This is a genomic window from Nostoc spongiaeforme FACHB-130, assembly GCF_014698475.1.
GTDB classification, from domain to species: domain Bacteria; phylum Cyanobacteriota; class Cyanobacteriia; order Cyanobacteriales; family Nostocaceae; genus Nostoc_B; species Nostoc_B spongiaeforme.
Genome location: NZ_JACJTB010000038.1, coordinates 1 through 57671 on the forward strand (window position 1 = coordinate 1; position 57671 = coordinate 57671).

At 41.0% G+C, this 57671-nt stretch carries 49 protein-coding genes, 2 other RNA genes and 1 pseudogene; 19 read left to right on the forward strand and 33 right to left on the reverse strand.

The features are described 5' to 3' along the window. Positions 1–475: 475 nt before the first annotated feature. From H6G74_RS22880 to H6G74_RS22895, 4 genes and pseudogenes are all read left to right on the forward strand, one after another. Positions 476–813 (forward strand): annotated as a pseudogene (locus tag H6G74_RS22880) (transposase); the annotation flags it as partial. A 210-nt stretch (positions 814–1023) separates the two neighbouring features. Beyond that, positions 1024–2040 carry an NADP-dependent oxidoreductase gene (locus tag H6G74_RS22885; protein WP_190969846.1) on the forward strand — a complete coding sequence of 339 codons (1017 nt, stop codon included), beginning with the start codon at positions 1024–1026 and terminating at the stop codon, positions 2038–2040. 238 nt (positions 2041–2278) lie between these two features. Further along, a complete protein-coding gene (locus H6G74_RS22890) occupies positions 2279–3295 on the forward strand; it encodes a FecCD family ABC transporter permease (protein WP_190969847.1) in 1017 nt (338 codons plus the stop codon). A 91-nt stretch (positions 3296–3386) separates the two neighbouring features. Then, positions 3387–4163: an ABC transporter ATP-binding protein gene (locus H6G74_RS22895; protein ID WP_190969848.1), complete on the forward strand. Its 777-nt coding sequence runs from the start codon at positions 3387–3389 to the stop codon at positions 4161–4163. Between the two features lie 219 nt (positions 4164–4382). Here the strand turns inward: H6G74_RS22895 and H6G74_RS22900 are convergent, their stop codons facing one another. Then, entirely contained in the window at positions 4383–6170 is a 1788-nt protein-coding gene (locus tag H6G74_RS22900) for a hypothetical protein (RefSeq protein ID WP_190969849.1), read from the reverse strand. Positions 6171–7109: 939 nt separating this feature from the next. Here H6G74_RS22900 and H6G74_RS22905 point away from each other — a divergent pair. Together H6G74_RS22905 and H6G74_RS22910 are read left to right on the forward strand one after the other, a co-directional pair. After that, positions 7110–8309, forward strand: a complete 1200-nt coding sequence (locus H6G74_RS22905) for a succinate--CoA ligase subunit beta (RefSeq protein WP_190969850.1) — start codon at positions 7110–7112, stop codon at positions 8307–8309. Between the two features lie 150 nt (positions 8310–8459). Next, entirely contained in the window at positions 8460–9344 is an 885-nt protein-coding gene (locus H6G74_RS22910; protein ID WP_190969851.1) for a succinate--CoA ligase subunit alpha, read from the forward strand. A gap of 396 nt (positions 9345–9740) precedes the next feature. Here the strand turns inward: H6G74_RS22910 and H6G74_RS22920 are convergent, their stop codons facing one another. The 3 genes from H6G74_RS22920 to H6G74_RS22930 form a co-directional block, all read right to left on the reverse strand. After that, positions 9741–13598 (reverse strand): HEAT repeat domain-containing protein, encoded by a 3858-nt coding sequence (locus tag H6G74_RS22920; protein WP_190969853.1) that lies wholly within the window; start codon positions 13596–13598, stop codon positions 9741–9743. Positions 13599–13667: 69 nt separating this feature from the next. Next, positions 13668–14111 (reverse strand): hypothetical protein, encoded by a 444-nt coding sequence (locus H6G74_RS22925; protein ID WP_190969854.1) that lies wholly within the window; start codon positions 14109–14111, stop codon positions 13668–13670. A 179-nt stretch (positions 14112–14290) separates the two neighbouring features. Next, positions 14291–15064 (reverse strand): Rpn family recombination-promoting nuclease/putative transposase, encoded by a 774-nt coding sequence (locus H6G74_RS22930; protein ID WP_190969855.1) that lies wholly within the window; start codon positions 15062–15064, stop codon positions 14291–14293. A gap of 484 nt (positions 15065–15548) precedes the next feature. Between H6G74_RS22930 and H6G74_RS22935 the strand changes: the two genes are divergently transcribed. The 4 genes from H6G74_RS22935 (at position 15549) to H6G74_RS22950 (ending at position 20380) form a co-directional block, all read left to right on the forward strand. Beyond that, a complete protein-coding gene (locus tag H6G74_RS22935) occupies positions 15549–15824 on the forward strand; it encodes a hypothetical protein (protein WP_190969856.1) in 276 nt (91 codons plus the stop codon). A 191-nt stretch (positions 15825–16015) separates the two neighbouring features. Continuing rightward, a complete protein-coding gene (locus H6G74_RS22940; protein ID WP_190591412.1) occupies positions 16016–16756 on the forward strand; it encodes a cytochrome c biogenesis protein CcdA in 741 nt (246 codons plus the stop codon). 3 nt (positions 16757–16759) lie between these two features. Further along, the gene (locus tag H6G74_RS22945) at positions 16760–18145 is read left to right on the forward strand and encodes a cytochrome c biogenesis protein (RefSeq protein WP_190969857.1); all 1386 of its coding nucleotides are present in this window, start codon (positions 16760–16762) and stop codon (positions 18143–18145) included. Positions 18146–18868: 723 nt separating this feature from the next. Then, positions 18869–20380 (forward strand): DUF4114 domain-containing protein, encoded by a 1512-nt coding sequence (locus H6G74_RS22950; protein WP_190969858.1) that lies wholly within the window; start codon positions 18869–18871, stop codon positions 20378–20380. Between the two features lie 222 nt (positions 20381–20602). Here the strand turns inward: H6G74_RS22950 and queF are convergent, their stop codons facing one another. The 9 genes from queF to fni all read right to left on the reverse strand — a co-directional run bounded on the left by queF (position 20603) and on the right by fni (position 26768). Then, positions 20603–21001 carry a preQ(1) synthase gene (queF, locus tag H6G74_RS22955; RefSeq protein ID WP_190969859.1) on the reverse strand — a complete coding sequence of 133 codons (399 nt, stop codon included), beginning with the start codon at positions 20999–21001 and terminating at the stop codon, positions 20603–20605. 102 nt (positions 21002–21103) lie between these two features. Further along, positions 21104–21499 carry a hypothetical protein gene (locus H6G74_RS22960; RefSeq protein WP_190969860.1) on the reverse strand — a complete coding sequence of 132 codons (396 nt, stop codon included), beginning with the start codon at positions 21497–21499 and terminating at the stop codon, positions 21104–21106. 165 nt (positions 21500–21664) lie between these two features. Beyond that, a complete protein-coding gene (locus tag H6G74_RS22965) occupies positions 21665–22048 on the reverse strand; it encodes a phasin family protein (protein ID WP_190969861.1) in 384 nt (127 codons plus the stop codon). A 25-nt stretch (positions 22049–22073) separates the two neighbouring features. Continuing rightward, positions 22074–22170: signal recognition particle sRNA small type (gene ffs / locus H6G74_RS22970), an RNA gene on the reverse strand. Positions 22171–22263: 93 nt separating this feature from the next. Next, positions 22264–22360: signal recognition particle sRNA small type (gene ffs, locus H6G74_RS22975), an RNA gene on the reverse strand. Positions 22361–22524: 164 nt separating this feature from the next. Beyond that, a complete protein-coding gene (locus H6G74_RS22980) occupies positions 22525–22791 on the reverse strand; it encodes a YciI family protein (RefSeq protein WP_190969899.1) in 267 nt (88 codons plus the stop codon). An 89-nt stretch (positions 22792–22880) separates the two neighbouring features. Beyond that, complete coding sequence (locus H6G74_RS22985; protein WP_190969862.1) at positions 22881–23489, reverse strand: PEP-CTERM sorting domain-containing protein; 609 nt, start codon at positions 23487–23489, stop codon at positions 22881–22883. Between the two features lie 229 nt (positions 23490–23718). Then, complete coding sequence (gene sppA, locus H6G74_RS22990; protein ID WP_190969863.1) at positions 23719–25554, reverse strand: signal peptide peptidase SppA; 1836 nt, start codon at positions 25552–25554, stop codon at positions 23719–23721. A 164-nt stretch (positions 25555–25718) separates the two neighbouring features. After that, a complete protein-coding gene (gene fni, locus H6G74_RS22995; RefSeq protein WP_190969864.1) occupies positions 25719–26768 on the reverse strand; it encodes a type 2 isopentenyl-diphosphate Delta-isomerase in 1050 nt (349 codons plus the stop codon). A gap of 231 nt (positions 26769–26999) precedes the next feature. Between fni and H6G74_RS23000 the strand changes: the two genes are divergently transcribed. Beyond that, the gene (locus H6G74_RS23000; RefSeq protein WP_190969865.1) at positions 27000–28088 is read left to right on the forward strand and encodes a HEAT repeat domain-containing protein; all 1089 of its coding nucleotides are present in this window, start codon (positions 27000–27002) and stop codon (positions 28086–28088) included. 326 nt (positions 28089–28414) lie between these two features. Here H6G74_RS23000 and H6G74_RS23005 read toward each other — a convergent pair whose 3' ends face one another. The 7 genes from H6G74_RS23005 to H6G74_RS23035 all read right to left on the reverse strand — a co-directional run bounded on the left by H6G74_RS23005 (position 28415) and on the right by H6G74_RS23035 (position 36356). After that, positions 28415–29014, reverse strand: a complete 600-nt coding sequence (locus tag H6G74_RS23005; RefSeq protein ID WP_190969866.1) for an HMA2 domain-containing protein — start codon at positions 29012–29014, stop codon at positions 28415–28417. 195 nt (positions 29015–29209) lie between these two features. After that, the gene (locus tag H6G74_RS23010; RefSeq protein ID WP_190591426.1) at positions 29210–29515 is read right to left on the reverse strand and encodes a DUF5132 domain-containing protein; all 306 of its coding nucleotides are present in this window, start codon (positions 29513–29515) and stop codon (positions 29210–29212) included. Between the two features lie 70 nt (positions 29516–29585). Next, positions 29586–31931: a heavy metal translocating P-type ATPase gene (locus H6G74_RS23015; RefSeq protein ID WP_190969867.1), complete on the reverse strand. Its 2346-nt coding sequence runs from the start codon at positions 31929–31931 to the stop codon at positions 29586–29588. 346 nt (positions 31932–32277) lie between these two features. Then, a complete protein-coding gene (locus H6G74_RS23020; protein ID WP_190969868.1) occupies positions 32278–33150 on the reverse strand; it encodes an HMA2 domain-containing protein in 873 nt (290 codons plus the stop codon). 32 nt (positions 33151–33182) lie between these two features. Beyond that, on the reverse strand, positions 33183–34322 hold the full coding sequence (locus H6G74_RS23025) for an HMA2 domain-containing protein (protein WP_190969869.1): 1140 nt from the start codon (positions 34320–34322) through the stop codon (positions 33183–33185). Between the two features lie 96 nt (positions 34323–34418). Further along, a complete protein-coding gene (gene def, locus H6G74_RS23030; RefSeq protein WP_190969870.1) occupies positions 34419–34952 on the reverse strand; it encodes a peptide deformylase in 534 nt (177 codons plus the stop codon). 165 nt (positions 34953–35117) lie between these two features. Further along, on the reverse strand, positions 35118–36356 hold the full coding sequence (locus tag H6G74_RS23035) for an HhoA/HhoB/HtrA family serine endopeptidase (RefSeq protein WP_190969871.1): 1239 nt from the start codon (positions 36354–36356) through the stop codon (positions 35118–35120). Positions 36357–36664: 308 nt separating this feature from the next. Between H6G74_RS23035 and dnaA the strand changes: the two genes are divergently transcribed. Continuing rightward, positions 36665–38053: a chromosomal replication initiator protein DnaA gene (dnaA, locus tag H6G74_RS23040; protein ID WP_190969872.1), complete on the forward strand. Its 1389-nt coding sequence runs from the start codon at positions 36665–36667 to the stop codon at positions 38051–38053. Between the two features lie 422 nt (positions 38054–38475). After that, positions 38476–39627: a DNA polymerase III subunit beta gene (dnaN, locus tag H6G74_RS23045; protein WP_190969873.1), complete on the forward strand. Its 1152-nt coding sequence runs from the start codon at positions 38476–38478 to the stop codon at positions 39625–39627. Between the two features lie 142 nt (positions 39628–39769). Here the strand turns inward: dnaN and H6G74_RS23050 are convergent, their stop codons facing one another. From H6G74_RS23050 to H6G74_RS23060, 3 genes are read right to left on the reverse strand one after another with little or no spacing between them, the layout of a single operon-like run. Further along, positions 39770–40306, reverse strand: coding sequence for a hypothetical protein (locus H6G74_RS23050; RefSeq protein WP_190969874.1), 537 nt, complete (start codon positions 40304–40306; stop codon positions 39770–39772). Further along, positions 40303–40806, reverse strand: coding sequence for a DUF4365 domain-containing protein (locus tag H6G74_RS23055; protein WP_190969875.1), 504 nt, complete (start codon positions 40804–40806; stop codon positions 40303–40305). The genes H6G74_RS23050 and H6G74_RS23055 overlap by 4 nt, the downstream gene beginning before the upstream one ends. An 18-nt stretch (positions 40807–40824) precedes the next feature. Further along, a complete protein-coding gene (locus tag H6G74_RS23060) occupies positions 40825–41565 on the reverse strand; it encodes an amino acid ABC transporter ATP-binding protein (RefSeq protein WP_190969900.1) in 741 nt (246 codons plus the stop codon). Positions 41566–41702: 137 nt separating this feature from the next. Between H6G74_RS23060 and H6G74_RS23065 the strand changes: the two genes are divergently transcribed. Then, entirely contained in the window at positions 41703–42608 is a 906-nt protein-coding gene (locus H6G74_RS23065) for a DUF4351 domain-containing protein (protein WP_190969876.1), read from the forward strand. Here the strand turns inward: H6G74_RS23065 and H6G74_RS23070 are convergent, their stop codons facing one another. From H6G74_RS23070 to H6G74_RS23080, 3 genes are all read right to left on the reverse strand, one after another. Next, positions 42609–43757: an amino acid ABC transporter permease gene (locus tag H6G74_RS23070; RefSeq protein WP_190969877.1), complete on the reverse strand. Its 1149-nt coding sequence runs from the start codon at positions 43755–43757 to the stop codon at positions 42609–42611. Between the two features lie 141 nt (positions 43758–43898). Then, positions 43899–44825, reverse strand: coding sequence for an amino acid ABC transporter permease (locus H6G74_RS23075; RefSeq protein ID WP_190969878.1), 927 nt, complete (start codon positions 44823–44825; stop codon positions 43899–43901). 47 nt (positions 44826–44872) lie between these two features. Continuing rightward, complete coding sequence (locus tag H6G74_RS23080) at positions 44873–45916, reverse strand: amino acid ABC transporter substrate-binding protein (protein WP_190969879.1); 1044 nt, start codon at positions 45914–45916, stop codon at positions 44873–44875. A gap of 502 nt (positions 45917–46418) precedes the next feature. On the opposite strand from H6G74_RS23080, the gene H6G74_RS23085 reads away from it, so the two are divergent. Together H6G74_RS23085 and H6G74_RS23090 are read left to right on the forward strand one after the other, a co-directional pair. Further along, positions 46419–46976: a hypothetical protein gene (locus tag H6G74_RS23085; protein ID WP_190969880.1), complete on the forward strand. Its 558-nt coding sequence runs from the start codon at positions 46419–46421 to the stop codon at positions 46974–46976. A 77-nt stretch (positions 46977–47053) separates the two neighbouring features. Beyond that, positions 47054–47698, forward strand: a complete 645-nt coding sequence (locus tag H6G74_RS23090; protein WP_190969881.1) for a DUF3318 domain-containing protein — start codon at positions 47054–47056, stop codon at positions 47696–47698. 49 nt (positions 47699–47747) lie between these two features. Here H6G74_RS23090 and H6G74_RS23095 read toward each other — a convergent pair whose 3' ends face one another. Together H6G74_RS23095 and H6G74_RS23100 are read right to left on the reverse strand one after the other, a co-directional pair. Continuing rightward, the gene (locus H6G74_RS23095; RefSeq protein WP_190969882.1) at positions 47748–49235 is read right to left on the reverse strand and encodes an esterase-like activity of phytase family protein; all 1488 of its coding nucleotides are present in this window, start codon (positions 49233–49235) and stop codon (positions 47748–47750) included. Between the two features lie 177 nt (positions 49236–49412). Further along, on the reverse strand, positions 49413–50210 hold the full coding sequence (locus tag H6G74_RS23100) for a 7-carboxy-7-deazaguanine synthase QueE (protein WP_190969883.1): 798 nt from the start codon (positions 50208–50210) through the stop codon (positions 49413–49415). 293 nt (positions 50211–50503) lie between these two features. Here H6G74_RS23100 and H6G74_RS23105 point away from each other — a divergent pair, with 293 nt between their 5' ends. After that, complete coding sequence (locus H6G74_RS23105) at positions 50504–51553, forward strand: anti-sigma factor antagonist (RefSeq protein WP_190969884.1); 1050 nt, start codon at positions 50504–50506, stop codon at positions 51551–51553. 113 nt (positions 51554–51666) lie between these two features. Here H6G74_RS23105 and H6G74_RS23110 read toward each other — a convergent pair whose 3' ends face one another. Both H6G74_RS23110 and H6G74_RS23115 read right to left on the reverse strand, forming a co-directional pair. Next, complete coding sequence (locus H6G74_RS23110) at positions 51667–51915, reverse strand: hypothetical protein (protein ID WP_190969885.1); 249 nt, start codon at positions 51913–51915, stop codon at positions 51667–51669. Between the two features lie 35 nt (positions 51916–51950). After that, entirely contained in the window at positions 51951–52196 is a 246-nt protein-coding gene (locus H6G74_RS23115; protein WP_190969886.1) for an HNH endonuclease, read from the reverse strand. Positions 52197–52350: 154 nt separating this feature from the next. Here H6G74_RS23115 and H6G74_RS23120 point away from each other — a divergent pair, with 154 nt between their 5' ends. Beyond that, positions 52351–52623 (forward strand): GlsB/YeaQ/YmgE family stress response membrane protein, encoded by a 273-nt coding sequence (locus tag H6G74_RS23120; RefSeq protein ID WP_190969887.1) that lies wholly within the window; start codon positions 52351–52353, stop codon positions 52621–52623. A gap of 213 nt (positions 52624–52836) precedes the next feature. Here H6G74_RS23120 and H6G74_RS23125 read toward each other — a convergent pair whose 3' ends face one another. Beyond that, positions 52837–53019: a CsbD family protein gene (locus tag H6G74_RS23125; protein WP_062287092.1), complete on the reverse strand. Its 183-nt coding sequence runs from the start codon at positions 53017–53019 to the stop codon at positions 52837–52839. 340 nt (positions 53020–53359) lie between these two features. Here H6G74_RS23125 and H6G74_RS23130 point away from each other — a divergent pair, with 340 nt between their 5' ends. Then, positions 53360–54157, forward strand: a complete 798-nt coding sequence (locus tag H6G74_RS23130; protein ID WP_190969888.1) for a hypothetical protein — start codon at positions 53360–53362, stop codon at positions 54155–54157. A 208-nt stretch (positions 54158–54365) separates the two neighbouring features. Here H6G74_RS23130 and sir read toward each other — a convergent pair whose 3' ends face one another. Together sir and H6G74_RS23140 are read right to left on the reverse strand one after the other, a co-directional pair. After that, the gene (sir, locus tag H6G74_RS23135; protein WP_190969889.1) at positions 54366–56333 is read right to left on the reverse strand and encodes a sulfite reductase, ferredoxin dependent; all 1968 of its coding nucleotides are present in this window, start codon (positions 56331–56333) and stop codon (positions 54366–54368) included. 413 nt (positions 56334–56746) lie between these two features. Then, on the reverse strand, positions 56747–57283 hold the full coding sequence (locus H6G74_RS23140) for an outer membrane beta-barrel protein (protein WP_190969890.1): 537 nt from the start codon (positions 57281–57283) through the stop codon (positions 56747–56749). Positions 57284–57671: the final 388 nt, after the last annotated feature.

Below are 57671 nucleotides of genomic sequence, written 5' to 3' on the forward strand. Positions count from 1 at the left end.
TCAACAGGGTCGAACCGTCTACCATATTCATTGGGAGACCTCAAGCTTTGGTGTCGTTACCTTTATCTTGTGGTTTCCCCTTCTTTTTTGCTACCCCATCTCACATAAGGCGTCTTATTCAATCTTAAACAAGTATAATTAAATACAAAAAGGGGACGCATAAATAGATTTACGTCCCCTTTTTGTCTAAAAACAAATATACAGAAATCTAAAACCCCGATTTCTTTTTGTTGTAAAAATTTACAAATAATAAATAACAAAAGATAGATGACAAATCATGACTTTAACTAGTTAGCTGTATTTGTGTAGGAATCCGATTTGATTTCTGAAAAAATCTCAATATATGTAGTGGATTGTTTCAGCTAAAATAGGGCAATAAAATAGCCCAGATGAGGACATCTAGATGGGAAGAGGTCGGCTAGAGAAAGTTCATCTAACAGTGGCACAAAGAGAAAACCTAGAACAAATCAGTCGTATCTGTGATAATCTCAATACCCATAACATCGCTTCACTTTATGAAGCTTTTCCTGCTGTTGAAGCCCACCGTTTAGCTCGACGACTTGAAATTTACCATACTCCTCGAAATGGTAGTTGGTTGAATGTGGCAGAAATTGAACTCAGTGTTCTATCACAGCAGTGTTTGGATAGAAGAATTCCTACCGTTGAAGAACTCAACCAGGAGTTAGAAGCATGGCAAAAAAACTTAATCATACTGCATCAAAGTTAATTTGGCGTTTTTCTACTCTTGATGCCAGAGTCAAACTCAAACATCTTTATCCAGTTTTTGAGGAGGAGGAATCAGGCAAAAACTAAAGCACTAAATTAGCTGAAACAATCCAGTAGTGGACTGAAACGACTAAAATGTTGCATTAGAGTTTGAATAAAATTAATCGCAGATAAACACAGATGGAATTTCGATTATTGCACTAAATTAGCTGTGTCAGTCCACTACGTGTATTTCAAAAATTACATAAGAGTCTTATCGCAACCTAATTACACCAATAATTTGTCAAGGAATAACTCATGTCTGATTTAATTAACAAACAAATTTTGCTAAAAAGCCGCCCTGTCGGTGAACCAAAAGAAAGTGATTTTGCCTTAATAGAAACACCAATTTCTCAACCCGGCGAAGGCGAAGTTCTTAGCCGCACAATTTATTTATCTCTAGATCCTTATATGCGTGGGTTAATTAGCGCGGGTGAATCTTATGCAGCAAATGTGGAATTAAACTCAGTCATTGTGGGTGGTACAGTTAGCCAAGTCATTCAATCAAATCATCCGCAATTTCAAGCCGGGGATTTTGTTCTGAGTGGTAATGGTTGGCAAACTCATGCAGTAGCTAAAGGCGAGACATTGCGGAAACTTGATCCCAGCCAAGCACCTTTATCTTATAGTTTGGGTGTGTTGGGTATGCCTGGACTAACTGCTTACGCGGCGCTGTTGGATATTGGTCAACCCAAAGCAGGCGAAACGGTAGTGATTTCTGCTGCTTCTGGGGCTGTGGGCGCAGTTGCAGGTCAAATTGCCAAAATTAAAGGTTGTCGAGTCATTGGAATTGTTGGCAGTGATGACAAGCGAGATTATATAGTCAAAGAACTAGGCTTTGATGCTGGGATTAATCGCAAAACTGAAGAATTGAATGCAGCATTAAAAGCCGCCGCGCCTAACGGTATTGACATTTATTTTGATAATACGGCTGGGGTGATATTAGAAACTGTGTTGCAGCAAATCAACTTAGGGGCGCGAATTCCCTTAGTCGGCTTGATTTCCGAATATAACGCCACATCCCCGCCACACGGGCCGAATTTAAGACCTTTGTTAATCAAACGTGCGTTAATCAAAGGTTTTTTAGTTCGTGATTACCAACATCGCACCAATGAATTTGTTAGTGATGTGGCTGGTTGGTTAAAGTCTGGTCAACTGAAATATAAAGAAGATGTCGTAGTTGGTTTAGAAAACGCGCCCCGTGCTTTTATTGGGTTACTGCGGGGTGACAATTTTGGCAAGCTGGTTGTGAAAGTCAGTGAAGACCAACAGTAGAGACAGGGGAGATGAGGGAGACAGGGGAGATAGTGAGTATGCTTATGTAGTAGGACGAAAAACCAGGAGTTTGGGGTTCAAAACCTTACACGCATTCTCAACACCAACCTTTATGCGTAATTCTTAATTAACTCACTAGCTTTTTCTCTCTTATCTATCTTGTCCCCCTTGTCTCCCACGTCTTCCTTATCTCCAGATGATGGGATATTTTTTAATTGGAAGTCCCTAAAGTCTATTAATGAAAATCTCTTTATTAGCTGCTGTTACCAAGAATCGCATATTCTGGGCTGTTTTACTCATCAGTACAGCATTAATCATGACTTTAGTGCTGTCACTGTCTCAAGGCGCAGTCCCCTTGAGTTTTTCGCAATTGTGGGAGGCGATTCTGCATCAAGGTGATCCCACTAATCAAACTATTATCTGGGATTTACGACTACCGCGAATTGTTGCGGCAATGATTGTGGGTGCAGCTTTGGGAATGTCTGGCGCACTACTGCAAGGTATGTTACGCAATAGCCTAGCTGACCCCTTTATTTTAGGGATTTCCGCAGGTGCAGGATTGATTGTGATTGTGATGATCACTTTGCAATTTTTCCCCATTGCTATTCCCTTTGCGGCGTGGCTTGGGGCAATTTTGACCTCCGCCATAGTGATTTTTCTGGGTCGCGCCGGTTCAGGAATTTCTATTGAACGGCTAATTTTAGGAGGGGTTGCGGTCAGTTCTTTATTGGGTGCGGTGCAGAGTACATTATTATTACTCGCTGAAGATGGTCGCATTCAAGTGGCGTTGAGTTGGTTAGTGGGTAGTTTGAATGCTAGGGGATGGAAAGAAATTACGACAGCAGGGCCTTATATTATGGTGGCGCTGCTGTGCGGATGGTTGCTGGCGCGGTCTGTGAATGTGCTGGCTTTGGGTGATGATTTGGCGGTGGGTTTGGGAGTATCATTAACGCGATCGCGTTTATTAATTGGTGGTGTTGCAACTTTACTCGCCGCCGGTGCAGTTAGCATTAGCGGTCTGATTGGCTTTGTTGGTTTGATAGTACCGCATGGAGTCCGCTTGCTAGTGGGTACAGACCACCGTTTTGTTTTACCACTGTCAGCACTGGCGGGTGCATGGTTGCTTACCTTTGCAGATTTACTCTCTAGACTAGGTGCAGTCGAACTACCAGTTGGTTCTGTAACTGCTTTATTAGGTTCACCTTTATTTATTTGGTTGCTATATCGTCGTTCTTCTGGATTAGGCAAATCGTAAAAGCAGAATTCAGAATAGACAAGCTGTTAAATCTGTAACCTATAACCTGTAACCTGTAACCTGTAACCTCTAACCTATCACCTAATATAAAATGCCTCTAGAATTACAAAATCTCACTGGTGGTTACACCGCAGAACCAATTGTTCAAGATATTAACCTCACCTTGCAAACTGGAGAATGGTTAAGTTTAGTTGGTGCGAATGGTTCTGGTAAATCAACATTACTCAAATTATTAAGTCGAATTTTGACACCGCAAAAAGGAATTGTCTTACTTGATGGTAAAGCAATTCATTCTCAACCGCCGAATGTAGTAGCACAGAAATTGGCATTATTACCACAACAACAAACTGTCCCAGTAGGATTGAATGTGCGGCAATTAGTCAGCTTAGGACGTACACCGCATCAACCTTGGTGGCAATGGGAGTTAACAGCTCAAGATTGGCAAAAAGTTGATTTGGCAATTCAAAAAACTCAACTAGAAAATAAGTGCGATCGCCCAGTTGAACAACTTTCTGGTGGTGAAAGACAACGCGCATTTTTAGCTTTAGCACTGGCGCAAGAACCAAAGGTTTTGTTATTAGATGAACCAACTACTTATCTAGATATAAATTATCAATTGCAATTATTAGAATTGTTAAAAAAATTAAATCAACAACAAGAATTAACAATAGTCACAGTGTTACACGAATTAAATTTAGCTGCACGCTATAGTTCTCGTATTGCCTTATTAAAACAAGGAAAACTTTGGGGAGTTGGTACACCAAAAGAAGTGTTAATACCCCAGGCGATTGCACAAGTTTTTGGTGTCGAAGCTGTAATTATCCAAACACCAGTTGGCTTACAAGTTTGTGCCATTTCTGCTGTATGAAATTAAGTATAACTTATAGCCCAATACGGTTCAGTTAGTAATTTTTTCTTCTCTTCGCGCTCTTTGCGCTCTTTGCGGTTCGTTAAAAAAAATGACTTTAACAAAGAGTTTTAGTCTTAATTGAACTGTATTGTCTTATAGCCAATTTACTTTTTTAACTTTACAAAATTGCGTTTTTTGACTGATTTTTTTAGTAAAGAAATCACCAAAATAAATTAATTAACCACCTGATGTTCGGACATAAATTTCTTGTCCTTGAGAATTGTAGACGACAATTGGTAAATTAGAATTTTCACTAATGACTGTGAGAGCTTCTTGTAAAGCTTGCCAATGACTATTTTCAGTGGTGGGGTTGGGATCTTCTGGATTAGCTGGGGACAATTGGCCTTGAATAACTTGTTCATATTCAGGGGTGAGTCTGACAATAATTCCGGTGTAATTTAAGGTAAAGTTACAAATCCGAATTTCCCTGGTGCAAGTTTGAGCTAATTCAACGCGGGCTTCTTGCCAAGCATTTAGCTGTTGGACTTTGGTTTGAGCTTGCTTAAGTCCTTCAGAATAAGGTGCTATGAGACTTTGTGCTTGGGTGTAGTACAAGCTATCTTGAGCAATATTTTTAGCTGTTTGTAAAGCCTGTTCCCAGTATGCAGATGCAGCTTGCCATTGATTGAGTTTTTCGTAGGCTTGGGCTTGTTTGGCAATGTTCAGTGCTTGGAGGTAGCTTTTCGCTGCTAGTTGTTCTAAGGTGGTGCGATCGCGCGATCGCGCTAACTGTGGTTTATATTCTATTAGCAGCTTTTGTGCTTGCGGATAAGCCGGACTAGTCGGCGGAATTGCACTCAAAGCGTTAACAGCAACTTGCCAAGTAGACTGTACCTTTTGCCAGTCTTTTAAAGATTTGGCAGAAGTTTGCCACTTCATTGCTACACTGGCTACCCCCTTAGCATCTGTTAATTTCTTCAACCATTGTTCTTGAGCAACTAACTGCTTATTAACAGTTTGTAAATTAATCCGATACTTCAGTAATTTTGGCTGGATGAAATTATAAAGTTCGCTATTGGGGTTAACTGTTTCTAACGGGACGATCGCTTGTCGCCATAAATGTTGTCTGGCTTGTAACTCTTCTAAACTATTGGTGGGGGTTTGGGTTTTTTGTTCAGCAGTCGTACCAGCTTGCAAAGCTGTGACTACTTGATTAATTTTGTCTGATTGTGCAACTAAAGTAGTTTTGAGTTCCTGGGCTTGTTGATGACGGGGAGACCACTGCGGAATTACATTCAACGCCTCGCTGGTCGTCTCCAGTTGTTGTTTAACCCTGGTTAATTCATTTTCGGACTTAGCACGATTCATCAGTTGGCGAGATTCTGTTTTGAGTTGCATCGCCGCTTCTAACTCTTTGCACTCAGACATCACACAAGGCTGATTTAATAAATAACCACCAATTCCTAAACCCACAATCACCACTAAACCTACACCCAAAAATATTGGTGAGACAACTAACAAAGGTTTACGGCGATTAGAAGTTAAATCTGGTGAGTCTGCTAGGGGATCATAAGGTGTTTCGAGTTCTGAATCTTCTATAGTTTCGGCAATAAATGCAGAATCCGTATTTACCGCCTCTGAGAATGAACCACTGGCGGGAAATGAAGCAGAATCTTCAAAGTTATTAACATCCCCACTTTCCCAAATTCCTAAGTTTTCTTCTCTTTGCTTGATAGTGATGACACGCTTGGCATAGGGAAGCTTGTCGCTGGTGACTCTGATAAAACATTGTACCCGTTGCTCCCTGTAGGTTGGTAAGGATTGAAGTGCATCCTCAATGACCTCAAAAACTTGTTCTGAGTCAACTGTGAGACCAACTGGATGTTGAATCAGAATCATTAACTCATCTTTGTTGACTGCACACCTAATTTGGAAGACTTTACCCGATGGAACTTGTGCCAGAAGTTGTTCTTGCAAAGTTCTGGCTAACAGCTGTAAATCTTCCTGCTGGACTGCCACTGTCATAGAGCGTTCCCGCTGATTATCTATAATTGTTTTTTTATCGTTGAAGGAAGTAAATGAGTCGCTTGGGTTCTTTGAATCCAGATGCACAATTTAACCAACCATAGCCAAAAATAAAATAGACCAACTTTCTAACATAAATTTTGACTGTTATGACCAAATCTAATATCAGTAATTCTTCGTATTTTTGGAATTTTTAATTTTTCCCTGCGCGAATTTACTAATTATGCCGACAATCAAAGTCCACGGGTCATAATTTAATGATCATATTAATTAGTGATTGGTTTAGCTATGTTACTATTTTGAATTCACTAAATCTTAATTTAATAATTTATTTTTATAGATATCTCTTCCTGATGATTTCCAATTTTTCTGGAGTTTTGCTATTGGATATTCTGTTTTAATAAGATAATTTTTACCTTTAAAAATAGGTTTGATCAAAATTAAACAATATACTGCCTGTGTTTATCACAATCTTAACTGATTTGTTAACAGTCTCAAGTATGAAAAAATGAAAGCAGCGATCGCACTACAATTACAGTCAGTTACTCAGTCAAGTCTAAATGTTGCATTCGTTACAAAAATATTTCTATTTTGGGAAACCTATTCAGCCAAAATTTTTGACACAACAGCTAATTTTGTTATATGCTGTCAATTTCACTGAGAAGATTGATGACAGTATATAGATTTAGTTATCTAGTAGTCTTATTTGATATGTGAACAAAGGAGACAAGGAGGACAAGGGAGATATATTTGTAAATCATTTATATAGATTAATGTTAGAAAATCATTTGCGGCATTTGCTGAATTCGATAGAATTGATCCATAAAAAATTAATGTATAAAGATGAACTAGACTTGATTCTGCAATTATGGTGCTGTAAAAAAGAAACAACAGCACCATAAAAATACTGTTGGTAGTGGCAAAACAAGGTGCATAACAATGGATTTATTAGAGTATCAAGTTAAAGAATGGTTTGGGAACATCGGTATTCCTGTCTTGCCTTCCCAAAGAATAGATCATCCCACTGACCTCAAACGGTTAAAAATTCGTTATCCAGTTGTCCTCAAATCCCAAGTGTATGCAGGCGAAAGGATTCATGCTGGTGGTGTGAGAATTGTTGAGACAACCATTGATGCGATCGCCGCCGCCCAAACTATTTTTAATTTGCCAATCTGGGGCGAGTTACCAGAGGTCTTATTGGCAGAAACTAAATATGATAGCAAACAAGAATTTTATTTAGCAGTAGTTTTAGACACGGCTGTTTGCCGACCTGTACTTTTAGGTTGTAAAGAAGCAAATATTGATTGGGAATCTGCCGGCGAAAAATTACAGTATGTCGTAGTAGAACAAGAATTTTCGCCTTTTTATGCGCGGCGACTAGCTTTAAAGATGGGGCTGCAAGGTGCGCTGATGCAGTCAGTCAGCAACGTTGTGGAAAAGATGTATGAGTTATTTATCCAAAAAGATTTAGACTTAGTAGAAATTAATCCTCTAGCAGTTAATGCCGCTAATGAAGTGATGGCACTCAATGGCAAAGTCAGCATTAACGAAAGAGCTATTGGTCGTCATCCAGAACTGGCGGAATTAGCAGCAAAAATTAGTCACCGCCACAGCAATCATAAAAATCCCAGCAAATCAAAAGACTTAAACGGTGGCGACACCCAAGGTAAAATCGGCATTTTGGGAAATGGGGCGGGTTCGATTATGGCTACCTTTGATTTAGTCGCCAGCCTTGGCGGTAAACCAAGTCATCCCCTGAATTTGCGACATGGGTTGTTAACCGACACTTCACCGACAAGTTTTGGCGATCGCTTAAATAAAGGTCTGAATCTCCTCGCGGCTGACAAAAGCATTCAAGTAATTCTGATTAACCTGCTTGGTAGTATCCCCCAAGCCGAAGCCGCCGCCCAAGTCATTGCTAAATTTATCCAAGATTATCAAAATCAAAATCGCCGGGAGTTTCATATTCCCCACTTGGTTGTCCGCTTGGCTGGTTCAGAGTTGAATGTCGCGCAAGATTTATTAGCCAGTGTTGAAAATCAAGGTGAACTTGTATTAGTCGAAGATTTAGATGAAGCCGTCGCCCAAGCTGTTCGTCTGGCTAAACCTGTTACTTATCAACGTGTCAAGGTTAAGTAAGTTGTCAATGGTCAATGGTCATTTGTCATTAGTTATTAGGCTAGTACAACAAGGCAAAAGTAAAAAGGTAAAAGGTAAAAGAAAGAATATTTATACCACAAGCCTTTTCGCAATTCCTGATGGTCTGTTTATTTATACTTCGTACTTCTTATGAACTTAACGTCAGATAGTAAAGTTATCATCCAAGGTTTTAGTGAATTTATCTCAGAAACTAATATTGTACAGATGCAAGCTTATGGTACAAATTTGGTTGCTGGTGTGAATCCTGGTTTTGGTGGACAAAAACAATATAATTTGCCAGTCTTTGATTTAGTTGAAGAAGTTGTGGCACAGTTCGGCACAATTGACACCACAATTATCTGTGTTCATCCTTATCAAGTATTAGATGCAGCTTTAGAAGCGATCGCCTCTAACATTCGTCAAATTATTATTATCTCGGCGGGAATGCCACCATTAGATATGGTGCAGTTACTCCGCAAAGCCGAAGCTTGTGAAACGTTGATTGTCGGGCCGAACAGTCCTGGAATCATTGTCCCTGGAAAAATTCTGTTAGGCACACAACCAAGTGAATTTTATACCCCTGGCCCTGTGGGAATTGTCAGCCGCAGCAGTACTTTAACTTACGAAGTTGCTAGGGAATTAACCAAAGCTGGTTTAGGACAATCAATTAGTGTCAGTATTGGCAGTGATGCGATCGTGGGTTCATCATTTTTACAATGGCTGCAAATTCTCGATGAAGATGAAAATACAGAAGCGATCGTTTTAGTTGGTCAACCCGGTGGTGGTAGTGAAGAAGCCGCCGCCCGATATATTACAGAAGCAATTGATAAACCAGTCATTGCCTACATCGCAGGTAGACAAGTATCACCTGTGAAAAATTGGCAACAAACTGGCACTTTAGCCGCAGTGATTGGCCGTGACCCTAATTTTGGTACAGCCCAAAGTAAATTAACAGCGTTGAAAGAAGCTGAAGTTCCTGTTGCTGAACGTCCTTCATTGATTCCTGAATTGGTTATAAGTGAGTTGAAAGGTTGAATTTTGCCTGCTGCAAGTAATTTTTGCACTCAGTGTTTCTATATTGGTAACAAATGCACAGGCTGTTGTTAATACAAGAACTTAATTTTGCACGACTACTGATAACGCTGTGTGCAATTTGCTCTTAAACCTAACCCCCAACCCCTTCCCTACAAGGGAAGGGGAGCAAGAATCAAAGCCTCTCTTCTTGCAGGTTACAGTGTACACACAAGTTGCTGCATTGACATTGTAAATGTATTGCTCGACATTGTGAATGTATCGCTTGACATTGTGATTGTGTTGCGTAACATTGCGATTGTATCGCCTAACATTGCCAATGTATTGCGTAACATTGTGATTGTACCGACTAACATCGAGATTGTATCGCCTGACATTGCCAATGTATCGACTACATAATCAACAACTACGCCGCAACCATTCTAAAATTTCATTAACTGATTGCTTGAGTGTAAAGACTTTGAGAGTGTTGTAGTCGGGTATGGGGTCGCTAATCAAACAAATTGCACCTTCAAACTTGCTGATGGCGTTGAGAAACGCATGGCTGTATGTCGCCTCACCTGTAAGATTAGTTGCACCTGGGTGAAACAATAAAACCACTTGCTTGTCAGTTTCTAGCAATTCCCAATAGGTTTGCAGTTCCGCCATTGTTTTCGGTGTACCATCTGGACATTTAGGACAGCCAGCTTTGACAAGTGCTGTGTAAATTTTGCTGGCTGGGTTATCTGGTGCGATGAATTTACTCGTGTCGATACAAATTAAGTGAATGTTTTGGCTAAGTTGAGTGTCGTTGTTAATTGCAGTTTGCAAGTTTTGGAGTAAGTCAAGATGGTTAATCAGGATTGTTTCAGCGTTTCCTTGATGCCAAGCTTGGTAGAAATCGGGGTAAGGCATATTCTGAGAACATTTCCAGATGACATTGTAGTTTGCATCAAATTGCAAATAATCTTTTAAACCTGCGATAACTAAAGACCGATGCCGATTGTCTTGTATAACTTTCTCTAAACTTTCTGCTGTCTCCCCACGGGCGTAGCCAGACACATCTTTTGATTGCAGCAGTTGCACCAAAGCGGAGATCACTTGTTGATTTCCTGGGTCGATTTTCTCTAAACTTTCTGCTGCCAGCCTACGGGTAGAGTTATCCACATCAGGTGAATGCAGCAATTGCACCAAAGCGGCGATCGCATTTTGATTGCCTATGCCGATTTTCCCTAAGCTTTCTGCTGCTTGCTTACGGGTGTCCTCAACCACATCAGATGAATGCAGCAGTTGCACCAACGCCGCGATCGCATCTGGATTGCCTGGGTCGATTTTCCCTAAGCTTGATGCTGCATTCCTACGGGTTTTGTTATCCACATCTTTTGATAGCAGCAGTTGCAGCAAAGCGGCGATCGCTTGTTGATTTCCTGTGCCGATTTCCCCTAAGCTTTCTGCTACCCGCCTACGGGTGAAGTCAGACATATCTTTTGATAGCAGCAGTTGCACCAAAGCCGTGATCGCTTGTTGATTACCTGTGCCGATTTTCCCTAAGCTTTCTGCTGCCAGCTTACGGGTGTAGTCATCTACATCTTGTGATAGCAGCAGTTGCACCAATGCCGTGATCGCTTGTTGATTACCTGTGCCGATTTTCCCTAAGCTTTCTGCTGCCAGCTTACGGGTGTAGTCATCTACATCTTGTGATTGCAGCAGTTGCACCAATGCCGTGATCGCTTGTTGATTACCTGTGCCGATTTCCCCTAAGCTTGATGCTGCCTGCCTACGGGTGTAGTTATCCACATCAGATGATTGCAGCAGTTGCACCAATGCCGCAATCGCATCTGGATTGCCTGGGTCGATTTCCCCTAAGCTTGATGCTGCCTGCCTACGGGTGTAGTTATCCACATCAGATGATTGCAGCAGTTGCACCAATGCCGCAATCGCATCTGGATTGCCTGTGCCAATTTCCCCTAAACTTAATGCTGCCTGCCTACGGGTGTAGTTATCCACATCAGATGATTGCAGCAGTTGCACCAATGCCGCGATCGCATCTTGATTGCCTGTACCGATTTTCCCTAAGCTATATGCTGCCAGGATACAGATGGAGTAACCCACATCAGATGATTGCAGCAGTTGCATCAATGCCGTAATTGCATCTTGATTGCCTGTGCTAATTTTCCCTAAGCTTTCTACTGCCAGCTTACGGGTGTAGTTATCCGCATCAGATGATCGCAGCATTTGGATCAATGCCGTAATTGCATCTTGATTGCCTGTGCCAATTTTCCCTAAGCTTTCTATTACCAGACTACGGGTGGAGTAATCCACATCAGATGATCGCAGCACTTGCACCAATGCCGAGATCGTATCTGGATTGCCTGGGTCGATTTCCCCTAAGATTGCTGCTGCCAGCAAACGGGTGGAGTAATCCACGTCAGATGATTGCAGCACTTGCACCAATGCCGAGATCGTATCTGGATTGCCTATGCCGATTTTCCCTAAGCTTTCTGCTGCTTGCTTACGGGTGTCCTCAACCACATCAGATGAATGCAGCAGTTGCACCAACGCCGCGATCGCATCTTGATTGCCTGTGCCGATTTCCCCTAAGCATTTTGCTGCCTCCCTATGAGTGAAGTAATCCACATCAGATAATTGCAGCAGTTGCACCAAAGCAGCGATCGCTTTTGTTTTTTCTGTTTGTTGTAGTGTTGATCTAGCTTCATATTCAATTGGATCAAGACATTGCTCCCACTTTTGTTTTTCTGATAAATAACCAAAACCCCATTTGACAATTTTCTCTACTATCTCATCTGCTTGAAGACAATCTTTAAACTCAGCAATTCCCGCCGCCGCTAAAAAGTAAGCTTGATATTCATAAAAACCTTTGTCTACATCTTCCCTATTCCACTCACCACATCCATCTTTAAAATTTACCAAAGCATTAATAAAATCTTGCTGCTGCTGTCTTAGGTTTTCTTGTCTTCGTCCTAACCATAGCAATATCACCTCTTTCCATTGCGGTTGAAAAATGCGGTAAGTTCCTTGTGTTGGGTTGTGAGAAACATGATTCAAAAACTCATGCCAGTGATTAACATTTAAAGCTGCGAAATATTCTTGAAAGTTGGGATGAAAGAAAGCATAAACTTCCTCCTCAGTTTCAGCTACTCTGTCTACTAAATTTAACCAGCCAACATCACAAGCTAATTTAAATAATCTCTCGCCCATTTCTTGACGTGCTAAACTCCGCCGCAATCGAAACCTTGCACTACTGTTAATACCTGCAAAAGCTAATTTGCTTAAAGCTCGGTGTAATTCATCCTTTAAATCGTCAGAGTTACACAACTCAGTAGATAACTCTGATTTCCATTCATAGAAATAGAAAGTAAATCTCTGATAAAGTGCTACTTTCGTTTCTGGTAATTCTCCCTGCTTATCCAAATAGAATGTCTGACACAACAGCGACAACCGCAAAGGATTCGTCACCAATTTACGAATATTTTCATGTTGAGTTGCTTTTAGCTTATCCTGTAGTGTTTTCCCTTTCGCTAAATTGCCAGCACGCTCAAACCACTGTTGAATAAATTCATCAATTTGTTCTGGTTTAAACTCTTGAGTTTTATAAGTATCAAATCCTGCGAGTGTATTATTAACCTGGGCATCCCAAACATTTAACCGACAAGTTAAAACCACTCGCGCTTGTCTCAGAGATGCTGTCAGTTCTTGATTAATTTTGGCTAATGCTTGGACAGGTGAATTTTCACCCATTTCATCCACGCCGTCTAACAGTAGCCAAACTCCCCCTTTAGCAAAACACTCAATTAATTGACGTTCAATTTCTGGCGTAACGACAACATCAGATTTAACTAATTTCATTGCTTCAGCCAGCCATTGCTTGAGCAAATATTCCTCAATTGTTCTTCCCTGTAAGTTGGCGAGAGAAATACAAATAGGTAAATCTTGAGTGTTGTTTTGAATAAAGGCAGCTATTGTACTCAATAAAGTAGTTTTACCTGCTCCTGGTTCACCAATGACGGCAATATGTTTATTATTTCCGCTTGGCTGTTGTGTAATTACTTCTCGTAGAAATGCGTCATGTTCGTATGTTTTGACTATGACTTCTTGCGTTAACTCATAGACATGTTCTCTGTCTCGCTGTTCATCTAGTTGTCGCCGTTGCTGCTGTTTGCGTTCCACCAACCCCAAGGGAACATAAACGTTAACTTCAAAACCTTGTTCTGTCGCTTTACGTCTGAGTCTTGCAGCTTCCTGCTGATTTTGCAGCATGGTGGTGCAAACTTCACGCCAATCATTGGGAGTTAACTTTGTCCCCTCCTCCCCTGGAGACGACTGTAGTCAGTTGTAAGTATTATTTTGTTGCTCAATGTTGATTTGTTGAGCAACCATCGCACCTTTTTCTGCTTTAATTTCTTCTGCTAACTTCGCAAAGTTATTGACAACTGACGGCTGAGACTTGATTTCATTTGCTTTATTTTTAATTTCCTTAGCAGTCTCAGACTGATCATTATTAACTGCTGCTTCGACTTCTAAAACTGCTTGAGCAATTTCGGGGTCTTGTGCGGCTTGTGTCAGTTCTAGCACTGCTTGACCATAATCTAAACACTGCGATTCATTACTGGTAAGAGATGGTGCTTTATTCTTTTGGCGCAGTAATTCTAGCAACTTACCAGGAGCAGTCCATAAAACATCACCAATATTTTCGCCGATTTTCTCCTGTGCTTTAGTCCACAGTATATTTGTGATCGCAGTAGCTACAGCAGTCAAGCTCACAGTTATCATAAATCCACTATCAATAAACCAAATAGTGTCAAAATTTGATGTGTCTATTCTACTAGTAAAACTACTGACGCGCTAAACCTGAAGGCGATCGCCCTTGGCGGCTATTTAGTCAATTGCAACGAAACTGGACAATTTTAGGTAAGATGGGGTGCGATCGCCATAACTCATCAAAAGTAATCTTACCTATATTTCTCCACAGATTCCACAGCAACATTAAATTGTTGAGCAATCTGTTCTACACTCATCCCACTTTTCAGTAACAGAGGGACAGCAACTTTCAAAATTTCTTCTCGACCTTCTTCTTTGGCTTCCTGATATACTCTTGTTTCCTCTAAACTCAGTCCTAGCATAGCTTCTACTTCCTCTCGACTCAAAGATGAAAACTTGTAAACAGCAATTGTCGTAATAATCTCTACGATTTCGTTTTTCGGCAGTGTGCCTGTTTCTTCTAATTTTACTCGTTGAATTAGTTGCTTGGCTTGCTCTGCCATTGTTTCGGAAGATGCAGTTGTCAACTGCATTAAGTTGATGCCTATTGGTAGAGTATCAGAAGTACCTAACTCATCCAAATAAATGCGCTGCACTTGGTCGCTGTTTAAAAATATGCGATGGGTTCTTTTATCGTTTGGTTCTAAAGAGCGTGATGGAAATATTACCACGCAGTACCAATCATCGTATTGAGATTGATTGCGGTTCAAATATATCATTGATTCCGTAAAAAACCGATGATAAAGACTTTCGTCTTTCTGAAATTGAACTTCGGCAAAAAAGATAACTTTGGGTGTTGCGTCTTCTGGTGGTAAGAAAACACCATCAATCCGAAAGGCTGTTTCTTTTACTTCGACTGATTCAAATCGATAGTCTTGCGCCTGTGCAGGACGGTTATCAACGAGTTCAAATATTAACGCTGGAAACCGCTTGAAAATTTGGTAATAAATAGAGTCACGTTTCACAGAAATATCTAAACATACGAATCATTTCAAGATTAATTTTATCTTAGTATATGAACAAAATATACAAAGGAAACAATATTTTTAAATCATAAATAATTGTTAATGTATATCCAACAGCAAAATAACTACTTGTTGCGACAATAGCACTAAATTACTTCCTGAATAAACTACTAATTTCATATTATAAACCCAGCCTATAGTCAATATTTATTGTATTAAAATATGCTACTGATTTCCTCGAAATTCAACAGGATTATTTTCTAGAAAAATTGGGTATTTTTTCATAAAAATTTTCATATTAGTGCTTGACAAGTATAATTTTATACTTTAACATAAAGGCATGATAAAGGCGATCGCCCAATTCAATCTAGAATAAAGTGATCGCCCTTATCTAAACCCAAAACTGAAATAAAAGCGATCGCGTAATTCCGGCAAGAAGGCGGCGATCGCTTTTATAAAAACCCAAACCTGGAGTTTCAACCCCATGATTGCATATTTACTACAATTTGCCCAATCCAAATTAGTGCAGTTCTTAGGCACAAATGCCAATTCCCCCAGCCGCAAACAATTCGCACCACAGCCATTTCCCCACAGAGAACCAATCAAACATTTGCTCATCGGTTCTCCCAAAGCTGTCACCAGTACCATTCACCACTTGCATCTGCTGGGCTACGCTAATGTTGCAGATTGGAGTTCACTACTTCCAACCGACAATCCAGATGAGGTGATGAGTATTCTAACTCGGCAAATTTTGATGTAATGAGTAGTGCTGTACACTTCGACTTCGCTCAGTGTACAGAACTGAGTAGGGTAAATTGAAAAAGACGTTGCAGTGCAACGTCTTTTTTAACATCTAACCTCAACGAAATATACCTCTGCTTCTTTCTCACTAAGCCTGTGAAATAAGCTAGAATTCAAGCATATCAAGCATTTCCACATTAAAAATTTCTTATGTTGGAGACTTTACAAACTCAAATTTATCAACTCGAACAATTTGCCAACAATGTAGTTGCTAACCAACTCACACACTTAAGTTTGTTGAGTGTGGGGATTATTTTTCTGGCTGGCTTACTCACCAGCTTAACTCCCTGTATGTTGTCGATGCTACCGATTACCATCGGCTATATCGGCGGCTATGAGGCGAAAAGTCGTCTACAAGCAGCAGCCCAGTCTACTTGGTTTGCATTAGGACTGGCAACTACTCTGGCTGGAATGGGAATCATAGCTGGTTTAGTCGGCAAGGTTTACGGACAAATTGGATCTGGTTTACCCATTATTGTCAGTATCATCGCCATTATTATGGGGCTGAACTTGCTCGAAGCATTGCCCTTACAATTTCCTTCGTTGGGCGAGACAAATTGGATTTCTCAAGATTTACCGCCGGGAGTGCGTTCTTATTCAATTGGCTTAACTTTTGGTTTAGTGGCTTCTCCTTGTAGTACCCCGGTTTTAGCAAGTTTACTCACTTGGGTTGCCAGCACAAAAGACTTAATTTTAGGCGCTGTTTTGTTACTGTCTTATACAGCAGGCTATGTAGCCCCTTTAATTTTGGCGGGTACTTTTACTGCTGCAATCAAAAAACTGCTGGAGTTGCGTCGTTGGTCTGGTTGGATTAACCCGGTTAGCGGGGCGCTATTGGTAGGATTTGGTGTTTTTTCTTTGATTTCTCGCATTCCCTTTGGCAGTTTGTAACCCATGACTTTAGATAATTCAGCGTCCACATCCACAACATCAAGTTGGTGGTTAGCACCTTGGCGATTTGTGCGTCAGGAGGTTTTGCCTGTACTGACAGACTTACGATTAGCGATCGCCTTATTATTAATCATTGCCTTATTCAGCGTTAGTGGCACGGTAATAGAACAAGACCAGTCAGCCAGTTTCTATCGCACTAACTACCCAGAACATCCAGCTTTGTTTGGTTTCCTAACCTGGAAGGTCATCTTAATAGTTGGTTTAAATCATGTTTATCATACTTGGTGGTTTAGCGCGTTACTCATCTTGTTTGGTAGCAGTTTAACTGCTTGTACTTTCACCAGACAGTTACCAGCCTTAAAAGCTGCCCAACGTTGGAAATATTACGAAGAACCCCGACAATTCCAAAAATTAGCTTTAAGTGCAGAATTAGATACTGCTTCTTTAGATTCCCTCGCTCCCTTATTGCAAAACCGTCGTTATAAAATTTTTCAAGACAAAGACAATATTCTCTACGCTCGTAAAGGCATAATTGGACGTATCGGCCCAATTATTGTACACATTGGGATTGTGATGATTCTGTTAGGCGGCATTTGGGGTTCCATGACTGGATTTACCGCCCAAGAAAAAATTCCTAGTGGCGATCGCTTTCAGGTAGGAAATATCATCAATGCTGGCCCTTGGGCAAATACCAAACACTTAAAAGATTGGTCAGTGCGGGTAAATCGGTTTTGGATTGAATACACACCCTCTGGCAGTATTGACCAATTTTATTCTGATATGTCTGTTTTAGATGATGACGGTAAAGAAGTTGACCGCAAGACAATTTTCGTTAACCAACCTCTGCGTTATCGTGGTGTAACCTTCTATCAAGCCGATTGGGGAATTTCTGGTGTCCGGTTCCAATTTAATAACAGTCCGGTGTTTCAATTACCAATGGCGGCGTTAAATACCAGTCCGCAGCAGGGAAGAATGTGGGGGACTTGGATACCTACCAAACCCGATTTGAGTGAGGGTGTGTCTTTAATTGCCAAAGACTTGCAAGGCATGATGTTAATTTATGACAGCAAAGGTCAGTTAATTACAACCGTACGGGCTGGGATGGCGGCCGATGTCAACGGTACGAAACTCAAAATCTTAGAAGTGATTGGTAGTACTGGCTTACAAATCAAATCTGACCCTGGCATCCCCATTGTTTATGGTGGTTTTGCCATTTTGATGGCGGGTGTGGTAATGAGTTACTTCTCTCATTCGCAAATTTGGGCATTACAAAAAGGCGATCGCTTGTATGTGGGTGGTAAAACTAATCGCGCTCAAGTTGCGTTTGAAAAAGAAGTCTTAGAGATTTTAAATGGACTAAATTCGCAGTCAACAGTAGCAGTGAGTTAGAGTTTAACTCTTGACCCTCTTTATTTAGAATCTCTCCACTAAAATCAACACTTACATAAATTATGAAGGCTGAATAAATATAGTGATTTTCTCTGTATCTTCACTGTAATTATTCAGCTTTTATATTTTTTAGTGTGCAGAGAAATATTATTTATTACTGAGAATTACAGCTAATTCTATTTTTTGATGCTTTTATATAGACTAAACTTATTGTTATTCAGATAATCATCAAAAATATTTTGTATTTTGACTCTTGTATCTTAGCAAAAACGATTGTTAGAGAAACTAAGTTACGCCTGAATTTTAAGCATACTTTATAAATCCAGTATTACAGGCATTAGATTTATAGAGTTTTACTTATTATAATATCGATTAATTTATATAGTAATTTGATCACTACCGAGACGAAGGGCATTTCCTCAAGGCTTTCCTCTCACATTATCTGTATTTTTACCAGTTTTGGCTCACTAACATTTGTTACCAGATAACAATCAGCCTCAAATTCTCATCTTTGTTCGCTCGATTGATATTTCGTTATAAAGACTTGGCAAAAACAACTTTTAACTATAGACGTTAAAAATCTGAATGGGATACAAAGTAGTTACCCGAAAAAAAGTAGCTCCGATACAACCAGTGTTTTCCAACGGTAATCAAGTGAATGATTGAGATTTCATTACTTGATTAAAAGAAATCAAAACTTAGTTAATTGCGTATCAATAATTTATGGCAAACATGAACAGAATCCGCTTTGGAATGATTGCTGCTGCTACTTTAACTTACTCACTTTCCATTATGGGTTCAGCAGGTGCAACAACTACCAATACTACATCTAAAAAAGTAGTTACCATTCAACAAGCCATTAAGGAGGCTCCAATAGCTGCCAAAAAGGCAAAAGACAGTGCAGATGCGCTCAACAAAGCCGAAGCTGCACTAACAAAAACCACACAAGTCGCAACCAAAACTAAACAAGATGCCATCAAGGTATTAAATTCTGCTGAACAAACATTTCAAAAAGCAGATGCAGATTTTATTTCTGCCAAAGCGGCGTATGATACCGCTAATAAGACTTTAACTGATGCCAAAACAGTTTATGATGCTGCTAATAAGACTTTAACTGATGCCAAAACAGTTTATGATGCTGCTAATAAGACTTTAACTGATGCTAAATCTGCCCTAGCATCTGCTCAAACTCAGTCTCAAAAAGATTCAGCACAACAAGCTGTAAACAACGCTACTACAAGCTTTAATACGGCAAATACCAAGTTGAATGGTGCAAAAACTCAGTTTACTAATGCAACTACCAAGCTAAATGATGCAACAAGTAAATATAACTCTGCAAATAGTAAGCTGAATGACGCAACAAGTAAGCGCACCACATCTGAACAAGCTAGAAATCAAGCTAGTCAACAAGTGCAAACTGTCACTGCAAATGCAGACAAGCAGGTTAAAGATGCTGAAGATGCAAGAAATCAAGCCAAATTAGAAGCAGACAATGCAGCTAAGTATTCCGTCGAGGCACAAGAAGCCGCCAAAAAGGCTAGTGACTGGAGTACAATGAAGCGACTCACTATCAAAGATAGATCAGAAGATAAAAATTTCTTATCTATACTGCCCCAGTTTCAAGCTTTAGTACAAAAAGAAGGTGTGGCGATTCCCGCAGATAAAGTCAAAGCACAGAAAGTAGACTTTTCTCAACTATTTTTGAAACAAAAGCACAATGTACGTGTTTGGTTCCTGAACGAAGGCGCTGCTTATAAAAACCAGTTAGCCTATGAATCCATTCGGGGTGACAAATACGATAACGGTATGATATTTGAAAATGTTTCTTGCAACAGCACCAAGAATAAGTGCGAAAAAGGCGAGAAAGATGGTGTTTTAGATATCGGTGATTTTGTAGATGTGGGTAGTTTTAAGGCTGGTACGCAGCTGAATTTCTTACTCAAAGCTGATGGTTATAGCGCGAAACCACAAAATGGTGATATTTATGGTGCAGACCCAACTCTGAACCCTGATGGATTACAACACTTAATGGGTTGGAAAATTGGCAATTATCTGATGATGGGTTTTGAAGATTTACGCAATGGTGGCGATAAAGATTACAACGATACAATTTTTGTTGTTGACTTTGGTAAAGACAATCTCAAAGCCTCTGCTGTACCAGAACCTTCCGCTACACTCCCCATTTTGGGCTTAGGCGCATTGGGAATGCTGAAATTGCGTCGCCGTCGTCGTTAATAGTTTAGAACTGACGCATCAAGGTTGTCTGTGGAGAATGGGTGTAATGGTTTTAAGGATGTAGGGTTTTGAACACTGATACCTCTTTACCCTACCCTAAAACCTTAATTTTTCCTGTTGTTTAATACTAAGTTGCTTTCAGGAATAGTATTCCTACTCCCCATTCCCTACTCCCATCCCAGGCTACTATCTTTAACTGCAACTAGGTATAAGCATTAGCGATTAATTCGCTGATGCTTTTTGATGGCGTACTTCAATAACTGTATGCACGTTACCTCTAGGGGCAAAATCGGCTTTAACAGTAATTTCTAGCGGATCACAAGCTGCAACCATGTCATCTAAAATTTGGTTGGCAGATTCTTCATGGGAGATATAGCGATCACGGTAACTGTTAATGTAAAGCTTCAGGGCTTTTAATTCTACTACCCGTTCATCTGGTATGTATGTAATATAAATTGTGGCAAAGTCTGGATAGCCAGAAAACGGACATTTACAGGTAAATTCCGGTAAAGTAATGTTGATATCATATCGCCTACCTAATCGCGGATTGGGAAAGGTAATTAAACTACCTTCCGCAATGTTGCGTTCGCCATACTTTACTTCTGATGCTTCCTGGGTCATGGGTCAATTATCCTTGGTCATCTGTCGCCTCAACAATAATAGGCGAAAAGCTGATTAAGATAAAAATTCTTTGATTTTTGACTTTTACCTTTTGCCTTATTTTTACTCTTGTTCCCAGTCAGGACAGTTTTGATCATCCCAACCGTGGGGGTGCATAGCGCAAACTAGCAAGTTACCACCATAAACTTGACCGTGATAGTTAGTACAACCTACACAAGCAGGATTTTGTTCTGGTGTGGGTTCCACTGAGTAGGGAAACCCCGGATCTGCATCTGCAACTACATCTTCTAGTTCCCAATACATTTCTAGGAAGGGTGCAGATATTTCTTGTAAGTATTGTTCTACGTCAGCAGCAATGTTATTTTGTACTTGCTCAGTCAATTCTTCTGTGAGGTCAAAAAAGCTATCAACCATATCATTCATTCCTTGAAAGAAGCGTTCGACTTCCTCTGCCACTGTTTCTACGATTCCCATTAAATCTTTTTGCCACTCTTCCATAAAATTGACGCTCTTACTGGCTATAAAATTAGGATGCTAGTAACCACCCCAATTGAAGTACATAAATACATTCTAGGCAATGTATGTTATCAACTTATTGGGTAATATTCTGAGTTGTAGTACTATTTGCTGCTGATGCTGAAAGTAAAAACAAACTGCCGTTTATTAATCGCGTTGCAGTCTTTTTAATTCTTCTTGCAGTTTTAGCACTTGGCTACGCAAGTCATCCACATTTTCCGTTGAGGTCTCTTTTACAGTTGGCTCTTCATCTTCCTCTAGGATTTCGATGCGACGAGGTTCAGAAGGAGTTGTTTTTTCAGTAGGATCAGCAGTGGGTGTTTGTGGCTGTTGCGCTTGCTTCATCATATCCTCAACGAAGCGGCGGGCTTCTTCTGTGTTCATTTCGCCCCGCGCCACCATTTCATCTGCCAGTTTTTGGACTTGCGATCGCAATTCGGCTACTTTTCCTCCAGCTTTCTCACCTGCGTAAGAAGCCAAGCCAACACCGAGGTAAAAAGCTTTTTGTACAATATCTCCAAAACCGGGCATTGCTGCTGATCGCTCCTAAAAATAGGGCGACCCGGAGACTACGCCTACTACAAGCATCCCGTATTGCTGCTACCTTCCGGTTCTGACAAAGTTTAGGCGTTGCAGTCGCATAGATCCAGGTCTAATGAAATAATAACACTAAAAGTTCGTAAGTGTGTCCTACTCAACCACATTTTTTTTCGTCAAGCTGGTAGTTAACACAGACCCAAAAACAGGTCAGCCCGGAGACTACGCCTACTACAAGCATCCTTGATTGCTGCTACTTTCACGTTCTGACAAGGTTTAGGTGTTTTAGTCGCATAGATCCGAGCCTCAAGAAAATAATAACACTAGGACTTACGCATAAAAACGAAAAATTAAGGATTTTGGTGAGGGTATAGGGGTGTATGTATCTCAAACCCTTACACCCTTACACCCCATCTTCATAGACAATATTGGTGCGTAAGTCCTGAACACTAAAAGTTCGTCGGTGTTTCTTACTCAACCACAATTTTCCACTCGTAAAGCTGATAGTCAACACAACCGTTTTTAACCAAGGGGTCTAGGGCAATAATAGCTTGAGCCTCATCCATCGAAACTGCTTCAAACAGCAACATCCCACCTCCCATTTTTGCCCAATAGCCTGTTTTGGCTTTATGTCCTTTGGCAATTAAATCCTGTACGAATGCTTTGTGAGCAGGTACATATTGGTCAAAAATTGTTTTATCGACTTTTCCTGACTCTATTTTGACAAACCAGGGCATTTTGCTACTAACCTCATAGGAGCAAGAACTAGCTTCCATCACCGTAAAGCTTTTGAGAGACGTTGCCATACCACGTCTCTATTTCGATATCACGAAGCTTTTGCGTGTTTCTGTTTAATCAATTGTAGTGATTGCTGACTTTTAAGTGCTGACAATACGCCGAGAGTGCCGACAGCAAGTAAGCTCAAAATGGATGTATGTTCAGGAATAGAGATTATTCTGGCTGAAAAAACAACGGGTAATTCACTATCTTCTATCCCCAAATTTTCAAACCCAAACAAAAATGGCGGTGCTGAAAAGACCTCTAAATAACCTGGTGTGGGCAGAAAACTAGCAAAAAACGGACTAGCATAGTTTCCTGATGATGTAGAATAACCAAAACCGTCACCTGTTAACTGCTGGCTATTCAAACTAATTAAATTGTCCACGTTAAAAGGTTCGTTGCCCGGAATTGGAGTCCCCGTAGGTTGTAAACCAGTAATTGTTTCATTATTACGTGTGCCACTGATTTCCACAATCTCGTAAAAACCAGAATCGTCTGGAGTGTCATTAGTAATGAAATTACCGCGTGCTGTTATACCAGAACCAAAATAACTCCATTCCCAGTTTAAAGTAGCAGCAGAGACAGCTTGCATGGTTCCGAAAACCAATCCCGAAACAGTCAAGGCTGTAGTAGACAGTAGAGCTAGATTTTTCATAAAGATAGTTGGGGGTAGATGCGTACCTGTCAAGCCGCACTGCGAAAGGATGAGTCATTCCCTGGCTAATGCTGAGGCTTTTTGTATAGCTTCGCCGAGAGTGACGCAGATATTTCACCCGAAAGACTTGTGGCTACACATCAAAACTTTGTAGGTTAATTGACATTGGAATCTTCAACCAATGGCAGTTTAACATCAAAGATACTTGGTTTATCCGTATAGTAATTACTTACTCAATTTTTAAATTAAACGGTAAACGAGCATAAACTCCATTAGGATCATTCATGCTTTGAAATACCTCTAATTCTTGTTGCAGTTTTTGGAATTCTGCTGTGAGAGGGTTGGTGGCTTTAACTTGTTGTTGTCCCTGTATTTTTAAAGCTGTACTAGCTTCTTCCACTGCTTTACCAAATAAAATTTCGTTGAGGCTATTTTCTTTGGGATATTCTTTTAACTGCCAATTGTTGCCTAAGTTGGCTTTTTCAGCTGCGTATTTCACCGCCGCATTCAGTCCACCAATTTCGTCTACCAAACCAATTTGTTTAGCGGCTACACCAGACCAAACTCTACCTTGAGCAATTTCGGCGACTTTTTGTTCTGGTAATTTGCGTCCTTTGGCAACTTTATCGAGGAATATACTGTAAACTCGGTTCACACTGCGCTGATACAGTGCTAGTTCTTGGGGTGATTTGGGACGAGCGACAGTTTGAGCATCAGCATAGCGGGCTGTTTTGACTACATCCCAAGTGATACCGTTATCATTTGCTAGTTTTTGCCCATTAAATAAAATACCAAATACACCAATGGAGCCAGTGATGGTATTTGGTTCGGCAAAAATTCGGCTAGAGTCACTAGCAATCCAATAACCACCAGAAGCGGCAACATCACCCATAGATACTACTACAGGTTTCACTTCATGGGTTAAGCGGATTTCCCGTTGCATGATTTCGGCGGCTGTGGCGCTACCACCAGGACTATTAATTCTTAAAACGACGGCTTTGATATTTTTATCTTGGCGGATTTTGTTGAAGATTTTAGCAAAGCGATCGCCACCTACTTGTTCATTATCACCGCTACCATCGACAATTTCGCCTTCGGCATAGACTACAGCAATTTGGTTTTTTGATGCTTGTTCGGCTTTGAGGGATTTATTAATAACTTGGGAGTATTCTAGAATGTCAACTTGGCGGAAATTTTTCTCATTTTGATCGCTATCGGTGAGTTTTTTCAAGTCTGCAACTACTTGATCATGGTATGCAACTTGATCGACTAAACCATTGGTTTTGGCTGCTGGTGCTTCGACTATGGCTTGATTATCAGCGATCGCTTGCAATTTTTGCGGGTTAATTTTGCGGCTTGTACCTACTGTAGTTCGCCACTCGCTCCACACGTCATCCAGTAGTTTCTGGGTTTGTTCGCGGTTTTCTGGACTGAGTTTGTTTAAAATGAACGGTTCAACAGCGCCTTTAAATTTGCCAACTCGCACAACCTGTACACCAATACCAAACTTTTGCAATGCACCGCTTAAGAACATTGGTTGGCTACCCAAACCGTTGACTTCTATTGCACCCAAGGGATTGAGAACTACGGTATCAGCGACAGAACTGAGATAATATTCTTTTTTACCCCAATCTTGACCGTAAGCGACTACTTTTTTCCCGGCGGCGCGAAATTCTTCTAAAGCTTTGCGAATTTCTTTCAGGGAAGCAAAGCCTAAATTTCCCCCGGAAGCATTACTACCATCTAAATATATACCGACAATTTTTGGATCTTGTTTGGCTTGGTTAATCGCATCTAGAACTTTGCGGAGTGTGATTCTGTCTTCTGGATTCCCAGATAATGTTCTTTGTAATTCTTCACCCGCAGTCGGTTCTCGATCAGTAATATTCAAAGATAAGTCAAACACTAAAACAGACTTATTCTTGACTACTGGACTCACCTCTTGAGTAGCGGCGATCGCAAATAGGAGTAAAAATAGTCCTGTAGTCCCAATCCCAAAGAAAATAAATAACCCTAGTAAGCTACCAATTACACTGGCAGCAGTTTGTTTAACAAAATTAGTCATTAGTCTATCAATTTTAGATTTTAGATTGTCTCTCCAGAAAACTCTGGAGACTTTTAGCGTTCAGGAATTATGTGACTGATGGTGAGTGATTGACTACAACAGCTAAACTCTTTTTGGAATTGGGCTGCGTATTAAATTCTACCTCTGACGCTTAACTCCTGACTTTATTTTAGGCGTTGTAAACTGCCAGAATGTTTTAACTGTTGCAAGTTAGTATTCCCGGTACAAAATAGCACTGTGACAATTTCGGCCATTAAAACTTCCACTAACTCTGAAATTGCTGTTTCTGAAATTACCGCCGCTTGCAAAAAAGGCATCGCTAAACCTGCGATATCTGCACCTAATGCGATCGCTTTGGCAACATCTAAGCCATGACGCAAGCCACCAGAGGCAATTAAGGGAATATCCGGTGCGATCGCGCGTACACTTGTAATACATTCTGCTGTTGGGATGCCCCAATCTGCAAATGTTCTACCTAACCTGCGCTGCAAGTCATTTTCTGCTCGTTCACCCTCCACTTTCGCCCAAGAAGTACCCCCCGCACCAGCAACATCAATTGTCCTCACTCCAGCCGCTATCAATTTTTCCGCCATTGCACCGGAAATACCATTACCTACTTCTTTCGCAATCACCGGCACATTTAACTTACTGCATAAATTAGCGATTTTGTCAAATAAGCCGCGAAAATTCACATCCCCTCTAGGTTGAATGCACTCTTGCAGAGGATTAATGTGCAGAATCAACGCATCAGCTTCTAGCATATCGATGATTCGCAGACATTCATCTAAACCATACTTGTAGTTCAGTTGCACAGCGCCTACATTGGCAAACAACAAAACATCCGGTGCATATTTACGCATCGCAAAAGTATCAACCACCTGGGGTTTTTCTACAGCTACCCGTTGAGAACCGACACCCATCGCCAACTTGTAGTGCTGACAGACTTCCGCTAAACGTCGGTTAATGATTCCCGCTTCCTCAGTTCCGCCAGTCATGGAAGAAATGAGTAATGGTGCTAGTAGGTACTTGCCTAAAAAATTGGTGCTGATATCGATATCGTTGCGATCGATTTCTGGTAAACAACAATGGCTAAAACGATAACTTTCCAAGCCATTGGTGATTTCACGGCATTGAACGTCTTCTTCTAAACAGATACGGATATGATCTGCCTTCCGCGACTGAGTTGGTTCAAAATTGCTAGTAGGGGCTTTCACTGGTAGATATGACTCAAAGCAGTTGTCATCACTATTCTATGGCTTAGACAAAAAGGTTAGAGCAGGTGATAGGTTACAGGTGAACTTCCATTAATGTTTAAGACTGGAGAAAAGTGTATGGCTTTTACACACCCATACACCCACTTACTACAGATAAACTTTGTGCGTAAGTCCTAAATGTATTTGTCCATCAAGATTTTGAATGGTAATATAAGACACTGAGGAGACAAAATGGCATTAGTGTATACAGAAGTAAATTTTATGGCAAAACACATTGATTTCAACTTCTGGGCTAGAGTTCCTAATTGGTTGTTAGCACATCGCGTAGCCGTAAGTGTGTTGACTTTTGTATCACCTTTAATTGTCAGTAGCATAAGTAATCAAACTTTGGCACAGACTCCCAATAGTGAGAGAGTTGATCAGTTAATCCAAGGTTTGAGCAACGAAGATTTATTAGAACAACTGAATACTGTTACAGCTTTAGGCAATGTTAACGACAGAGAGTTTAGCAGTGAAACATTAGATAAACTCAAGCTGGCGTTAGCAAACCCTGATTGGCGAGTACGCAGTGGTGCAGCTTTAGTGTTGTCTCAAAAAGGTGGTTTGTTAGTTAAAGATGCTCTACCAACCTTAGTCAAGACTCTGCAAGATCCAAACTGGTTTGTCCGTAGCAGTGCAGCTAGAGCCATTGGTAATATTGTTGCTGAAGATACTGGTGATTCTAATGGCGCAACTACGGTGATTGAAGCTGCTAAATTTTCCAGTTATCTGGTTGATGCGCTGCAAGATTCTGACTTTTCGGTGCGCTTTAGTGCAGCGACATCTTTAGTGAAGTTAAATACTAAATCTGCTTTTATCGTATCTCGCTTAATTTCCAATCTCAGCAATACGAATGATCCTCAAACTCGCCTTGTGACTGCGGAAAACTTAAATAACATCAGTACTGAAGTTACCCCCATTCTTCCAAATCTTGGGAAAGCCCTAAAACACGGCGAACCATCAGTAAGAGCATTAGCTTTGGAGACTATTGGTAGTATCAGTACAGATACTAGTGCAACTTTGCCTTATTTAATCCAAGGTTTGCAAGACCCAGATTGGACAGTGCGTAGCAAAGCTGCTAGAGCAGTTGTAAGAATAGTTACAAATCTTCAAGAAAAATCCAGAGCGAATTTTTTCACTGCATCTGACTTGAATGCCATAGATGAGTTGCAAACAATTCAGCAAATTTTACAAAACCCACAAAACCATTTTTATAACAACGAAAAAGCTGGGGTGAGTTTAGCTATTAATACTCTGCAAGCAGCACGCAGGAATAGATAATATCGCATCTAATTTCAACAAATAGCCCTCAGACTGAAGTCTGGGGCTATACAAACTAAACCCGCCTGCGCGGGTTTTGAGACAGTCTAATTCAGAAATCAGGAATCAGAACTCAGTATTCAGTATGAATTCTGGATGACACTTATCCTGCCGGAGACGCTACGCGAACGGCAAGCTCAGTGCATCGCTGAGTGATAAATATTTGCGGAAAACCTCGTCCCGCGTGGGCGAAATCAAAATAAAACTTTCTTCCTCATTTAAACTCCATCTCTTTATGGGTGGAGTCTTCTGAATTCTGAATTCTGTCTTCTGACTCCTTTTTATTTCTACTGTGTCTCAGACACACTAATAGGTTCTGGTTTTTTGACTCCATGCAGTTTGATGAAACTATCAAAGGCATACCATGCCAAAACATACCAAGGGATAATTTCTAGTTGCAAACCTTTAACTAGCAACTGTCTCATCGATAAACATCCTAGTGCCAAAGGAAAGATAAAGCGTAAATCAACTACGCCATTTGTGGATTTTTCGACTTGTTCGTTTAAGTCAAAAACCGCATTAGCAACTGTAGCGGCTGCTTCGGAGTGGCTTTCGCTGCCGGTGGTGACATCGGTGAAAATGATGCCAATATCTTTGAGTGTAGATACTACATTTTGCCAGCTTTCATTGTTGCGATCGTGATGAATGACAATACTGCCATTTTGGATATTAGTATTTACCTGACTGATGTTGGGTTGAGCGTTCAACATCTTGACAATGCGTTGTATTTCCCCGGTGTGGCGATGAGATGGGGCAATTCTTAAGCGTATTCTGCCTGGGGTATCGCTGATGATTTTGGTCGAGATAGGCTGGGATGGCGTGTTCAAGGTATTTGCCTCCACAACTTTAGGCATCATAGTGACATTACCATGATTATTTGTAAACACATCCACCCTCCTGAGTAATACTTTGAATCCTATTTGATTAGTAAAATTACACTGCCTGAGATACCCGATTTCTGGAAGAAATCGGGTATCTTTTGGTTTGCGAACGATTGATAACTGCGATATCTGATGAATAGGAAAGTTTGAAGTATTGAGTCTGAAACTTGATTCTTCATCCTTTCCAAAACACAGCCTAGCTTATGCACCATTATCAGATGCGCTGTCCACTGGGGTCGCCGCAGCTTCAAATAATGGGGTTTCTCTGTCTTCAGCGAGTTCGGCTTTGGCTTCAGCTACGATGTCTTCCCAGGTTTCACCTAGTTCAGCAAATGCGCCTTTGCTTTTTTCGTAAGCGACAATTCCGCCTTTGATGATGCTTTTAGCAATGGGTTTACCAATTCCAGCAACAACAGGAATCAGGACGGGTGCGAGTAGAACTGCACCGATACCAGCTATAATTCCAGGAGCGCCAGCATCTTCAACAAAATCAGTAATTTTCGGCATAGTTAGTATCTCCAGTTAAATTGAAAAATTGTTAGAAAGCTATCTAGCTTAATCTACCCAAGGTCTGATCTCATCTTGCTGATGGTATAGCTTTCTTTGGGGAATTTTTAAGAATTGGACGCAAGCCGTTAACGCCTGCAACGATTGTTGAACCATTGTTAACTACCGTTGCACCTAGTGGGTTTAGCCCAAATAGCACTGCGATCGCCATTGCTGCAATATTAGGAATAGCAACAATACTGGTGTTTTGGCGAATGAGTTTTTTGGCGTTGCGTGCGAGGGCGATCGCTTCTAAAATTCCATGTAAGTCGTTTTCCATCAGCACTACGTCTGCTGTCTCACGAGCAATTTCGGAACCGTGAGCAAAGGATATAGAAACATCGGCGAATGCTAAAGCTGGGGAGTCGTTAATTCCATCTCCCACAAAGGCAACTGTTTTGCCCTGTTCGTGCAGTTCACGGACAACGGCGGCTTTTTGTTCGGGGAATGCTTCTGCGTGGGTATTGGCTGGGGCAATTCCGAGTTCTGCCGCTACGGCTTTAGCTGTGCGTTGGTTGTCGCCGGTGAGCATGTGAACTTCTACACCTTCGACTCTCAACAGGTGGTTAATTACTTCTCGTGTTTCAGGACGCAGAATATCACTATATCTTATTCTACCGAGAAGTTGCCCATTACTCGCCACATAAATCACAGAATTAACGCGGTTAACGTTGTTGAGGGCTTCCATGTTTACGCCTTGTTGACGCAAGAAGCGTTCGCTACCAACATAAACAGCCTCGCCATAAATCTCGGCTTCTACACCTAAACCCAGCTTGTAATTCCATTTGCTGCGGCTAGGAATCGTAACTTTTTGAGTTTCGGCATAACGAATGACAGCCTCCGCAACTGGATGTGTTAACCTTTGCTCGGCGGCGGCGGCTATAGCTAAAACTCTATCGCTGTCAACTTCAGGATTGAAACTATCAACACCAATAACGGCGACTTCACCCTTAGTTAAAGTACCAGTCTTATCAAAAACGATGGTATCAACTTCTGCTAGTTGTTCTAAGGCGCGACCACTACGGATGAGAATACCGTGGCGGGCGGCATAAGTCAAAGCTGCCAAGACTGTTGTTGGTACAGAGACTCTGATCCCCGTAGCAAAATCCAGGGTGAGGACACTGGCGGCTCTAGCGGCGTTGCGGGTAATTGCAAACACTCCTGCACCTAGTAATAAGGTGGGTAGGACTGCTTTTTCCGCAATTTTGATGGCGCAGTTTTCCATCCGCGTGTCATGGACGGGGGCTTCTTCCATGAGTTTGATGCTTTGTCCGGCGCGGGTATCGTTACCTACCCGTTCTGCCAAGATATAGATACTGCCTTCTCTAACCAATGTGGAAGCAAATACAGGTTGTCCTTGAGTCTTTAAAACTGGGACTGATTCGCCAGTGAGTTTCTGCTCATCTAGTAAGGCTTTACCCCGCAGAATACTGCCATCTACTGGGACTTGTTCACCAGGATAGACAATTACCGTGTCACCACTCTTGACTTCTTTGATGGAGATTTGCACCTTTTCACCATCACGTTCTACCCAGACAAATTGCCCTAGAGAGTTGAGCAAGTCTAATGTCTGCATTTTAGAAGAACGGGCAGTGCGATCGCGGATATTTTCGCCAATTTCAATTAAACTCAGCATCAATGCAGGTGTCAGGAATTGACCTTGGACTGTGGTAATCACAATTGCCAAGAAGTCCAACACATCAATTGTCAGTTTTCGCTGCATTACTAATCCAACGATGGCTCGTTGAAATACAGGTAATGTTGCTAAAGCAATGGTTCCAGCCACCATGACTGGCGGTACAGATAGCCCCAATGGCCCACCTAATACTGCTAGTCCAGTGGCTACCATCGACAGTTGCAAACCTGGCCAAGCGCCTTCTTCACCATCTTCTTGGGATTTCTGATTTAGAGGCTTTTTCTGATCCAACAGCACAACGTTAGCATCATTAGCTGTCATAATCAGACAACTCAGACGCGATCGCATTTTCGCATCGTTGACTTGACTAGCTTTGTAGGTAACAACTAACGAGGCCGCCGCAGGTTTAATTCTGACGCTGGTAATGAGGGGATCAACCTCCAACAAGGTTTGTAGACGTTGCATGTATGCGGTGTTATCACGCAACTGTGGGATACGCAACCGCATTCTTCCGGGAACTGCATGGACAACGCTATAGACAACTTTGGAGACTGGCTGATGAGTGCGTCTATTGAAGTTAGCAAGAGTTGCTTTGCCATTAGACTTGTGAATTGGTTGGGCTAAAATCACTGGGCTGACGGTTTCGTAAGCTTTCGCACCCAAAGGTACCTCTTCTTTAACTTCAATTTCCGAAGATTTTTGAACTGCGGGTGATACTAGTTGTGCTGTCAATGGTGTCATTCCTGATCTCGCTAAAATGATGAAAGACTGGATTTATATGGTGGTCGGCTTTCATACCAAAGTTGGGTTCTTAGATTGGAATCTAGATTTATCAATCATTCCGACCAAGTTGGTATTTATATTCGAGAGCGAATTTTTCTCTCCAATCACTGAATAAGGCAAAAGTTAAAAGTTAAAAGGCAAAAGAAAGAATCAGAAAAATGGTCTGAAGCCCACTTCGGCAAGCTCAGTGCATTGCCTAGATTTATTTATGGGGATTATGTTTTTACTTTTTACTTTTCACTTTTTACTTTTTACTTCTTAATGAAGACTGGTGAGTTACTACAAAAAATTTGCCGAGATGTTGTTAAATTCTGCTGGTTGGATTGGCGGCGATACCTGCCGTTGCTTCGTTGGCAGATTGAATCAAACAAATTAAATATGTTTTGGCTGCTTCTTCCACACTGTGCGATCGCTCTTGAGAGTCTCGCAGTTTTCCAGTTTGATAAGTGATCACCACTGAGGCTGCATCTTTATTGATGCGCTCACTTGTCACCACTGGATCTGCTTTGAGCAAGTTCTCTAAGCGTTGCACATATTGGCGATCGCGCGATATTTGCGGTATATGAAACCTAATTCGTCCAGGTATGGCGTGAACGATATTATAGGCTACTTGAGTGCTGAGTGCTGAGTGCTGAGTGCTGAGTTTTAAGTGCTGAGTTTTGAGTGCTGAGTTTTGAGTGCTGAGTGCTGAGTTGTGTGTCACCGAAGTTTGCTCAACGGGGGTTATCTCCGCACACGGCTTCTCACTGAGTGCTGAGTGCTGAGTAGTTTGTTCTTCCTCTGCACCTCTGCTCCCCTGCACCTCTGCTCCCTTGCTCTCTGTCTCTTCTACTTGAACTGTATCAGCAGTCTGCAATAAACTCGCTAAATTTGAGCGCATTTCAAAGTCAGACATCATCCCTGTCTCATAGGTAATAACGACTGATCCCGCTTCTCGATTAAATTGCTGATTAATCACCCATTCTTGCTCTTTGATTAACGCTTGTAGGCGTTGCAAATATTGGGGATCATCATTAATTTTTGGTACACAAAATGCGACTGTGCCGGGAAGTGCCGCAGTAATACTATAAGCTACCTTGGCCGATGGTTGATGGGCGATTTGGTTTGGTTTGGCTGCTATTTTCCAGGGGCTATGCCCAGGAGGCTGCGAGGCCGATGAGGATACAGAACCCTCCATTTTCATCCTCCTGTGTTCCTTCACGGAACGATCTACAACGGAAAGTTCGCCATATAGGCTAAAGAAAAAGACATAGCTGCGGGCTTCATCTCAGCCCAAATACTCGATATGTTTAGATTGTTACTTTCTGCTGATGTTTTTGTTGTATCAGCCGATACAACAGGCTGAGTATTTTGTTTTTCAGGCTGTTGTGGTTCTGCGATTTGAACACTAGGTACGTCAGGATGAGTCTGCAAAGCCAATTCCATTAGTTTTACCCAATGGCTGACTGCAATTTCACCTGGATGATATGCGATCGCAATTGAGGCTGCATCACAATTCATCCGCACGTTAGTTACATAAGCATCGGTTTTCAATAACCTTTCCAGTCTTCTAGCATAAGCTTGATCCTGGGTAATGCGGCTGACATTAAACCTAATTCTGCCCGGAATGTGATGAACTACAGTGTAGGCAATCTTGGCTGACGGTTTTACGTCTTGCCTAACTTGTTCAGCAACAGGTTTAGTTACGGCTTGTGTCAATTTCGGTTGTCTAGTTGTGTTATTTGGTTTTACAGATTGGCTATTGCTGTCTGACTTAGCAATTTGCGGTTCTAGATAGTCGATTACCCGACGTGTGGCATCTGCGGTAATCATATAGACTGGAATCGATGCAAATCCACTAATCCCTAGACCTCCTGTCACTGCTAAACCAGTCATCAGAGGAATAAAGGAAATAGTTTGCTCCATCCAAAAGTCTGGAGATTTCCACACTGCAAAGGGATCTTTGCTGCTCATTGATTGAGGCGAATTTGGGGAAGGGTAAATATTCAGTTTTTCTAGTATTCCCAACATTTGAGGTAATGTCAAATCATTTTCGTCAAAGTTAACGACTAAACTCCCTAATTGCTCGTTTGTCGTAACTTCCGTGACTCCTTTGTACTGTTGTAAATGTTGGGATACTAATTCTAAGCTTGCGTTTAAACTGCCGTCAGTAGCGCGGATACGAATGCGACCGTGGGTTGCATGGATGATTTCTAAACCACCAGTTGGTAAATGCGTCTCTAACTTTGCAGTTGCCAAACTAGTATGTCTATTCACTTGTAATTGATCACTGTGACGCTGAGTAGAGATTAAGTCAGGAGACAAAGCCTCTTGCGGACTTACTCCGCGACTACTGAGAGTTTTTGTCATTTACTCGATAGTTGCACCAAGGCTCAAAGGTTAACGATAGGTTAAATATAACTCATAAATTCCGTATGTGAACTCATCCTCAAGATTTATTTTAGATTAAGTAATGTTAATCACCCGTTTTTGGTATTCTTGCTCGGTGATGATATCGTGAGTACTTTCAACGCGGTCTATAAATACAATTCCATCTAAATGATCATACTCATGCTGAAAAATTCGCGCTACAAAGTCAGTTAATTCCTGCTTTTGTAATTGTCCGTCGCGGTCATAATATTCAACTTCGATAGCCTGATATCTCGGTACTAATCCCCTAATACCAGGGATACATAAACAACCTTCCCAACCCTTAACAATTTCTGTTGAATGTGACACTATCTTAGGGTTGATCATAGCTGTGGGTTCCATTGTAGGAGCATTGGGATACCGGGGATTGGGACGAGAGGCGACAATAAATAAACGCTGCTTTTCAGCAACCTGCGGTGCAGCAATCCCCACACCATTTGCTTGGGAAACTGTGGCAATTAAATCATCAATTAATTTTTGAATTTTCTCATCATGAATATTATCAACCCAAGCGGCTGTTTGCCGAATCACTGGGTCGCCTAACTGAAGAATCGGTAATAAGTCAGCCATCTCAAAAACTCCATTGTCAATTAGCAGATCATTAATCAAACAACTACCTAAAATAATAAAAATTGACAATTTAGAATTGTCAATTTTTGCAAACATAAGATTTACTAATATTTAGTGTGTAAGTTTTTTAACCTAAAATATTAAGTCCTGAACTTCATACTTTAACTAGTTTTCGCGTTGTACAGGTAAAGCTGCGGGACGAACGGTGAGTTGGGTAATTTGTCCGTTGCGCTCTATTTGTACGGATAAAGGATTACCGATTTGACTTTTCTCCAAAATTCTTTGTACTTCCTCTGGTTTAGTGACCGACTGGTTATTAATTTGCTGAATCACATCTCCTGGCCTGAGTCCCGCCGCCGCCGCCGGAGAACGAGGCACAATCCGCACTAACAATACACCTTTATCTGTCGTCAGAGTAATGCGATCGCCAAATCGTTCGTTTATCCTGTCTTTAATTTCTGGTGTGAGTGCCACCATCTGCACACCCAAATAAGGATGATCAACCCGACCTTTCGTAATTAATTCTTGAGAAATTTTCTGGACTGTGTTAATCGGAATGGCAAATCCCAAACCTTGGGCGTTGCGAAGAATTGCTGTGTTCATCCCAATGACTTGACCACGTGCATTCAGCAACGGGCCGCCAGAATTCCCCGGATTAATCGCTGCGTCTGTTTGCAGATAGTCAACTCGCTTATCACTAGCACCAATATCACTGCTAGACCGATCTGTTGCACTAATAATCCCCGATGTCACGGTATTGTTTAACCCCAAAGGGTTACCAATGGCAATTACCGCTTCCCCTGGCTGTAAAACGTCCGAATTACCTAACGATACAGTTGGCAAGTTATTGGCATCGATTTTAATTACAGCGACATCTGTAACAGGGTCTTCTCCCAATACTTGACCATCAAAAGTCCTACCATCTTTCAGCGTCACGGTTACTTTATCAGCACCGTCAACGACATGGGAATTAGTCAAAATTTGCCCAGAGGAACTAATGATAAATCCTGAACCACTACCCCGTTCAACTCGCTGTCTGGGTTGAGAATCCCGGAAATACCGCCGAAAGAAAGGATCGTTAAATTCGTCGGGAACACGCGATGTAATTGTTCTAGCGGAGTCGATTCGCACAACTGCACCGCCAACATTTTTCACCACGCCAACAACAAAATTAGGATCACCAGATGAAATTGGTGAAAGTGCGATCGCAGATTCGGAATTAGATGTTTTACTATCGACAGTTCCAGGTTGATTGACAGAATTTTCAAAGGTTTTTCCTGGTAGAAGGCTACAGCCCCCCAAGGACACCACTGCTACCCCACTGAGCAGCATTAACTTCACATTTTTAGCCATTTTGCTCAATAGCCAATCCCAGCTATCAATATTATGCACTGTTGTGTTCATGTGTCTTTGCTTCTCCGTGTTGGTCAGTGGGTGATAGGATATTGCCTACTGGGTAGTCCCAAAATGATTAGAACTCAAAGTTTAGCTTAGGTCTAGTAGTTCACCAACCGAACATTGCCGTGTCGACCTAGCAGGGGTGCAGGGGGCAGGGCGCAAGGGAGAGAATCTTTCCTCTCCGCTCCCTGCTCCCTGCACCGAAGCCAGCCACCACGAAAAGTTCTCTTGGCAGACTACTAGAAGTGCTGGATGCTAAATTGGTGTTTGCTCATATCTTCTATTCTGGCGGTTAGCAGCAAAGGTGATATGTGATGGAAATTTCTCTTGACAGTCTGTGGTCTCAGGTGCTAGAGCGCCTACAGCTAGAATTATCCCGTCCTACCTTTGAAACTTGGATTAAAACTGCCCAAGCGGAACGGTTCGAGAATAATTGTTTAGTGATTATTACGCCCAACCCCTTTGCTCGCAATTGGTTACAAAAGTATTACATCAATACTATTGCCAATGTCGTGCAGAGTATTTTGGGGTATCCGGTAGAAATTTACATTACCGTCGCCCAAGGTAATGAAGTTTCGCCTATAGAACAACGAGAAACTATCCAGGAATTTGCTAGTTCTAATTTTGTGTCTGAGAGCCTGACACAGAAAACTCAAACTAACGCCGATTTAAATTCCAAATATGTGTTTTCGCGGTTTGTCGTGGGTGCAAATAACCGCATGGCACACGCAGCATCCCTAGCCGTTGCAGAATCTCCGGGTAGAGAGTTTAATCCGTTATTTTTATGTGGTGGTGTTGGTTTAGGTAAAACTCATCTGATGCAAGCGATCGGGCATTATCGTTGGGAGATTTGCCCAAACTCTAAAATATTTTACGTTTCTACCGAGCAATTCACCAATGACTTGATTACGGCTATCCGTAATGATAGTATGCAAAGTTTCCGAGAACATTATCGGGCGGCTGATGTACTGTTAGTGGATGATATTCAGTTCATTGAAGGTAAAGAATATACCCAAGAAGAATTTTTCCATACTTTTAATACATTACATGAAGCGGGTAAGCAAGTTGTAATTGCTTCTGACCGTCCACCAAACCAAATTCCCCAACTGCAAGAGAGGTTATCTTCACGCTTTTCTATGGGGTTAATAGCTGATATTCAACCGCCTGATTTAGAAACAAGAATGGCAATTTTACAAAAAAAGGCGGAGTATGAAAATATTCGTTTGCCCAAGGATGTAATTGAGTATATAGCAACTAACTACAAATCTAATATTCGGGAATTGGAAGGAGCATTGATTAGAGCTTTGGCATATATTTCGATTTGGGGTTTGCCGATGACAGTAGAAAATATTACCCCAGTTTTAGAAACGCCAAGCGAGAAAGTGGCTGCGACTCCAGAGGCTATTTTAAATGCGGTGGCGGCGAATTTTGATCTGTCAATTGAAGACCTCAAAGGGAACTCACGACGGCGGGAAATTAGCTGGGCTAGGCAAATCGGGATGTATTTAATGCGTCAACACACTGATTTGAGTTTACCGAGAATTGGGGAAGAGTTTGGTGGCAAAGATCATACAACTGTGTTGTATAGTTGTGAGAAAATCACTCAACTCAAAGAAAGCGATCGCAACTTAGGAAACACACTTCGTCAACTAAGCGATCGGATTAATATGAGTAGTCGTTCGCAAAAATCATCAAGGAATTAATCTGGAGTTTTCCACAGCCTGCAAACTAATTACTAATCGAAATGGTTAAGTAATAAATTCCAAATATTAAGTTAAGTATAAAAAACGATTAAAATTAAATCTCTCTGTGGAAAAATAATTCTTTTCTGTGGAAAAAAACCGATAATGCTGTGGAAAACTCAATCCAGTATAATTACCTTGTGGAAAAACCATAAAAGTTTTCCACAGGTTTTCCACAGATATTGACACTGTTTATTAAGAGGTTAGAGGTTAGAGGCTAGGGGCGTGAACAACAAAGACAAGGGAGACAAGGAAGAGGGGGTAGACAAGGGAGAGAGATGTTGATAAATCATTTAGGATTGCTATAGCTGGAAAATGTGAATATTGACTAAAGTAAAAAATACTCATCCTACCTTTAATCTCTAACCTCTAGTTCCTCATCTATGAAATTACTTTGTTCTCAAAGCGACCTCAGCACTAATCTTTCCCTTGTGAGTCGTGCTGTACCTTCACGACCAAATCATCCTGTATTGGCAAATATACTTTTACAAGCGGATGCAGAAACTAACCAAGTCAGTTTAACCGCCTTTGATTTGAGTTTAGGTATTCGTACTAGCTTTAGTGCAGAAGTTTGGCAAGGAGGAGCGATCGCCATACCTGCTAAACTCTTGGTAGATATTACCTCGCGTTTGCCAGAAGGGGAAATCACCTTAGATGACGAGGCTTCAGAAGCATCTACTGGTGAAGGTTTAATTGTCACCCTCACACCCAAAAGCGGCTATTATCAATTACGCGCCATGAGTGCGGAAGATTTTCCCGAACTCCCCATAATTGAAGATGCAGAACCAATTAATTTAACAGCCGCCGCTTTAATTGAAGGACTGCGGGGTTCATTATTTGCTACCAGTGCTGATGAAACCAAGCAAGTTCTCACAGGTGTACATTTGAGTGTGAAACAAGACACCCTAGAATTTGGCGCGACTGATGGACATCGCCTAGCGGTAGTAGAAACCACAAACGAGAGTCCTTTGGCTGGTGGTGGACAATTAGAAGTCACAGTACCCAGCAAAGCCTTACGAGAACTAGAAAGGATGTTGGGGCATCATGCGGCGGAGGATGCGATCGCCTTATACTTAGACCAAGGTCAAGTTATCTTTGAGTGGCAAAATCAACGCCTAACTAGCCGCACCTTAGAAGGTCAATATCCCGCCTATCGCCAACTCATTCCCCGCCAATTTGAGCGCCAAGTTACAGTTGACCGCAAACAATTTTTAAGTACTTTAGAAAGAATTGCTGTACTAGCAGATCAAAAGAATAATATAGTTAAACTCACCATTGATCATGCTGCCCAAGAATTAACCTTATCTTGTGAGGCGCAAGAAATGGGCAGTGGTCGAGAGTCCATACCTGCGGAAATCTCTGGCGAAGATATCGAAATTGCTTTTAATGTGAAGTATCTCATGGAAGGACTAAAAGCCTTACCATCTTCAGAAATTCAAATGCACATCAATCAAAACCTCACGCCAGTCATTTTTACACCCCTGGGAGGCTTGAAGATGACTTATTTAGCTATGCCGGTGCAGCTACGTAGTTAACAAGATTTTGCTGAGGGCGGAGGAGGGCAATTGTCTTCCATTAATATCTGTTGATGGTGTGTTTTGAAAGGCTGACCGTAGATTTATTGGATTTACCCGTAATCTTAAATAATGAATCTACTTTGGTCATGACGTTAGAAAATCACAACATCATTTCAGTTTCATCCAGGCTAAAGCGATGGGGATTTTTAAGAATGAACCTACCATTTTCCTTGATTAAGTCACCTGTACAGTAAACAGGCAGGCGTTCTTGATAAGCTTTTAATGCCAGGATATAGTCACGGTCAGCTAATTCAGTTTGGATGGGACGCAGTTTATCAACTACGATGCCCAACATAGTGATATCGCCACTGAGATGATCTGCATTGGGTGTGGCAATGTGCGTGACGACTGCTTGAATAGTGGTGTTGGGTGCATTTGTAATTAATTCACCGCAAACCGACTGTTGTGTTCTGGTTTCTGCCAATGCGAGAGTTTCAACGACTTCCGCCATACGACGGGAAAAATCGATAATTTCTGGTTTGAGGGGAAGTAAAATTTCAAAACCGTCTAAAGTCCAAATAGCAGCTTTATCACCCTGACGTTGCTGTTGCTGCCAACCATGCGCGACTAAGTAAGCTTCTACTTGTCGGGGGTCGATATATTTAAATTTTTCTACATCCGGGAAAATAGCTGTCATAGGAATTCTCCAACGGCGATGCGTGACATGATGGTTTTGAGTGCGTCGGGACTAAATATATTTTGGCGCTTAATTTCCACAGTGATGGAAGTTTTGTTATCAACTGGTGGTTGTCCACGCAACGATAACCAGTAACCGCAACGTTTGAGACAAAGAGATTCTTCGGTTTGCGATAACCAGTCGCTAACAACTTCTGGTACTAAGACAACTATTAATAGTTGTGGCACAAAGGGGTCATCTTCTCTGAGTTCGTCATAATTTTTAGTGCTGAGTTTGTATTTAATAAATGTTTCTTTGAGAATATCTTGGGATGTAGATTTAATTTGTACGTCAAATCGAGGCAAACGCTTGGAGTTGAGTTTTCCTGGTACGGTGATTGTAGCGTCGATGCCGCTATCATCTAACCTACGTGTAGCAGCTTGTAGAGAGTAGCCAGCAGTTGCCGTGACAGCATACACATAAGCGTAACTAAAATCTTCTTTTTGGGTACTGAGGCTCATTATTTACAGACTTTAATGCTAGAGAATTTGAGATAAAAATTGGCGAGTTCTGTCCTCTTGAGGGTTGGTAAAAAATATATCAGGTGTTGCTGACTCTACAAGAGAACCGCTATCCATAAGCATTACTCTGTCAGCAACTTCACGGGCGAATCCGACTTCGTGGGTAACTACAACCATCGTCATTCCATCACGGGCTAGAGTACGCATCACATCTAATACTTCGCGTACCATTTCTGGGTCTAAAGCTGAGGTGGGTTCATCGAATAGCATAATTTTAGGCTGCATCGCTAATGCACGCGCGATCGCTACCCGTTGTTGTTGTCCACCAGATAACTGTCCGGGATATTTCTGTGCTTGTTCTAATATTCCTACTCTTTCTAACAGTTGCATTGCTAATTCTTCCGCTTTCGCTTTTGACCAGCGACGTACCCAAATTGGCGCTAAGGTAATATTTTGCAATACAGTGAGATGGGGAAACAAATTAAATTGTTGAAAAACCATTCCCACTTCTTGCCGAATTGCTTCAATATTCCGCAAGTCGTTACTCAGGGTAATCCCATCAATAATAATTTTTCCTTTTTGATATTCTTCTAAAGCATTAAATGTCCGAATAAAAGTAGATTTTCCTGAACCAGAAGGCCCCATTAATACTACTACTTCTCCTCGGTTAACAGTTAAACTCACACCTTGGAGAACATGAAATTTTCCATACCATTTATGAACATTCTCAGCAATAATAATTGATTCTTTATCTATCATCATGAATTTTTCTACCTGAATTGTATTTTTAATAACATCTAGTAAATAAAAATATTGCCTGAATTTTACCAAATTGACGGCTCTGAAAATTAGAGATTGATGTATTATTAAATCTTAGTACTGTTACAAAAAATTCGGTGTCTAAACCAGCAGATACAGGTGGTAAGCGATTAATTAGTCTCGCTCCCGATGCCTGGGTAAAATGGGTAACGCAGCGCCCAGAAGTCATAGCAAAAGAAATTTTAGGTTCTGAGTTTCAGTGGATTAGCCGCGAAACAGATGTGCTTGTAAAAGCATACAGTGAGGCGTGTGGTGATTTTTTGGTACTCACAGAATTGCAATTGCGCTACACAACCAAAATGCCTTTAAGGATGAGGGCTTATGCGGCTTTGGCAGAGGAACGTTACCAACTGCCTACTTATCCAGTATTAATCAACATCTTGCCACCGCCAACGACAGTAACAGTTGTCAGTAGTTACGAGCAAGAATTTTTTGGATTACGTGCTATCCAAGACTATCGCGTGATTAACTTGTGGGAAGTAGATGCTGAGATTGTGTTTCAGCAACCAATACCATCTTTGTTACCATTCGTGCCGATATTGCGAGGCGGAGGAGAAGCATCTGTTGTACAACGCGCACTACAAATACTACGAGCAGATGACCAGTTCAACCAGTTAGAATCATTGCTGGCATTTTTTGCTAGTTTTGTGTTAGAGACACCTTTAGTACAGCAAATTATGAGGTGGGATATGACAGTATTAAGAGAATCACCTTGGTATGAAGAGATTTTAACTGAAGGTAAAGTATTAGGTCTTCAGCAAGGCTTAGAACAAGGCTTAGAACAAGGCTTAGAGCAAGGTGCGCGACGGCAATTAATACGGGTGTTGCAAAGACGCTTTGGCGAAATTTCACCTTCAGTAGTCGCAAGTTTGGAAAGTGCGAGTGTAGAACAGCTAGAAAATCTCATGGATGCGGCTATTACTGTCAGTTCTTTGGCAGAATTTATGACTTTCTTATCTGATGAAAGTGATACCGCACAATAATTAATTAAACTGTCTCTCTAAACGTTGGGAGACTAACGACATTGAATAGCAAAATAGCCAGTAAATTAACCCAACAAATAAATAAACTTCTGCATAGCGCCCGATAAATTGTGGCTGTGCCAAGATGGAACGAGAAATGCCTGTTAATTCTACTAAGCCTAGTAAAGATAACAGTGAAGTATCTTTAAATAAGCCAATAAATTGTCCGACAATTGCCGGAATAACTGCTCGTAAAGCTTGAGGAAGGACAATTAATATAATGATCAATGGTGTTTTTAATCCTAATGCTTTAGCGGCTTCAATTTGCCCACGGGGAATTACTTGCAGTCCGCCACGGACGTTTTCTGCCATGTAAGCTGCACTAAATAAAACTAATCCGGCAATTGCTCTAATGACTCTATCTAACCGCCAATCTGTTGGTAAAAATAAAGGTAACATGACTTGAGCGAGAAATAAAATACCGATTAGTGGTAATCCTCGCACAATCTCTATATATAGAATAGAAAACCAACGTAAAATAGGCAAATTACTAGTACGTCCTAAAGCTAATAAAACACCTAAAGGAAACGAAAGTATAATACTCACGACTGCCATTAAAACAGTGAGTAGTAATCCATTCCATAAATTTGTAGGGACATTTTGTAAACCCAATCCTCCGCCAATTAGCCAGATGATTAGGGGAAATGATAATAGCCAGAGTGGAGATAGCCAAGGAGTTATAGTTTTATAAAATTTTTGACTCAGCCAAAAGCTTGTTAATGTTAATGCCGCAATAAATAGTAACCATATACGCGAGGTGAACTCCAAAGGCAGAAAAATTAATAATCCACTATAAGTAAAAGCAAAAATAGCAAATCTCAGCTTAGAAAGACTTTGTTTATGAAATAAAATACCGCTAGTGATGGAGAATAAAACAGATGCGATCGCCAAAACAATCCAAGCACGCCAATATAGGGTTTGAGGAAATCTCCCAACTAAGAATAAGCGCAAGTTAACTTGAATTACTGTCCATTGTGCTTGAGTAGTTGCCCAAATTATGACGTTACGTAACGCCCAAAATATAAATACTAAACAGACAACAGTTAACAGGCTGTTGTACCAAGTGTTAAATAAGTTTTTCCGCAGCCAAGTTAATTGATAATTTATCATTGATTCTTTTCCATATAAATCAAATTTTATTTGGATAAAAAATACAGTATACCTAAAAAATTCTCTTTCCTACTCCCTATTCCCTACTCCCAGTCTTTTCAGATAATTTCAAAAATCAAACCCAATTCCTATATATCACTTTTATCTCTCTGGAATTTTTACGGTACGATTGAGCAAATTCATAATTATAGAAATAGTTAAGCTCAAGGTAAGGTAAGTAAACATAAGTAGTAACATTACTTCTACGGCTCTCCCGGTTTGATTAAAGGTGGTAGAAGCGACAAAATAAATATCGGGATAACCAATAGCGATCGCTAAACTAGAATTTTTCGTCAAATTCAGATACTGACTAGTTAATGGCGGAATGATTACCCGTAAGGCTTGGGGAAAAACCACCAAGCGCATTACTAATCCAGGTTTGAAACCAAGCGATCGCGCCGCCTCCCATTGTCCTTTAGGTACTGATTGAATCCCACCCCGGACAATTTCTGCAATAAACGCACCTGTGTAAAAAATTAACCCCAACAGTAAAGCCGAAAACTCTGGAGAAAAATGAACCCAAGGTAATTCAATGCCATTTTGACTGAGACTGATAAAACCCCAAAGAGAAATTTTATTGTCTGCTTTAGGAAAACTCAAAAAAACAGCAAAGTACCAAAATAGTAATTGCAATAGTAAAGGCGTATTCCGAAAAATCTCTACATAAATTAAGCTGATATTTCGCACTAACCAGTTATCAGATAACCTCGCTATCCCAGCAGTTATGCCGACAATTGTCGTGAAAAAAATGCCTGCGATCGCCACCCGCAATGAGTTAATTAATCCCACCCATAAAGCACGGGTATACGTATCAGTGGCTTTGTAAGTAATTGGCGTTTCACCAATATCAAAAGATGCTTGCTGCTTGAGAAAATCAAAGCCGAATTTAATACCTAATTGTTGTAAATTGCGGCTCAGGTTACTCCAAAAAATTATTACTAAAATTGCCACTAAAAACACAGCAACAAATTGTGCTGTGATTTGCCAAAAACGATAATCACGCCAAATGGGGGGTTTGTCATTTGTCATTAGTTATTTGTCCTTTGTCAAAAGTATGAAATTTCATACTTCACACTTCATCTAAATGGCGGAGAATAAAGCAACCCACCCTTCGTCCAGAGTTGATTTTGACCACGGGCGAGATTGAGTTTGGTTTTGGGGCCGAGGTTGCGATCGTATACTTCCGCGTAATTACCAACGTGTTTGATGACTCTAGCAGCAAAATCGTTAGTTAAACCGAGTCCTTCACCTAAGTTACCTTCTGTGCCTAAAAAGCGTTTAATATCTGGATCGGTACTGTTAGCCATTTGCGCGACATTCTGAGAATTAATCCCCAATTCTTCGGCTTTGACAAGGGCATAAACTACCCATTTCACAATGTTGTTCCAGTTTGTGTTTCCTTTAGCAACTGCTGGCGCGAGGGGTTCAGAAGAAATCACTTCATCTAAAATCACGTTTTCTTCTGGTTTGGGTAGAGTTGTGCGGCGGGAAACCAAGGCGGAACGGTCGGCTGTCACTCCGTCACAACGTCCTTCAGCGTAGGTGGCGAAGGTAATATTTACATCTTCAAAAACAACTGGTTTGTAGGTAATACCGCGTTTACGCATCTGGTCGGCTAAGTTTTGTTCGGTAGTTGTACCAGTCTGCACACAAATTGCTTTGTCTTTTAAGTCTGCTAATGACTTAATGTTGCTATTTTTGCGAACCATGATGGCTTGACCATCATAAAAGACAACAGGTGCAAATTCTAAACCAACGGAGGTATCACGGCTGAGTGTCCAAGTTGTGTTGCGACTGAGAATATCTACTTCCCCAGTTTGGACGGCGGTGAATCTTTCTTTGGCGTTGAGATTGCGAAATTCAATAGCATTGGGATCATCAAACATTGCTGCGGCTACAGCACGGCAAACATCTACATCAATACCATTGTATTTACCGTCAGTACCGACAAAGCTAAAACCGGGAATTTCGCCACTCACACCGCAAATTAACTGACGACGACTTTTAACTGTATCCGTGCGATCGCTGGTTGTCTTTGTTGTTTGGCTTGATTCTCCACTACAAGCAGCAAGTGTCAAGATTAAAGGTGCGATCGCTAGAATCCAAGCTGATTTCCACATAAACTTTCGTGAATATTAAATCCTAAACAATGTGTTGACGACTACAATATTTTGGTAAAAAATTCAGTCGATGTTTGTAATATAAGACTTTTTGGAGATTTTTTAGCATCTGTGTTGTCAAGCAGTTTTATTTGAGTTTGGTGATCATCAGGCTTTAGATTCCAGACTTCTTCAAGAAATTGAGCATCTATTTTTTACTTAAAATTGGAAATTTATCTAGCTTTTTATTACTCATGGTATGTGCATTTTTAACTATTACTTGAAATACTGATTCTTGAAATACAAAAATTGTGAAATATTTTGTCCTTATGGGTACTTTCTCGAACATAATTTTCTTATTTCATAGAATTTAGACATATCAGTCGAAAAAATCCGAAATTATGCAGTATTTTATTGCATACTTCTCAACAAGCAGAAGTCGCCACATCAACCTAAACATAGACCCCTAGCAGGTTACACTAGTTTTGGTGACAGCCGCTCCACCATTTCTTACGAGGCTTTTATGGGAGCAAATCTCGAACAGATTGCCAGTTACTTAGACAAACTAGGTTGGGACTACCGCTTTGATGATGAAGAAGACCGTATTATCACAGGGGTGGAAGCTGATAACCTAGAAGATTTTCTGATAGTTGTTCAACTAGATGAGGAGGGAAAGTTTTTCCGCATTTTTGCGCCTCAAGTTTTGGCTGGAGTGCAAGACCATCCTTACAAAGCGGCGATTCTCCAGACGATGTTAGCCATTTCTTGGGAAACCAAAATGCTGCAATGGGAATATGACCCATCCGACGGCGAAATCCGTGCCATTATTGAATTTCCCCTGGAAGACTCGATTTTGACAGAAAAGCAATTTCAACGTTGTTTGAGTGGGTTAATTCAAATTGTCGATAGTATAGCTATCCCTCGGTTGAAAGAAGTGATGGCTACAGGGGAAGATCCTGGAAACGTGGAAATTGGCGAAAGAATGTTACTCACGATTCAGGAAGAAGCACCAGGTTTACTGGAAATGTTAGAAAAGGCAATGGAGGCCAGAAAAAAACGAGGGACTTTTCCAAGTGACTGAGGCGGATCACCACTTAAATAGCTATACTCCAAAGTGATACCCTCTCTATATACTGAAATTTTCTAGGGCTGGATTTTATGACATCCTATGCAACCTCCTCTGCCAAAGCAGAAATGAGTGAACTCCGGCGATTAAAAGGCTTACTACCACCAGAATTGCAAAGCTGGGTCACAGTTGAAGGCACAACTGAGGTCAATCCACCCCTGATCCGCAGCGAAGAAATTGGTAAAGACCAAGTAGAAATTCAAATTGACTTGGTGAAATGGGATGCTCTGGCTATGGATCAGCGTAATCTGCTGTTCTGGCATGAAGTTGCCCGCATTCAAATGGATACAATTCCCAAAGATGGTTGGGAAATGGCAGCATTGGCTATTGGTTTAGGCGGTGCTGTGGGTGAATTGTGGGTACAAGATGGATTGTTGCTGGTGTTAGCCTTGGCGCTATGTGGTGTTTCTGGCTGGCGACTTTATCAAAAAAATAATGGCGAAAAGCAAATGCGAGAATTGCTGGATGCTGATGAAAAAGCGATCGCACTAGCAACTCGTTTTGGTTACAGTCTCCCCAATGCCTACAAGAGTCTCGGTAGTGCCTTGAAAACCTTAATTGATACTACTCCCAGCAAACGCCAACGGTCTCGTTATGAAGCACGACTTTCTGCCCTCAAACGCAGCGCCAACAAGGCAAAAGCTAAATCTCGCTCTCCAGAGGATAGCGGACTGTAACTACAAAGAATTTCTTGGGTGGGCAGTACCCACCCAAAGCAGTATTTATTTACTTTTGCACAGATTTAAACTGTCGCTTCACAAATAAACTACTAGCAGCCAGTAAAATTAGTCCCGCCGTTGTGGTTGGTTCGGGAACTCTTGCTGGTGGTACAAATCCTGCCAATTCTTCTTGACTGGCGTTTAAGGCGTAAACAAAAGTTGGAATTAAAGACTGTCCTGTAGGACAACCGCTATCAATGGGGACTTGAGAGAAGTTAGTCCCATCTGTACACACATCAAATTGTTCATTATCGCCATTTTGGGTCACGCTGAAGTCGTTATCTGTCCCGACAATCAAGGCGTAAGAACCATCAGCAAGTTGCGGCCCAATTGCCAACCCTTCAAATTTTTCGGGAATGGTTTGTCCAGCATTTCTCAGAAATTCGGCAATATCAGCAAACAAAGTCTTACTGACGGGTGTGATTCCAGCAGGTAAATCATTGATACCTGTCAAGCTAATATCACTCACATTGGTTGCACCAGTCAAATCAATTTTGTAGATGCGTTTACTAGCAACAGGAATCGCACCTGTGGGATCTTCCACACCCACACCACGATTATCCCGTTCCAAAACTAAAAATTCGTTATTGTTCAAGGCTGTAATGGAGCTAATACCAATATTGCGTCCTTGAGAATTGGCTCCAAAAGTATCATCAGGAACACGGGCATTAATATCTGCCAAGCTTTCTAGCTGATAGATGTATTGAGCAGTACTATTCCCGGTGTTAGTGTCAAATTCCACTATTCGTAAATTGCGGCTGCGTCGCCCATCTGGGGAACCTTCATTAACTAACGGGTCTTGCAACATAGCAAATAGGCGGCTACCGTCTGGGCTGAGGGTTACGCCTTCAAAGCCACGATTGTCTTGACGACCAGTGGAAATTGTGGGACGACCATCAACATAGTTAATTGTGCTGTCATTTTGTCTGGGGATCAGATTGCTGGGGGTGTTAAATGCCCGGAGAAAGGAACCAGTCGGGCTAAATTCGTAGACAGAGGGGCCATATTCATCAGAAACGTAGAAATTCCCATTCGGAGCGATCGCAAATCCTTCTGGGTCAAAACTGCGACCAAGAAGGCTGGCATTTCCATTGAGGATTCCGGGATTTAAGCCGTTAAAGTTTTGACCATTTTGGGTGAAGATAATCGTGTCTAGTAATTGGAAATTACTGATGGCTCCTGTATTTTGGTCAACATCCAAAGAAAATTTCTGCACTCGTGGATTGTAGCTGATGACACCACCACCGGGGCCGCGATCAGCCAGGCTATAGTACACATTATTAGAGCGATCGTAGTACAAGTCAGAGAAAAACCCCAGGCGATTGGTGTTGGCGCTATTCGTACTAGAAGCAGATAAATCTGTACTACCACCGGGAATTGTGATGCCATTAACCAAAGAAACTGCACTAGCAGTTGTGGCCGATCCGGTAATACTAACTACGGCAGTGACCAGGGAAAAACTGAATCCAGAAATCCAATGCTTGACAGAAATCATGTACACCTTGCAAAAAGACACAGTGGTTTCAGCTTTGGACTTCTAGATTAAAGAAAGGTTATCGAAAAATTAAGGTAGTCAATATCACATGGTTACTTAATAGAATACGGTTTTGACATGGGAAAATCTTCATCAAAGTTTCATACTACTCAGCACTTAGCACTCAACACTTTTTCTTCACAATTGATTGAGCATTTTATGAGTTTGCGGTACAACCCGGACATGAGGCACAAACTTTTTCATTAAAGCTTGCCACATCAGCACTTGGTCGGGATTCGGGGCGAGTATGGGTGTAGTAGTGAACTGTTCAGAAGCAGGTAATGGGGTGACTGGTTGTAAAAAAACAGGAACCTTGGGATTGATATCTGCTATCAGTAAAGCTGTTTTTTGCAACTCATCGGGATTGGTACTTTGCGAAATAATTATCTTGACAAAAACATCCAAAGATGGGTTGTTGTGGCATAATTGGAGAAATTTTGTATGTTCTTGCCAATAAGTCTCGCCGCTAACGCTAGGCAGTTTCCAATCCATACCCACAGAGTCTAGGTAAGGCAAAATCATCGCCAGTTGTTCTGGGCGATGTCCCCCAGTCTCTAGGTATATTGGTAAAGCAGTAAGCGATCGCACTTGGGGCAGAAATTCATACAAAAAAGGGGCATGTAAAAGCGGCTCACCGCCAGTCAGGCTAATGCTATCGTGTAGCAACGGTAGATTTTGACGTTTAATCCAGTCGAGTAATATGGTTAAGGGGACGGGATTAGAGTGAATTTCAAACTCTCGTGATCCAGGTGATCGTTCTACCTTACAGGTAGTGGGTGCATTCCATGTGTGGGAGCTATCGCAAAAATGACAGCGTAAGTCACACAAAGCAAAGCGAATAAAAATTTGACGTGTCCCGACATTCAATCCTTCCCCTTGAATAGCAGAAAAGACCTCAATCAGTCGTGCGGTAGGTTCTGTAGTGTTAGCAGTCATGGGATAGTAGCAAAGCGATCGCGCCGTGGCGATATTAAAACAAGTACATTTTTGTGTTCTTGTTCTATTGTGAATCGTCCTTGGCAATCTCGGCTCTAAACCCAGATAACTACAGTCAAAAGCAAAAAGGAGCAGAAGGTAAAAATGTAAAAATATTACTGTTCTTAGCCTTATGCTTTCAAAACGTCCTTACCACCCCAACTACAGCGAAAAATCAGTCTTTGTTCCTACCCCTGAAATTTGAGGTTCAGTGATTTTCTAGGACAAAATAATGTTTGGCAGATTAAATTTACATGGCAACGAAAGTGCAGAGCTTCATGACTAGCCAACCCACAGAGGTAAATTTCCCAGTTACTTCCCTCAATGAAACGGCGATAGTGCAGGTATCGGCGCGGTTAAGCGTGCTAGAAGCAGTCGGCTTTAAACAAACCTGCCAAGACCTGATCGCCGCCAACCCACATCTTAAGAAAATCATCGTTGATTTTCACCAGACGATTTTTATGGACAGTAGTGGTTTAGGCGCTCTGGTCAGTAATTACAAAATTGCTCAAGAAAGAGGAATTACCCTCATTCTGCGAGATGTTACCCCCCAAGTTATGGCGGTACTAACTCTGACAGGATTAGATCAAGTCTTTCCAATGGAGTCTAGTGGCGAAGCCGCATTTATCGCAGCAGAAAATGATATAGAAGTCTCTAAAAATAGTTCTCGTAAACTAGAGCAACTTCCTACCACTCATCCCTCTATAGCCTCTTGGATGAAACGCTTGATTGATATAGTGGGTTCACTAGTGGGTTTAGTGATTACAGGAATATTGCTGATCCCGATTGTTATTGCAATTACAATTGATGATCCTGGCCCGATTTTCTTTAGTCAAACTCGCTGCGGCTGGATGGGTAAGCGATTTAAAATTTGGAAATTTCGCTCTATGTGTGTAGATGCGGAAGCCAAAAAAGCTTTAGTCAAAAATCAAGTACAGGGTGCATTTTTTAAGAATGACAATGACCCCAGAATTACTAAAGTCGGGCGATTTTTACGGCGCACAAGTTTAGATGAATTGCCACAATTTTGGAATGTTTTAAAAGGTGATATGAGTTTAGTAGGTACTAGACCACCAACACCTGATGAAGTTGAACGTTACGAAGTACCAGAGTGGCAACGTTTAGACGTAAAACCAGGAATGACTGGAGAATGGCAAGTGAATGGTCGGTCTACAGTCCGCAGTTTTGAAGATGTGATTCGCCTGGATTTGCAATATCAAAAAAATTGGAGTTTGCTGTACGATTTAAAGTTAATTTTGAAAACTGTTGCTATTTTGTTTAACAAAAAAAGTGGCGCTGTTTAGCAAAAATATAATTTTAAATTTGTCAGTCAAATATGCTTATTCAGATACCCGATTGTGAAAAAGTCGGGTATCTTGTTTGTGAGGAATGATTTACAGCTACTATAATTTAGCTGTTAAACTTTGCCATTGCGGCGATCGCACCGATATGGATAAAGCCATTCACATCTGAATAAACCAAGCGTATGCTTTTCTAAAAAGGTTCCAGCATGATACTTACTTGAGATATTAATTCCAGCCTTTGTTTTAATTTCATATAGTTTAGGAAAGGCAGCCGCTAAAATAGCGATCGCAGCTAATAAATAAAATGCTGGGGTTCTAAGTTTGCCAAATCTACAAGAATTGCTGTTGACTTTACGAGACATACAAATTCAAAACTAACAGCCTATTCTAGATTAGCCTAACTTTGAAAATGTCGCCGAAAACGCTGATCTGTTTTGTCAGATTTTTTGAGATTACAAGTCAAGCAAAGAGTGTGTAAATTGCTGATATCATTTTGACCACCACGCGCCAAAGCAATGATATGGTCAATTGTCAAATTAGTTTCTAAGTCCGTCTTACCGCAGCTTTGACATTGATATTTATCACGTTGAAATACATATTGTCTAACTTCAGGTGGTATGCGAATCCGGGGGGTTTTATTCATACATTATCCTCGTGAATCATCCGACATAGATTGTCAACAAAAGTAGATTGAAGAAGACATTACATTTATCTTGCCATAATACTTATTTCTTGAGGTAGAAGGAAAAGCAAGTAGCTCTCAATAACATACGGGGAGAATCTTTGCAGAATTAATTATGAATATTATTGCTTGGATTATCTTAGGTTTGATTGCTGGAGCCATTGCTAAGGCTATTTATCCTGGCCGTCAAGGTGGTGGCATTTTGACAACTATGGTTTTAGGAATCATCGGTGCTTTAATTGGCGGAACTCTGGTGACATTGTTAGAAACTGGCAGGTTTCAATTTACTGCGGCAACACTGAGTATCCCAGGAGTAATTGTTGCCATTATTGGCGCAATTATTGCTATTTTTATCTGGAATTTACTTACTAATCGCCCCAGTTATTAATTGCATAAAGAGTTATGGTTAGGCCGAGTTTGTTGTTACAATCAATCATAAATATCAAAAACTCCACTTTTATTTAAAGTGGAGTTTTTTGTATAAAACTAAAAGCTGAAAGCCAAAATTATAGCCTTAGTCTCATAGCTGAGTATAGTATTGATTAATCAAAGCATTGAATCTACTAGCTTTCTCCTCAGCACTCAAAACTTTACTCTATATTTAGTCTATAGCTTTTTTAAGTTCATCTTTGATGTTTTCTGTGGTGTGAATTACGTTCGCCTCCGCTTGTTTAGCTTTACCTTCAGCCTTATCTGCGGGATTACCTGTAACTTCACCAACTACTTCCTGCACTTTACCTTCAATATTTTTAGCAGTTGCTTCGATGCGGTTTTCGATACTCATATTTTTTACCTTGACTATTTGTAAACTAAGGAAAAAATATCAGGATTTTCGATTTTGATGTATCTATCAAATGATATAACAATTAATTATTATTAATATCTTTAGACAGATATACGAAAATAATTTACGCTGGGTTGTCTGTTGAGAATGGGTATGAGAGTTTTGGCTTACCTAAACTTCTATACTCCTGCGCCCTATGCGAGACTCTTGATTTTACATCTCACTACGTAACTTCTGATAATGAATGATGAATGTTAGAGGATTGGTTCTCAGCTTGCACTGACAGAAAGTCGCAGAGAGTGAAATACTAATCCTGCGGATGTCTTATGGCTCAAGGTAGATGAAACACCTAAAATCGCGATCGCAAGACCTGCGGAGTTTGTTTGAGAACAACATTACAATCGAGTATGTAGCCGAACCTCTGAAAGCTGTCTCCTCCCAAGCAGAGGTAGCAGAGGTATTGCAATGGATGGAAGCACAGGATTTTGATGTGGTCGGTATTGAAACGGGAGACAATATCACTGGTTATATTGAACGCTCTTGTTTAATCCAAGCAAAATCAGGTAAATGCGGCGACTATCAACGAGTGTTTCATTCCCAAGAACTTATAGCCATCTCCACACCACTGATGAAGTTATTACCCATTCTGCGGCAAACTCCCCGCTTATTTGTCTTAGATTGCAATCAAGTTAGTGGAATTGTGACTTGTGGCGACTTACAAAAAGCACCAGTGCGAATGCTATTATTTGGCTTGGTAACACTGCTAGAAATGAACTTACTGCGACTGGTAAGACTTTATTATCCCCAAGATTCCTGGCAAAAATTCCTTAAACCAGAACGGGTAGAAATCGCCAAACGTCTGTGGCGAGAAAGTCAAGAAAGAAACGAAGCCACAGATTTATTAGATTATCTCCAGTTTTGTGACAAACGAGAATTAGTGTTAAATAAACCAGAACTGCTTGAGCAATTAGAATTAAAGTCAAAACGTTTTGGTGAACGCTTCCTTAAATCTGCCGAACAGTTACGCAACCGACTAGCACACGCGCAAAATTTAGTCACTGGTTCTTCTTGGAAAGATTTAATTTCTTTAGCAGAAGGGATGGAAAAGTTATTAATTCGTTGTGAAGAAATAGAGTAATCCTGAACTCAAGTTAATTGTTTAAAAAAACGAAAAATTAAGTTTTTAGCCCAGGGTGTAGGGGCAAAATCAAGTCAAAAGTCAAAAATTATATTACTTTTGAATTTTGATTTCCCTATAGGGGTATAGGTATTCAAAACCCCTACACCCCATACCCCTTCACCCTGACACCCAATCTCCACAGACAATTTCGGTGCGTAAGTTCTAGTTACTTGTCTATCTGCAAGTAAATCTTCAAGGCTTCATTAACTATTTCTGTCATTGATTTACCTTGACTGGTAGCAGTTTCCTTTAACTTGCTGAAAACTTCGTCATAAAGGCTAATACGGGGACGGGATCGGCTGGGTGCAGCTTTCTTTTTACCTGGTGCGGCTGGTGCTGGAGTTTCTGCGGTGGTGACTGCGACAGTTTCCGGCTGATACTGTGCTGCAAATTCACGAATAGCATCAAAACCAACCCGTGAACAAAAATCACCAAAGCTTTCTTCTGCTTGGCGTGATTTTTTGAAGAAAACAAAAATCGGCTCTAAAAAGCTTTCAATATCGTTGTGGTGCAACTTTTCGACTATTGGTTGTGCCAATCTTGTTTGATGTGGTGAACCGCCCAACCAAACTTGATAAGATTCTGGCGCACTACCAACAAAACCTAATTCTGCCATGTAAGGACGAGCGCAACCATTGGGACAGCCTGTCATTCTGATGACAAAATACTCATCTGGTAAACCAACTTTATCTAACAACGCCCGGACACGTTCTAAAATTCCTGGTATTGCCCGTTCTGATTCGGTAATAGCTAAACCGCAGGTAGGCAAAGCTGGACAAGCCATTGCATAGCGGAATAGTGGTTCGATTTTACCGGGGTCAGAGACAACACCGCAACGGTCGAGAATTTCTTGAATGGCTGCTTGGTTTTCTGGGGCAATATCACAGAAAATCAGGTTTTGGTGGGGTGTTAAGCGGATAGGTAGGTGAAATTTTTCGACAATTTCCCGCAAGGCGGTTTTGAGTTGCAAGGAACCTTCATCTTTTACCCGCCCATTGTCGATCGAGATACCTAAAAATAACTTGCCATCGCCTTGTTCTTGCCAACCAAGGAAATCTTCATATTTAAATTCTGGCAGTGGTTTAAAGGGGGCGACTGGTTTACCAAAATATTCTTCAACTTTGACGCGGAATTTATCTACACCCCAATCATTGATTAAGTATTTTAAACGAGCATGGCGGCGGTCAGTGCGATCGCCATAATCTCTCTGAGTCGCCACAATTGCCTTGACAATTTCGTAAACATCTGATTTATCTACATAGCAAATCGGGTCTGCTAACCTGGCAAATGTTTCTTCTTTATTGTGGGTTCTGCCTAAACCGCCACCAGCAAAGACATTAAATCCTTCTAACTCCCCTTGAGCATTGGTAATAACTACCAAAGTCAAATCTTGGGAATATAAATCAATAGAATTATCTTCCGGTACTGTCACGCTAACTTTAAACTTGCGCGGCATATAGTAAGTACCATACAGTGGTTCTTCACTGTCAGTAAAAGTTGTGCCGCTACCATTACTTTGCCGCGCCGCCTTCACCTCTGGATTTTCTTCTGCACTAATGGCTTTTTCGCCATCTAGCCAAATTTCATAATAAGCGCCGGTTTGGGGAGACAGTAAGTCAGCAATGTTTTGGGCATATTCCCAAGCATACTGATAATCAGCGCGATTCTTGAAAGGTACTGGTGGAGCCATGACGTTGCGGTTAATATCGCCACAAGCGCCCAACGTCGAACCTAGATTTTTAACAATAGTCGCAATGGCAGCCTTGAGATTTTTCTTTAAGATGCCATGCACTTGGAAACCTTGACGAGTGGTAGCCCTTAATGTGTGGTTGCCATATTCATCAGCCAGCTTATCTAAAGCCAAATATAATTGCGGCGGTACAAACCCCCCTGGGTTCTTTGTCCGCAGCATAAATTGGTAATCTTTCTCCTGCCCCTTGACGCGATTATCGCGGTTATCCTGCTGGTAGGAGCCATGAAACTTGAGAATTTGCACCGCATCTTCACTAAAGTGAGTAGTATCCTCAAGGATCTGCGTTGCTACAGGTTCACGCAAAAAATTACTATTTTCTTTGATGCCTTCTACTTTTGAGGGCTTACGGTTGGCAAGTGGAGGAGGAGCAGATTTAACCATGAGAGTTGTATAGTATTCTCAATAAAGCAGGGATGAAACCCAAGACTAAGTTTTTGGCTCAGTGATTCCCGGTAATTCGGTCGGAAATATGAGGAATACGACAATTGTAACACGGCGAAAAGCCGGCTTTGTCGATAGTTTTACACTTAACAAAACCAGCATATAGAAGTAGGTGGTATAAATCAACTTTAAGTTTGTTGGTTTTCGCTGACTTTTACGGATAAAGTCTGATATTCCATCAACCTTCAAAGTTCAACAACATCATTCACCATGTTGAACTGGAATTATCCCAACATCCTTAAGTATAAGTTGATAGCTAATAAATCTTTATTTTCTAACATTTGTAAATGTTAGAATTGCTCACCAAGATTACATCTATTGAAAAATTAACTTCTCACTTCCGAGAGAGTTAGTTATTTAAAACGATAGCCAATACCACCATTGATGCTAACAGCAGAAGCGGGACTATTTTGATAAGCACGTAGTCCAACTTTGGCATTTGTGTAAATCAAGAAGTTATTCGCAACTTCTGATTCGACACCAGCACCCACCACTACAGAATCTCTATTACCCAAAGGACTGGGTGAACCATCTTTTTCAACAAAAGAATAACCACCAGTAACATAGGCATTAGTTCTATTAGCAATAGGCACGTCTACGGAAAGTTCTGGAATAATACTAGTCGTCTGATCATTCCAGAGAACATTACCGCGTGCAGAAACAGGAAGGTTGCCTAATTTGACTCTACCTGTGAGATTACCGCCAACGTTAGCTGCATCGTTGTTGAGTCCGCCATTGGTAACACCTGCTGCCACACCAGCACCAATGTAACTAGCATCAGTCCCTTTTTTATCTTGAGCCGCAGCTTGTCCGGCATTTATCATCAAGGGTGCAATAACTAAAGAAGACAATGCTGAAATTGCCACGAAAGACCGAAGTAAACCTTTCATAATTTTGTTCAATTTTGTTAATTATTACTGTTATTTACTATGTCGTAAATTGTGTACGAAAGTTCCAAATAATTTTTGATTCCTAAAAAAAGGCTGTGATGATTAATGCCTAAAAGCTAATAGTAGATTTACTATTTTAGCTTGCATAAAATTTGCCAATATTCGCAGCAAGATTTATCTCAGCCGGAACTTTTGTGAGTAGGCGCTTAAAAAACTGGCACAGAAACGAGAGAAAAATTAATTTTTTCTTACATGACTGATGCAATAAAAATTGATAATTTTGCAATTTCAACTAATGCCTAACAATTGCCTGTAGCAGTAATAGCAATAAGCTATGGCAGAAATATATAAAGTAAATTCAGCAGAATTCAGTACTCAGAGGCGATTA

What these genes read in the sequence shown, in the direction of transcription:
- H6G74_RS22885 (WP_190969846.1), top strand. Translation starts at nt 1,024, where the DNA reads ATGTCTGATTTAATTAACAAACAAATTTTGCTAAAAAGCCGCCCTGTC.
- H6G74_RS22890 (WP_190969847.1), top strand. Translation starts at nt 2,279, where the DNA reads ATGAAAATCTCTTTATTAGCTGCTGTTACCAAGAATCGCATATTCTGG.
- H6G74_RS22895 (WP_190969848.1), top strand. Translation starts at nt 3,387, where the DNA reads ATGCCTCTAGAATTACAAAATCTCACTGGTGGTTACACCGCAGAACCA.
- H6G74_RS22900 (WP_190969849.1), bottom strand. Translation starts at nt 6,170, where the DNA reads ATGACAGTGGCAGTCCAGCAGGAAGATTTACAGCTGTTAGCCAGAACT.
- H6G74_RS22905 (WP_190969850.1), top strand. Translation starts at nt 7,110, where the DNA reads ATGGATTTATTAGAGTATCAAGTTAAAGAATGGTTTGGGAACATCGGT.
- H6G74_RS22910 (WP_190969851.1), top strand. Translation starts at nt 8,460, where the DNA reads ATGAACTTAACGTCAGATAGTAAAGTTATCATCCAAGGTTTTAGTGAA.
- H6G74_RS22920 (WP_190969853.1), bottom strand. Translation starts at nt 13,598, where the DNA reads ATGCTGCAAAATCAGCAGGAAGCTGCAAGACTCAGACGTAAAGCGACA.
- H6G74_RS22925 (WP_190969854.1), bottom strand. Translation starts at nt 14,111, where the DNA reads ATGATAACTGTGAGCTTGACTGCTGTAGCTACTGCGATCACAAATATA.
- H6G74_RS22935 (WP_190969856.1), top strand. Translation starts at nt 15,549, where the DNA reads ATGATTGCATATTTACTACAATTTGCCCAATCCAAATTAGTGCAGTTC.
- H6G74_RS22940 (WP_190591412.1), top strand. Translation starts at nt 16,016, where the DNA reads ATGTTGGAGACTTTACAAACTCAAATTTATCAACTCGAACAATTTGCC.
- H6G74_RS22945 (WP_190969857.1), top strand. Translation starts at nt 16,760, where the DNA reads ATGACTTTAGATAATTCAGCGTCCACATCCACAACATCAAGTTGGTGG.
- H6G74_RS22950 (WP_190969858.1), top strand. Translation starts at nt 18,869, where the DNA reads ATGGCAAACATGAACAGAATCCGCTTTGGAATGATTGCTGCTGCTACT.
- queF (WP_190969859.1), bottom strand. Translation starts at nt 21,001, where the DNA reads ATGACCCAGGAAGCATCAGAAGTAAAGTATGGCGAACGCAACATTGCG.
- H6G74_RS22960 (WP_190969860.1), bottom strand. Translation starts at nt 21,499, where the DNA reads ATGGAAGAGTGGCAAAAAGATTTAATGGGAATCGTAGAAACAGTGGCA.
- H6G74_RS22965 (WP_190969861.1), bottom strand. Translation starts at nt 22,048, where the DNA reads ATGCCCGGTTTTGGAGATATTGTACAAAAAGCTTTTTACCTCGGTGTT.
- H6G74_RS22980 (WP_190969899.1), bottom strand. Translation starts at nt 22,791, where the DNA reads ATGCCCTGGTTTGTCAAAATAGAGTCAGGAAAAGTCGATAAAACAATT.
- H6G74_RS22985 (WP_190969862.1), bottom strand. Translation starts at nt 23,489, where the DNA reads ATGAAAAATCTAGCTCTACTGTCTACTACAGCCTTGACTGTTTCGGGA.
- sppA (WP_190969863.1), bottom strand. Translation starts at nt 25,554, where the DNA reads ATGACTAATTTTGTTAAACAAACTGCTGCCAGTGTAATTGGTAGCTTA.
- H6G74_RS23000 (WP_190969865.1), top strand. Translation starts at nt 27,000, where the DNA reads ATGGCATTAGTGTATACAGAAGTAAATTTTATGGCAAAACACATTGAT.
- H6G74_RS23010 (WP_190591426.1), bottom strand. Translation starts at nt 29,515, where the DNA reads ATGCCGAAAATTACTGATTTTGTTGAAGATGCTGGCGCTCCTGGAATT.
- H6G74_RS23015 (WP_190969867.1), bottom strand. Translation starts at nt 31,931, where the DNA reads ATGACACCATTGACAGCACAACTAGTATCACCCGCAGTTCAAAAATCT.
- H6G74_RS23020 (WP_190969868.1), bottom strand. Translation starts at nt 33,150, where the DNA reads ATGGAGGGTTCTGTATCCTCATCGGCCTCGCAGCCTCCTGGGCATAGC.
- H6G74_RS23025 (WP_190969869.1), bottom strand. Translation starts at nt 34,322, where the DNA reads ATGACAAAAACTCTCAGTAGTCGCGGAGTAAGTCCGCAAGAGGCTTTG.
- def (WP_190969870.1), bottom strand. Translation starts at nt 34,952, where the DNA reads ATGGCTGACTTATTACCGATTCTTCAGTTAGGCGACCCAGTGATTCGG.
- H6G74_RS23035 (WP_190969871.1), bottom strand. Translation starts at nt 36,356, where the DNA reads ATGAACACAACAGTGCATAATATTGATAGCTGGGATTGGCTATTGAGC.
- dnaA (WP_190969872.1), top strand. Translation starts at nt 36,665, where the DNA reads ATGGAAATTTCTCTTGACAGTCTGTGGTCTCAGGTGCTAGAGCGCCTA.
- dnaN (WP_190969873.1), top strand. Translation starts at nt 38,476, where the DNA reads ATGAAATTACTTTGTTCTCAAAGCGACCTCAGCACTAATCTTTCCCTT.
- H6G74_RS23050 (WP_190969874.1), bottom strand. Translation starts at nt 40,306, where the DNA reads ATGACAGCTATTTTCCCGGATGTAGAAAAATTTAAATATATCGACCCC.
- H6G74_RS23055 (WP_190969875.1), bottom strand. Translation starts at nt 40,806, where the DNA reads ATGAGCCTCAGTACCCAAAAAGAAGATTTTAGTTACGCTTATGTGTAT.
- H6G74_RS23060 (WP_190969900.1), bottom strand. Translation starts at nt 41,565, where the DNA reads ATGATAGATAAAGAATCAATTATTATTGCTGAGAATGTTCATAAATGG.
- H6G74_RS23070 (WP_190969877.1), bottom strand. Translation starts at nt 43,757, where the DNA reads ATGATAAATTATCAATTAACTTGGCTGCGGAAAAACTTATTTAACACT.
- H6G74_RS23075 (WP_190969878.1), bottom strand. Translation starts at nt 44,825, where the DNA reads ATGACAAATGACAAACCCCCCATTTGGCGTGATTATCGTTTTTGGCAA.
- H6G74_RS23080 (WP_190969879.1), bottom strand. Translation starts at nt 45,916, where the DNA reads ATGTGGAAATCAGCTTGGATTCTAGCGATCGCACCTTTAATCTTGACA.
- H6G74_RS23085 (WP_190969880.1), top strand. Translation starts at nt 46,419, where the DNA reads ATGGGAGCAAATCTCGAACAGATTGCCAGTTACTTAGACAAACTAGGT.
- H6G74_RS23090 (WP_190969881.1), top strand. Translation starts at nt 47,054, where the DNA reads ATGACATCCTATGCAACCTCCTCTGCCAAAGCAGAAATGAGTGAACTC.
- H6G74_RS23095 (WP_190969882.1), bottom strand. Translation starts at nt 49,235, where the DNA reads ATGATTTCTGTCAAGCATTGGATTTCTGGATTCAGTTTTTCCCTGGTC.
- H6G74_RS23100 (WP_190969883.1), bottom strand. Translation starts at nt 50,210, where the DNA reads ATGACTGCTAACACTACAGAACCTACCGCACGACTGATTGAGGTCTTT.
- H6G74_RS23105 (WP_190969884.1), top strand. Translation starts at nt 50,504, where the DNA reads ATGGCAACGAAAGTGCAGAGCTTCATGACTAGCCAACCCACAGAGGTA.
- H6G74_RS23110 (WP_190969885.1), bottom strand. Translation starts at nt 51,915, where the DNA reads ATGTCTCGTAAAGTCAACAGCAATTCTTGTAGATTTGGCAAACTTAGA.
- H6G74_RS23115 (WP_190969886.1), bottom strand. Translation starts at nt 52,196, where the DNA reads ATGAATAAAACCCCCCGGATTCGCATACCACCTGAAGTTAGACAATAT.
- H6G74_RS23120 (WP_190969887.1), top strand. Translation starts at nt 52,351, where the DNA reads ATGAATATTATTGCTTGGATTATCTTAGGTTTGATTGCTGGAGCCATT.
- H6G74_RS23125 (WP_062287092.1), bottom strand. Translation starts at nt 53,019, where the DNA reads ATGAGTATCGAAAACCGCATCGAAGCAACTGCTAAAAATATTGAAGGT.
- H6G74_RS23130 (WP_190969888.1), top strand. Translation starts at nt 53,360, where the DNA reads ATGAAACACCTAAAATCGCGATCGCAAGACCTGCGGAGTTTGTTTGAG.
- sir (WP_190969889.1), bottom strand. Translation starts at nt 56,333, where the DNA reads ATGGTTAAATCTGCTCCTCCTCCACTTGCCAACCGTAAGCCCTCAAAA.
- H6G74_RS23140 (WP_190969890.1), bottom strand. Translation starts at nt 57,283, where the DNA reads ATGAAAGGTTTACTTCGGTCTTTCGTGGCAATTTCAGCATTGTCTTCT.